Source organism: Nocardioides sp. SRI_004, assembly GCF_057586415.1.
In genome coordinates this window covers 225,313-280,719 of record NZ_JBYCZV010000006.1, presented here as the reverse complement: position 1 = coordinate 280,719, position 55,407 = coordinate 225,313, and the positions used below count along the sequence as shown (strand labels likewise).

Below are 55,407 nucleotides of genomic sequence, written 5' to 3'. Positions count from 1 at the left end.
GACGAGTCCGGCGAACAGGAGAGCTCCGAGGACGCGGACGGCGCCGACGAGGGCGAGGAGGTTGAGGAGACCAACGACGGTCCCGACCAGGGCCCGGACGCCAACCCGAACGAACCCGGCCACCAAGACGCCGACGAGTCCGGCGAACAGGAGAGCTCCGAGGACGCGGACGGCGCCGACGAGGGCGAGGAGGTTGAGGAGACCAACGACGGTCCCGACCAGGGCCCGGACGCCAACCCCAACGAACCCGGCCACCAAGACGCCGACGAATCCGGCGAAACCGAGTAGGCAACCCCTCGGCCGCGCGCTCGGCGTCGGTTGTCCCCACACCCGCGGGCCCGCTGCTACTGGCAGCGGGCCCTCATCTTTGACGGTGTCCTCTGAGAGGAGTCACCTCAGCGAGGCAACCCTGCCTAGGCTTGCCGCGTGCCTGACCGTCGACCGCCTTCGGGACTCGCCGAGTCAACGAACGCGTCCACGCCGGGATTGGCGCCATCTCGCCAGCGCGCCTGGTCACCCTGGCGGACGGTGGTCGCGTTCGGAGCAGTCAGCCTCGCGGGCAACATGGTCTACGAAGGTATGCGATCGATCGCTGGGCCGTTTCTAGGGAGCCTGGGAGCCTCAGCACTGCTCGTCGGGCTCATCACCGGCGCAGGCGAGGCCATGGCGCTCTTCCTGCGGTTGTTCTCAGGGCCGCTCGCCGACCGCAGCGGCCGCTACTGGTCGCTGACCATTCTCGGGTACGCGATGACTGCCGTCTGTGTTCCCCTGTTGGCGATTGCGCCGTTCGTCGGCAGCGTCGGTCTCGCCGTGGCCGCCACGCTCATCCTGCTCGAGCGCGCCGGCAAGGCCATTCGTAGCCCGTCGAAGTCCGCCTTGCTCGCGCGCGTAGCCGTCTCGGTGGGCCGTGGACGCGGATTCGCCGTACACAAGGCCCTGGATCAGATTGGTGCCGTCGCCGGTCCCCTAGTGGTCGCCGGTGTCATCGCCCTCGCCGGCGCCCAGTGGCCCGGCCTAGCCGTGCTGGCCATCCCCGGCGCGATGTGCATAGTGTTGTTGTTGTCCCTGAAGCGTCACACAGACGACGCGGGGCCACAGTCCGCCGGTCCTCACCGCGACGATGAGTCCGGCAGCACGTCGGCCGATGTCAGCACCATCTCCGAGCCAACCACACTGCCAGTTCCCTTCTACGCCTTCGCCGCCGCTTGCGCACTTGGCACACTCGGGTTGATGACGTTCGGGGTCATCTCCTACCACCTTGTCGACGCTGGGCTGGTAACGCCAGCCATCGTCCCGGTTCTCTACGCCGCGGCGATGGCGACCGAGGCGGCTGCAGCTCTGGTCACCGGGTTTGCCTACGACCGCTGGGGTGCACCCACTCTTGTTCACGCTGCCGGCCTTCATCGTCACCATCCCTGCGCTCGCCCTGTCCGACACTTGGGTCCTGGTGCTGTTGGGCGTCTTCATTTGGGGCGCCGTAACCGGTGTCCAAGACTCAACAGTCAAGGCACTGGTGGCCGACCTGGTCCCCCAACGCCGACTCGCCACCGCATACGGCGCCTTCGCTGCATTCCAGGGCGTTGCCGCCCTCACTGGAGGGACGCTGGCGGGCGGCCTCTACACCCATCACCACATCCTTCTCATCGCCCTGGTAGCGCTGGCACAGGTCGCCTCCGCGGGCCTGCTCTGGGGCGCGCTGCGACATCACGGCGCGAACGCGACCGGCTCACGACGGCCACGCCGCGCTTGAACCAAGGTTCGCTCCCTTCACTGTCGGCGCAGCGGGCGGTTCGCGACGAAACAGTCACGTCACCATGCGGAACGCTTTAGTCAGCGACGGCGCGGTCCTGGCCCTACGAAGGTGTCGGACACCGAGGACGTCCTCGATCGCGCGGGTGAGGCTGTAATGGGTCAGCCGGCGAGTGACGACCCGCTGCTCCTGGTAGCGCGAGCCAACCACGGTCAGCACCCGGTTCCCGCTGTCCCGATCGTCCTCATCGGCCGTAATCACAACCGCCAGATGACCGCTTTGCCAATCGGCGCCGCCCTTGATCAGGCGGATCCGGCGACCGATCCACCGGTCGGCCACCGCGAGTGCGGCGTCGTGGGCGTCGTGGCGGACGTTCGGAATGACGAAGCTGACGTTCGGGAGAGTGCCGGCGTCCACGTCCGCGGCCAGCCGGGACACCGGTGCGTCGTAGTGCTCGCAGGCATCGCGCTCGTCGACGAAGTAGGTCCACGGGTTGTGGCGGACGGCGTAGCGGCCGGCGTTCACGAGCTCGCAGTTGCGCGTCATCGAGTCGGCATACGTCGCGGCCGTCTTGTCATGGTCCAACGCCTGGTCGAAGACAGTCCGGCCCTCCAGCCGGTGAGAGGCAGGCGGCAAGTCGTCGTGGACGCCGTGCGTCCAGCCCGAGGCGATGGCGATGTAGTTCGGGAGGCTCGGGTGGGTCAGGGCGAAGTAGCGCGTCGCATAAGCATTGTGCTCGGCGAACCGGAACACCCGGGGCATCGAAGACCGCATCTGCCTCATCGAGTGGTTCTCCACGACGAAAACGAGGATCTTGGTGATCCGGACGTCGCCGCCAGGCGTATCGCTACGGCCGCCATCTTCCGCCGTTGTAGCGGCCGCTTCGCCGCTCCCCGAAACGGGTCCCTCTCCGCTGCATCCGGAAAGGACGACCACCAGCGCCAGAAACACTGCGGCACGACAGACCACGACCTCAAACCTCCCTGACGACCTCTGCCGCAATCCTACGAGCCCGTCTTGCTTCCCGTGCCGGCTCTGGTGGAGGCCGTGGTGTGTCCGGCGGGGGACAGAACGTGTTGTGTTCCGCGAACACGCAGGGCTGCAACTCGGGCAAGTCGCTACCAACCCGCACGGACAGCCGCGAGCACGAGCCAACCCGATTCTCAATCGCATACATGGGCCTTGAGCGACGCGGCTCGGGGTGGACTTCTGGCGCCGAGGGGATTCCAGCGAGGTAACTGTTGTGGAGAGCGCCCCTCCGGAAAGCACACTCGTTGATGCCACGCTCGGCGTGGGAGAGAAGTCGGACGTGGAGGTGCCGAACGACGAACACGCCGCCAACCCCGACATTCGCGTATGGGCGGTGCTGCCAAGCCAGGCGCGGCCGTGCCGGCCGTGCCTGCGCGACGCGCGCAACTCCGCTGCCAACTGCGGGTACTCGATCCATGGCTTGCGGCTTCTCCTCCGTCGCCAGATGAGCGACGACCGATGGCCACGATCGCCGCAAGTGGTGCAACCTAGAGAGAGGCCGTTTTCTAGCCCAATCTAGGTGGACTGCTTGACTCCAGGACCCCCGCCGCAAGGGTTAACCTGTTACAAGCCCGGTACAAACGGCCGGGAAATCTCGACGTTTGCGCAGGTCAGCATGGGTCAGTCAGTCAGTACTACGACATATAGGTCTTTTGTGCACGTAGTGCTCGAACTCGATGTCGACGACAAAGGCCCCGGACGTCGCCGGGGCCTTTGTCGTTGATGCCAACCGCAACCCGCGTGTGCATCGCTCTCATCTTCCCTCTTGACAGACAACGCGGCGATACCACAAATTGATCAAGTGACTGGATCATACGATCAACGGAACTCCTACACCACTCAGCCAGGTCAGCGCGCTGTCGCCGTGCTCGGCTGCGGGAACATGGGGTCCGCCATGGTGCGGGCCTACCTGTCCAAGGGATGGCAGGTGACCGCGTGGAACCGGACGCACGAGCGAGCGCAAGCTCTCGCGGGTGACGGTGCGGAGGTGGCTACCTCGTCCCGCGACGCCCTGACAGGGACGCCGCTGGCCATCCTGTGCGTCAGCACCACCGAGGACGCGCGCCAGTTGCTCGACGGGATCGACCCGGACGAGCTTGCCGCGACGACCATCCTGAACACGACCAGCGGCACTCCCGACGACGCCCACACGTTCCGCGACTGGGCACAGGCGGCCGGCGTCCGTTACCTCGACGCGGCGATCGCCGCCTATCCCGAGCACCTCGGGACGGACGATGCCCGGCTCCTCGTCGCGGGCGACGAAGAGCTCTGGAAGACGCACCAGGACGCCGTGCTGACCCTCGCGGGCTCCTCCATGTACGTCGGAGACGACCACGCATCGGCGAACGCCATCGACGCCGCCCTGACCGGCGCTTTCTACATCTCCGCCCTCACCTCGTTCATGGAGGCGGTGCGGTTCACCGCCAAGTTCGGGGTGGGGCACGAGGTCCTGTCCGACCTCGCGAGCTACTCGCTCTCGGTGATGGACGGCCAGCTGAAGCTCATCCTCGATCGGATCCGCGACCAGGATTTCAGCACCGACCAGGCCACGCTCACCGTGTACGCCGACGCAGCAGCTGCGTTCGCCGCCGGACTCGGCGCGCACGGCGATGCTCCGATGATCCAGACCACGGCGCAGGTGCTCCGTCGCGCGGTCGACGCCGGGCTGGGCGACCAGGACATGGCGGTCGTCTCGACCCTCGACTCCTGAGAACTCCCCGGAGGACCACGGCGCCGCCGCGACGATCGACGCGGCGGCGCTGTCGCGTCAGAGTGCGGCCATCCGGTCAGGGCTCACGACGGCCACCGAGACGCGCCGCGACACCGACGCCGACGATGAGCGCTCCGCCGTTGACGAAGCTGGAGACGTAGTCCGGCGCGCCGGCAAGATTGAGCCCGTTGTTGAGCACCGCTAGGAAGTACACGGAGACCAGGACGCCACCCACGTTGTAGCGTCCCGGACGGATCGCGGCCGCGCTCAGGAAGGCAGCCGCGAGCGCCGGCAGCAGGATGCTGTCGGCGAGGTGGGGGTTCGCGCCACCGGCTCGGGCGACCTGGAGGACGCCGGCAGCACCGCAGAGGCCACCTGCGATCACGAATGTCGCGCCGACGACCAGCTTGATCCGGATGCCCGTCAGCCGGGCGGCAGAGCGGTTCGACCCCAGTGCGTAGAGATATCGCCCGTAGGGCGTGTGCTCGAGGACGTAGTAGACGAGGCCGGCCACGACCGCCAGCGCCACCACCGATCGGGGGATGCCGAACCAGGTGAGAGTGCCGAAGTTCGTGATGCCGATCGGGATCTGGCCCGCGACCGTGATCCCGCCGGTCTTCAGCGTGATGATGCCAGCGATGATGATCGAGATGCCCAAAGTCGTGATGACGGCGTTGACGCCGAGCCGGGTCACCAGGACCGCGTTGACGATCCCGACAGCGATTCCGATCCCGATCCCGACCGCGATCGCGAGTACCGCGGACGTGCCGTTCGTGAGGGCCACCGCCGCGTAGACCGAGCTGAGGGCCGCGGTGGCACCGATCGACAGATCCCACTCGTTGCAGACCAGCGGGACGAGCGAGGCGAGCGCCGCGATCGCGACGACAGTGCTCGAGCCGAACAGGATCTGCAGGTTCGCCGTCGTCGGGAAGACCAGGGACGTCTTGGACCACAGGCTGAAGAACACGAGGGCCGCGACCAGCAGACCGGGGAAGGCGTAGGCCTCGAGGTAGGCCCGGATCGGCTTTCGCAGTCGGCGTCGCCTCGGAGCGACACCACCACCGGGCCGGGTGGCCTCCACGATGCGTTCGGTGCTGTTCGCACTGGACAACGAGCTCATCACGCCACTTCCTCTACTTCACCGTGAGCAAGGCGCTCGATCCGGTTGCTGGTCATCTGGTCACGACGCACCTCGCCGACGATCTGACCGCGACGGAGCACGAGGACGCGGTCGCAGATCGCTGCGAGCTCCTCGCTGTCCGACGACGCAACCAGAGCGACGGATCCTGCGTCGACGGCGCCCCTGATCAACCCGTAGATCTCAGCCCGGGCGCCGACGTCCACACCCTGCGTCGGCTCGTCCAGGAGGATGACCTTCGGGCTGCGTCGCAGCCAGCGCGCGACGATCGCCTTCTGCTGGTTGCCACCCGAGAGCGAGTCCAGGGAGTCATCGACCGCCTCGGCCTTGATCGCGTAGGTGTGCAGCAGCTCTCCTGCGTCGCGCCGCTCGCGCCGGGCGCGCATCCGCCCACCGCGGAAGTACTGGGGCAGGACACTGACCGACAGGTTCTCGGTAATGGTGAGCTCGGGGAACGCGGCGTCCTCCGCACGGCTCTCAGGCACGAACGCGAAGCCCGCTCGCATCCCGCGGCGCGGGCTCGTCAGACGGACCGGCTCGCCGCCGAGGCGCACCTCACCCGATTCGGCGGGAAGTACGCCGAACAATGCCTTCAGCAGGCTCGAACGACCTGACCCGACCAGGCCGGCGACCCCGACCACCTCGCCGGCACGTAGCGTCAGGCTGACCGGGCCGACCGGACCCGCCTGCAGCGCGTCCACCTCCAGGACGACCTGTCCGTCCGCGCCGCCGCTTGCCGGCGCGACCTCCTCGACGGCTCGCCCGATGATCAGCTCGATGAGGTCGGTCCGCGTGATCGATCGCGGCGAGACCTCGTCGACGAGGCAGCCGTTGCGAAGCAGGACCGCGTTGTCCGCGACTGCGAGCACCTCTTCGAGGCGGTGCGTGACCAGGATGACGGTCTGGCCTCGCTCGGCGTGCCGCCGCACCGCGTCGAGGAGGATCCGCACCTCGGTGTCCGGCAGTGAGACCGTGGGCTCGTCGAGCACGAGGATTCCTTCCCCGTCGCCCTGCGACTGCAGCGCCCGAGCGATCGCCACCATCGCCTGCCGCGCTGGACCGAGCTCTCCGAGGAGCTGCTCCGGGTGAGCCTCGATGCCGAACCGTTCGAGTGCCCTCTCGGCGCTCCTCCGCGCCTGGCGCCACCGCACCCGACCACCCCACCCGAGCGGGAATCCAGGGCCACCGATGGCGAGATTCTCAGCAATGGTGAGCTCGGGGAACGTCGACCGCTGCTGGTGGACGAAGCGAAGGCCCAACGCGGTCGCCTTGGAAGGCGTCAGGTCGGCGAGCGCAATGCTTTGCCCGGCGATCTCGACCTGGCCCGCGTCGGCGCGCTCGACGCCGGCCAGCATCTTGATCATCGTCGATTTACCCGACCCGTTCCCGCCGAGGAGGGCATGCACCTGGCCCGGCGCGAGCTCGAAAGAGATGTCGTTCACTGCCTTGTTGGGGCCGAATGACTTGCAGGCACCGGTCACGGCAAGCGCCGGGCCCGGCATTTGTGTGCCCATGAGGAACTCCGTTGTCAAGCGAGGCGGCTAGGGACTGGCGGATCAGTCCAGGCCCCACAGCTTCTGGTACGCGGTCATGAAGTCGACCGGGGGCACGTACGCCTCGCCCTCCGGCGGCAGGTTGTGGTCCTTGTCGCACACCTGGATGCCGTTTCCGGTGTCCACCTCGCCCGGGTCCCGGTCGAGGAACAGGCGGACGAGGGCGTCGAAAGCGGAGTACGTCTCCCACTCGCCCGACTGCCCTGCACACATCTGCATGCCTTCGCCGGTCCGGATCTGCTCGATGCCGGCGATGCTGCCCTCACCGCCGGCGACGGTCAGCTCGTCGAACCGGCCGGTGGCCTTGAGCGCCTGCGCGCCGCCGCTCTGGGTCATGGGGGCGTCGTAGCTCGGGATGAAGGCGTTCGCATCGGGATGCTTGATCATCGTCTGCTGGATCTTCTCCTGCAGCGCAGGCCCGTAGTCGGCCGCCACCCACGTCGCGTCGTCCACGATCTCGCAGGTCGGGCACTCGTCGAACTCGTCCCGCACTCCCTCGCTCGTGACCCGTGTCGAGTTGGTGTCGGTCCCCGTATTGAGAACAACCCTGGCCTGGCCCTCAGTCTGGGCGATGACCCACGCCGCCTGTGCCCGGCCGAAGTCGAGCAGCCAGTCCTCCTGCGATGCGTTGCCCGAGTAGCCGACCACGTGAGCGAACAGGCCGGGGTCACAGTCGGCAGACTCGACGCCGATCACCGGAATGCTGCGGTCGGCCGCCTGCTGGGCCGCGTTCTTGATCGTGGCGCAGTCGATGTTGTTGACGATGATCCCGTCCGCGCCCGCGACCACGGCCTGCTGCACACCGGTGAGCATCTGGTTCGGGTCGAACTTGGCGTCGTACACGTGCACGGTCCACCCGAGATCCTCGGCCGCCTGCTTCGCGGCGTCCGACACCCGAACGGAGTACTCGAGGCCCAGCCCGACCGAGATGAGCCAGATGTCCTTGCCTGTGGGGGCTTGGACCGCTGGGCCGGCTGGCTCCTTGTAAGTGCCCTTGTACCACTGGTCCAAGGTGTCCTGATAGCGGGCGACGTCCGAGTCGTCTGCCTTCTCGCCGCTGCCTGCGGCGCCGGACCCACCGCACGCGGCCGTCGTCGTCACCAGCAGAGCGGCGATCGCGGCGGCGGCCCATCGGCCGACTGTGTACGTCTTCATGTTCTCTCCTGGCTGGCTCGGGACAGCGTCTCGACGCGATGCCGATCATTGGATCCGATCATTTGACTGAGACGCGTGATCATAATCACGGCCGCGCGAAGAGCGCAAGGGGGTCAGCTCGCTCGTGACCAGCTGGGAGCGAGGACTCTGCAGAAGAGGCGAGCAGAAAAGTCAGCAGGGCGGTGACGGCATCTGCCGTCACCGCCCTGCTCGCTGATACGTCAGGCGGCGCGCCGAGCCCGCCGGCCCAGATAGGCCTGCAGCATGGCCTTGGCCGTCTCGGCCTCACGCCGCATCATCTTCTCGTCGCCGTGGGTGATCATCTGCATGATGAGGCCGTCCATGATCGCGATGATGATCCGGGTGACGGTCTCGAGCTGCTTCTCCGGCAGTGGCGTCTTCGCCTTGCGGAGGAACTCCATCGAGGCGTCGATGAACAAGGCGTAGATCCGGATGGCGAACTCCGAGTCGTTGCGTTCAGCCCACAGCCAGATCTCGATCTGCGCCCGCGCGTCAGCGCGTCTCTCGATGGTTGACTCGACGACATCGTCCAAGAACTGGCAGGCGATGTCCGCGGCGGTCCGACCGGGCGAGCTGGCACGCTCGAGGTCCGTGCGGACGAGCTCAGCAAGGTGCTCGAACACCGCCCAGAGCAGGTTCTCCTTGGTCTGGAAGCAGTAGTGAAGGGTGGCGAGCGGCGCGCTCGCTTCGTCGGCGATCCGTCGCGTCGTCGCGCCATCTACACCCTCGCGCGCGATCACGGCGATAGCGGCGTCGATGAACTGCTGCCGTCGAACCTCGGTGGGGACGTGCGCCACGATCAACCTCCAAAATCGACTCAGTCATATGAACAAGTCGAGAGGCTAGCATGCGACGTCCGCCACTCAGCCGAACCGCGATCCCTTGCTGGCCAGCGCGGACACCGGAAGCTCGAGCAGCGTGCGGAACCCCGGATCGGCGTCAACGACGGCCGTGACGGTGTTGCACGCCATCGCGACCGTGGACAGGAAGCTCTCGTAGCCGCCCGATGAATCGACGGTGATCGTCTGCTCCTTCCCGACGAGCGTGAGCGTGTCGCCGGGGTCGACCTCGTCGGTCGGCGCGAAGATGCCGAACCGGGTGGCCAGCTCGACCACGGCAACGCCTGACCTCAGTCCTCGGGCGCGATGCACGACGCCGGCCACGGTGCCGGCAGAGATCCCCACGTGCTCACCGTGACGGTCCTCGGTGGCGACGATGTCCGGCTCGACGGCGTCCACCTCGATCTGGTCGAGGCTCCACTCGAGTCCTCGCGCAATCGCAGCGATGCTCTGCGCGAACCCGACGTGTCCCATCACCCGCCCTTCCTCCCGCCAGGCGAGGAACTCATCCGGATCCAGACCGAGGCCGAACTTCGCGAGGATCGCGCCGTAGCGGCTCATGTCAGCCGTACGCCGAATCGCGATCGACTCGACGCGAGTCGTCAGACCGCTCAGGACCACGGGCAGGGTGTCCATCAACATGCCGGGGTTGCAGCCGGTGCCGAGCACCGAGACGCCCTTGAGCCTCGCGACGCGATCGAGCCGCTCGACCACGTCAGGGTGGCTGAGACGAGGTTCGCGCAGCTCCTCACAGATCGACACCACGTTCATGCCGCGCCCCATGAGCGTCACCAGCGTGGGCTCGATGGTCTCGACCCATGAGGAGGTGGCAACGACGGCGACATCGGCATCAGGCAGGTCATCGAGGGAGGCGACGACCGTGACCGGCGGCGCGCCCGGCACGACGGACGACAGCGAGGCGCCCGCGATGTCCGGCTGGATGTCAGCCGCGCCGACGATGCGGCAGTCGGTCCGCGACGTCATTGCTTCGGTGATCGCCAGGCCGGTCGCTCCCAGCCCGACGATCACCACCTCGAGCTGGTGCATCAAACGTTCTGCGGCTCGGCGCCGGCGTTGAAGTCGGCGTAGGAGTTGCGAACCTCCCCGTTGTCCTTGAGGAGGAAGATCGGGTCGGCCATGGTGCCCTGGTAGTCGACGAAACCGGTCCCGGGAGGGCAGACCGACCAACCGAGCAGCTGCTGGATGTCCTCGTCGAAGGTCTTCACGACCTCGGTCGGGTAGGTCAGGTAAGCGTTCTCCTCCTGTCGCAGGTAACCCAGGTCGAGACCGATCGTCAGGCCGATGCGGTTGCTGTCCGAGGTGTTGGTGCCGCCACCGTGGAACGTGCCACCGACCCAGATCAGGGCAGATCCGGCGCTCATCACCGTCGGGACCGCCTCGTCGACGCGCGGGCCGCGGGCGTCGTCCCACGTGTGACTGCCGGGCACGACCATGGTGCCGCCGTTCTCGGCGGTGAAGTCCGTGACCGCGACCATGATCTGCACCCGGGCCTGGCGGTAGCCCTCGGGGTGCCGCCACTGCCAGACCGTGTCGTCACGGTGCAGGGGTTGAGCGCCCTCGCCCGGGTGGATGTCGATGATCGAACTGACGCCGACCTGGTAGGTGGGGGCCAGCTCGATCAGGTCGTCACCGACGTAGACCGGCTTGGGGACCTCCAGGAAGTGCTGGGCGATGCCGGCGTAGTGCGGGTGCCGGACGGCGGTCGCCGCATGCTGGGTGTGCTGGAAGACGCCGTACAGCCGCTTGGTGCGGTGACCGGAGAAGTCGTCCTGACCCCACGGCGTGCTGGCCATGGCGGTGTCGATGTCGGAGCGGAGCTCCGTGAGGACGTCGGCGTCAAAGAAGTCCTTGATGATGACGCCGCCGTCACGCTCGACGACGGCGATCGCCTCCTCGGTCGTGCACGTGGCGTCGAGGGTGGTGAGGGTGGTCATGGCACTGCCTTTCCTTGTGGCTCTCTTGATCGGGTGTTGCTGAGGTCGTGGGTCATAGCCGGCGGAGGACCTTCTCGAGCGCCTCGGCTGTCGTCTCGACGTCGGAGGTCGTGTGGGCCGTGGAGAGGAAGACCTTCCCGGAGGGCATGAACAGGAAGCCCTGACGGACCATCCCGTCGAGGATCAAGCCCCACAGGCCGCCCGTTCCGTGCAAGCCGGTGGCTCCGTCTGCGGGCACGTACTGCAGGAGCGAGCCCACACGGTTGAAGGTTCCGCAGCCCGGCACCGTGTCGAGGGCAGCCCCGACGACGTCGTCGAAGTACGCTGAGATCTTGTCCAACGTGTCGTAGACCGCGGGGTCGGCCAGCACCTGCATGGTGGCTTCGACCGCCGCGAGGGCGATGGGGTTGCCGTTGAAGGTGCCGGCGTGCACCACGCCGTCGTCGACCTGGTCGATGAGGTCGGCGCGCCCGACGACGGCACTCTGCGTGGAGCCACCCGCCATCGCCTTGCCGAAGACGGACAGGTCCGGACGGACGCCGTACTTCTCAGCGGCGCCGCCCCGGGCGATCCGGAACCCGGTGATCACCTCGTCGAATATCAGGACGACGCCGTGCACGTCGCACAGCGACCGCAGGGTGGGTAGGAAGTCGGCGGACGGCGCCTCGACCCCGCCGTTGCTCAGGATCGGGTCCACGAGAACGGCCGCGATGTCGCGCTCGACGGCCTCCGTCAGCAGCCGCTCGGCCAGCGCGACGTCGTTGAAGCCGCCGACGACCAGGTCGTCGAGGACGCTGGGCGACTGTCCTCTGCTCGCAGGGGTGGCGGGTCTCCCGCTGTCGGCTTCGACCAGACCGGCGTACACCGAGTCGTGCCAGCCGTGGTAGGTGCGGGCGAACTTGAGGACACGTCGGCGACCCGTCGCGGCACGGGCGAGGCGCAGCGCGACCTGGACGGCCTCGGTGCCGGTGTTGCTCCACAGCAACCGCTCCCCGTGGGGCACGGCGTCGAGCACGGCCTCGGCGGCCAGGTACTCGAGCTCGTGGCCGGTGCCGACGACCTGCATCCGGGTCGCGACCTCGGCAACGGCCTCGGCGATCCGGGGGTCGCCGTGACCGAGGACGAGCGGACCCCAGGCCATCACGTAGTCGACGTACCGGTCGCCGTCGAGGTCCCACACATGCGCCCCGCGGGCCTCACGGACGAAGAGCGGATGAGGACGCATGGCGGCCCGCAGGCCGGAGCCGACTCCCCCGCCGACGCTTGCCCTGGCCCGCTCGAAGGCGATCCGTGAGCTCTCGAGTGCCACCTGGAACCCTTCGATGCCCTCAGCCGTCGAGGCGGAGGTAGTCGCCGAGCTCTGCGTAGTCGACCTGCCACAGACCGCCCGAACCCTTGGGGAACTGCGACCGAAAGCCGAGCAGGCGCTGAACCCGGGGAGACAGCGTCTTGGCGAGCTCCAGGTCGACCAGGAACGGATACGCCTCCTCGCCGGTGAGGAAACCGGGGTTGAGCGCGAACGCGACAGCCCGTCGGTACTCGTCCGCGGTGCGGTTCGCTCCACCGCCGTGAGCGACCTTCCCGCTGAAGAGCAGGACGTCACCGGCCTTCATCTCCGCCGGGATCGTGTCCTCCGGCGTCCCACGGTCCTCGAAGTCGTCCCAGTGGTTGCTGCCCGGGATGACCCGCGTAGCGCCGTTCTCATCGGTGAAGTCGGTGAAGGCGATGAGGAAGTTCAGGACCGCCTCGGGACCGTCCTTGCCCAGCTGGACGAAGGGATGCCAGTTCTCGAGGTCACGGTGCAGCATCTGGGCGTCATTCCCGGGACCGATCTCGATCACCTGGGCCGTAGTCATCCAATAGGTGCCGGACTCCTCGAGGAAGGTCGCGTCACAGAGGCTGTGGACCAGGTCGTGGTCGATGATCTCGTTGCGAAACGTCGGGCTCAGGGTCACCAGGTTGGTCAGTCGCTTGGTGTTGGTGCCGTGGAAGGCCTGCATCATCTCGTCGTCGTGCCTCGACCCGGGCGCGAGCGCCTGCATCGCTGGCTCGACCTCCGCGTTGAACCTGTCGATCTGATCGCGGGTGAGGAAGTTCTTGATAGTCACAGCGCCGTCGCGGGCCACGATCGCGAGGACCTCCTCGACAGACGCGTCCGCCGTCACCGACTGCAACGACTGGACATCGGGGGTGGTGGTCATGCGTGGCTCCTTCGCGCAGCGGGGCGACTTGTTCAAACGACTGTATCAGTTGATCATGTGAGGGGGAACACCCTTTCTCGACCGGCCTACCGCTAGGAGTGCACGTGCAAGAGACGCTCTGGACCGACCTCCTCGACGAGGAGGCCAGGCAGGTGGCAGACCTGCTGGCCACTGCACTGCCGGGCCCGCTCCACACCCTCGGCCTCGAGGGCGTGCGCGCCTTCACGGCCCCGCAGCCGCCCACCCGGACCACCGCGGTGGCGGTCGTCCGCGAGCACTTCGCCGGCGAGCCGGCCGCCCGCATCCGGGAGTACCGACCCGTCGAGGGAGGCGCCGCGCCGGCCGTGCTGTACGTCCACGGCGGAGGCTTCACGGTCGGCAGCCTCGACGGCGTCGACGAGCTGTGTCGCCGTATCGCCACGCAGGCCGACTGCGCAGTCTTCTCCTTGGAGTACCGCCTCGCGCCCGAGAACCCCTACCCCGCCGCGCTGGACGACGTCCGCGCCGCCTGGGCGTGGTTGACCGAGCACGCGACGTCACTGGGGGTCGATCCGGACCGTGTGGCGGTCGCCGGGGACTCGGCCGGAGGCGGCCTGGTTGCCGCCCTGTGCCTGGACCTTCGCGAGCGAGGCTGCAGCCAACCGGTCCTGCAGGTCTTGGCCTACCCCGCGGTCGACGACTCCTTCGCTCGCCCGTCCTGGACCGAGTTCGCGGATGCTCCCTTGCTGGGATCCGAGGACGCTCAGTGGTTCTGGCGGCAGTACGTCGGCGAGACCGGCATCGCCCCCGACACCCTCGCCGCCCCGATGCGCGCGGCGACTCTCGCCGCCCTGGCCCCCGCGCACGTGATCACCGCCGAGGTCGATCCACTGCGCGACGATGGCGAGGCGTACGCCGCGCGGCTCGCCGCCGATGGGGTTCCGGTGACGCAACAACGATATGCCGGCGTGTTCCACGGATTCTTCACCGAGGTGGAGACGTATCGGCAGGCCCGACGCGCCATCAACGATGCCTGCGAGCGGCTGCGTGCCGCGTTCGCCGCCTCACCCGCGGCCGATCGGCAGCTCGACGCGGCCGCGACACTGTCGGCGCAGCGCCGTCACGCGGAACCGACGTAGGCCGTCAGCATCTCGCGCGCCGTCTGGGTCTCCCGGAGGACCGCCAGCTCATCGCCATGGGTGATCAGCTGCATGCACAGACCGTCGACGATCGCCAGGAAGACCCTGGCCAGGCTCTCGAGCTCGTCCTCGGCGAGCGGAGAACGCGCACGTCGCAGCAGGCCCTTCCATGCCTCGATGACCGTGTCGTAGAGACGCTCCGCGAGCTCGGAGTCGTTGCGCTCCGCCCACAGCCAGATCTCGATCTGCGCCCGGTTGGCGGCAGGGTTGGCGATGGCCCAGCCGACGGTCTCCTCGACGAGGTGGGCCGCGAGCGCACTCGTGCTCTGGTCGGTCGCACCTGCCTGCGCGATGTCGTTCTGCACGAGCTCGGCCAGATGCTCGAACACGGCCCAGAGCAGGTTCTCCTTGGCCTGGAAGCAGTAGTGCAGCGTCGCGAGCGAGGCCCCTGCCTCGCTGGCGATCCGTCTCGTCGTCGCGCCATCAACGCCCTCGCGGGCGATCACCGCCAGAGCCGCCTCGACGAGCTGTTGTCTCCGGACCTCGGTGGGGATGTACGCCATGTTCTTCCGTCCGACTAAGTCATTTGAACAATTTAGGCTAGCACCCTCGACACCCCCGGCCCTCGACGCCGATCAGTCCCCGCTGGTCGATGAAGCCGTCAGCAGCCCACTCAGCGCCGACAGCCCGAGATGACCGCTCCCTGCTGCACTGGCTTCGGCCAGCAGGCGGGCCGCTGTGGTCGCGACAGGGGCCTGCTGAGACGCCCTTCTCAGCTCCTCGGCGATCAGCCGGTCGCCGTAGGCATAGGTGTCGATCACCGCTCGCGACGAGTGGTGGTCATCGGTCTCGATCCCGTGATGGATCTCCTCCGTCGCGGAGACGAGGTTGTGAGCGAAGGTGCGCATCACGCGGACCGCCCCCTCCACACCGACCCCGGCCCGCTGCAGGTAGGTGACCATCTCCACGCACGCCACCGCGGCAGGAAGGTAGAAGAGCACCCCGCCCGTCAGCAGCGCGTTCGCAGCCGTGACGTCCGCCCCGAGGTACACCGGATCCGGATCCAGGCGCCGGAGGATCGACTCCGCCGCACACCAGGCGGCGTCGCTGCCGGCGTACGCGAAGAGTCCGTGCGGGCCGCCGATGTCCTCGGGGTAGCAGAACATGCTCCCGTCGAGGAAGAGCGCTCCTCGATCGGCGGCCCATCGGCTCATCTCCTCAGCTTCTCGGGGGCTTCCCGAGGCGAGGTGCACCACCACCGTTCCGCTCCAGTTATCGACCGGAGCGAAGGCGGCGTACGCCGCGTCGTAGTCAGCCAGACACGAGAGGACGACACCGGCGCCGGCGACGAGGTCAGACATCTCCCGTACGGCGCGGATCCCCTCCGACGAGAACTCCAGCGCCCGCTCATGGGTCCGGTTCCACACGGCGACCGAGCAATCGCGGTCGGCCAGGGTGCGGGCCAGCGCGGCCCCCATGAGTCCGCAGCCGACGACGGCCACGTCAGCGGGCTCAGCTGGAGGGGTGGGCATGGTCAGTCCTGGGTGCGCGTGAAGCCGTCGTAGGCCGCGGCCAGCGCCAGGTCGCCCTTGTCCTCGACCATGCCTGCAAGGAGATCGACGAACGCCCCCAGCATCGGCGCGGGCTGACCGATGCGCTCCATGTCGGCTCGGCTCACGATCATGGCGTCGAGATGCGTTCGCAGGTCCGCCTGGTCGCTGGTGAAGTCGCCGCTCTGCAGATGCTCGACGGCGACACGAGACGCGTGCGAGGTCAACGGCACACCGAGCCGTTCGTTGAAGTCCAGGACCGTCGCAGGAGGCACGCCGTAGTGGGCGGCATAGGCCGCAGCCTCGTAGAACCCGGCGAGGGAGACGTGGTGCATGACGCTGCCCGCCGAGCCGAGGATGTTCGGAAGGCCAGGGTCAGCGCCGTCGTAGTGCGGTCGGCTCAACGCCGCCAGAAGCGACAGTTGGGCGTCGAACACCGCGCGATCTCCGGCGTACGCGACGGCGTCCGACTCCGGCCCCAGGTTGACCGGATAGTCGTAGATGTTGCCGTCGAGGTAACGCGCGCCGCGCTCCTCCACCCAGCTGCTCATGGCGCGGGCCTGGTCTGGGTTGCCCCAGGTGAGGTTCACGACGACGTGTCCAGCCAGGGTGCCTGCGTGGTCAGCCTGCTCGAGAAGCGCCTGGACGTGCTCGTAGCGGTCCAGGCAGAACAGGGCCACAGCAGCACCACCCACGGCTCCCGCCGGGTCCGACGCGACGGTCGCGCCGGCATCGACGAGCGATGCCGCCTTCTCGATCGAGCGGTTCCAGACCGTCGTGGTGAAGCCGGCCTCGAGGAGGAGGCGGGCCAACGCGGCCCCCATGTGCCCGAGCCCGAGCACCGCGATGTCCTGCTGCGTCGTGTCTGGTCTCTTCACTCTTCGGTACCCGATCGGGCGACAGCCGCCGCGATGCATCCCTCCATGACGTCGACCACCACCTGCTCACCCCGACGCGGACCAACGGTCAGCACGCAGCGCGAGACCGCTGTCGTGACCTGCTGCTGGAACACACGAGCCAGCAGACGTGCCCCGTGGTCCTCGTCGTACCCGAGACGCGCCACGTAGGCCCGTGCCTCGTCCGTCACTCGCAGCGCGATCCCGCGGTGGGCAAGACGCGTGGAGAGGGCGTCGACCTGCATGCCGATCAGCCGGTCGATGTCGCTCTCGGCCAGGGGCTCGAGAGGTACGATGTCGTCCAGCCGGGTGACGAAGTCGGCCCGGAAAGTCTGGGTGACAGCTGTGAGGTCGACGAGGCTCGAGGTCATGGCGAGCACGACGTTGCGGAAGCTGACCAACCGGCCCTGGCTGTCGGTGAGAGATCCCTGATCCATTACCTGGCGCAGCAGCGCGTGCACGTCGGGGTGGGCCTGCTCGATCTCGTCGAGGAGGACGACGGAGTAAGGCCGACGACGGACGGCCTCGGTCAGTTGACCACCCTCCTCGTAGCCGACGTAGCCCGGCGGCGCACCGATCAGGCGGGCAACGGCCTGCCGCTCGGAGTACTCGGACATGTCGAGCTGGACCAGGGCCTCGTCACTGCCGAACATGAACTCAGCGAGGACGTGCGCGATATGCGTCTTGCCCACCCCGGACGGGCCGCACAGGAGCAGTGAGGCGAGCGGCCGCACCGGGTCGGCTAGGCCGGCTCGCGCGTTGCGCAGGGCGGCCGAGACGCGGGCCACCGCCATGGTCTGGCCGACGACGTGCTCGCCGAGACGCTCCTCCATCGTCGCGAGCTTCTCGAGCTCCGCCTCCTGCAGGCGCGTGACGGGAATGCCGGTCCACGCGGCGACGACGCGAGCGATGTTGTCATCGTCGACGACCTCCGCATCCACGTCGACCTCGTTGCGCCTGTCCAGCTCGATCCGGAGCTGGGAGCCGGCCTCGTCGATGAGGTCGATCGCCTTGTCCGGCAGGAACCGGTCGGGGATGTAGCGCTTGCTCAGGGCCACGGCAGAGACGAGTGCGGCATCGGTCAGGCGCACGCCGTGGTGCTGCTCGTAGCCGGAGCGCAGGCCCCGCAGCATCTCGACGGCGCTGGCGGCCGATGGCTCGTCGACCTGGACGGGCTGGAACCTGCGCTCGAGCGCGGCGTCCTTCTCGACGTACCTGCGGTACTCGTCGAGCGTGGTGGCGCCAAGGGTGCGCAGCTCGCCGCGCGCCAACATCGGCTTGAGGAGATTGCCGGCATCCACGGAACCCTCGGCGGCTCCTGCACCCACGATGGTGTGCAGCTCGTCGACGAAGAGGACGACGCCACCCTGCGCATCGCCGACGTCGGTCAGGATCGCCTTGATCCTGTCCTCGAACTCGCCGCGGTAGCTCGCGCCGGCGACGAGAGAACCCACGTCGAGCGCTACGAGCCGCTGGTTCAGCAGGCCGGCGGGTACGTCGCCGGCGACGATCCGCTGGGCGAGACCCTCGGCGATCGCCGTCTTGCCGACTCCGGGGTCCCCGATCAGGACGGGGTTGTTCTTGCGGCGGCGACCCAGCACCTGGATCACACGCTCGATCTCGGCATCCCTGCCGAGCACCGGGTCGAGCTTGCCCCGGAACGCCAGCTCGGTCAGGTCACGGCTGTAGCGCCGGAGCTGAGTCGAGACCGGCGCCGGCCGCCACTGGAGGTCGAGGTAGGTCCGCTCGGGCTCGGCGTCCTGCACCGTCACCGGGCCACGCACCCGGAGGACCGCGTCGAGCATCGCTCTCCGGTCGACGCCGAACGACCCGAGGATCGCCCCCACGCCGTCGCGGTAGCCGGCCAACGCGATCAACAGGTGCTCGACCGACACGTAGGCGTCGCCCACCTGCTTCGCCTCGTGCTCGGCTGCACGCAGCGCCGCGGTCAGCGTCGTGCTGTCTGCCGCGGCGGCAGCGCTCAGTTCAGCACTCAGGGCGACGAGATCCGTGCCGAGCTCCGCAAAGACCAGAGCGGTGATCGTGCGTTCCTGCTGGAGCAGCGCACGCAGGAGCGCGCCAGGCCCTGGCCCCCGTTCGGTGCCGGCCAAGGAGGCGGCCAGGTCCAGAGCCTCGAGCGCCCGTCGGGTGTAGTCCCCCCGGAGCTCCACGCTCGAGGCGTCCTGGCCGACCTCCGCGACCATGCTCATGCCTGGGCGGACGCTGACGCAGCAGTCGACGCCTTCGCGCGAGCGGGCACCTTGGACTCGATCGCCTCGCGGGTCATGAGCCGCTGGGCGTCGACAGCTGCCTTCTTGCCCATCTCGATCGCACCCTCGAACCAGACGAGGAACGTCTGGGCGATGTCGGCGGTGGCGAAGTGCAGGCGGCCCTCCGGGCGTGCCGTCTCGGCGTGGTACTTGCTGATGATGCCTGCGGGGAGTGCGAGCCAGTCGCCCTTGCCCGACCACTCGTCCTCGTTCCAGTCGTGGAGCTCGAAGGCAACCAGCTCCGCCTCCGGGAAGAAGGCGTGCAGGAAGGCTTCGACACCTGCGAAGTCCGTGCCGAACCGGTCCTTGTTGTCGGGGTGGTTCGTGTAGAAGCCGGTCATCAGCTGCCCGGCCTCGCCGAGGTCGGTGTCGGTGTAGAGGCACCACGCACCGTTCTCGGTCTCGGTGTTCGCCAGTGCGAACGGGATGTGAGGCGCGTTCCTCACCTGCATGTGGACCTTGACCGACGCGGAGTTGTGGTGGCCCCCAGCGGTGAGCATCTTCCCCTCGCTTAGGGGCGGGTCGAAGGTGATGTTCTTCCAGCACGCGACAGGGGTAGCGACCACCACGGTGCTCGCCGTGAACGTGTCCCCCGCTGCTGTGGTGACGGTCGCGCCGCTGTCATCCTGGCGGACCGAGGCGACAGGACTGCTCAGCCGGATGTCGGCGCCGGAGTCCGCAGCCATCGCGTCGACGAGCGTGCTGATCCCCTCCTCGGTGTACTCGTCGAGGACACCCCAGGCACGGATCAGGCTGTAGTCCATCTGCGCGACGAACTGCAGTGGCGGAAGGGCCGAGATCTCATGGGGGTAGCGACCGGTGAAGAAGCTCCCGAGGAAGGTGAAGAAGCCCCGGGTCGCGGGACCGACCTTGAGGTTGTCCAGGTACTCGCTGAACGGGATGTCCAGATCGGCCAGGTTCTGCCGGTCCAGCGGAATGCCGAGTGTGATGCGCTTGGCGTCGCTGATGATCTGGTGTGCTGCCCGCTCGAAGTCGAAAACGTCCTCCACCGGCACCGGCAAGGGCCCAGGGTTGTACTGACCCCGGTCGACGGTCGGGTAGCACTCGGGCCACGGGCTGTGGACGACCGTCAGGCCGTAACGCTCGATCTCGGCCATCACGTTGACCTGCTTGTCCGACCAGACGTACTGGCCACCGTGCTCGATGACGCCCTCCCAGTCACCGATCGAGCCGCGCTCCGAGTAGACCCGACCGCCTAGGCGGTCCCGTGCCTCCAGCACCAACACCGAGTAGCCCTGCTCGGCCAGGTCACGACAGGCGGTCACGCCAGCAAAGCCACCGCCGATCACGATGGTGTCGAAGTCGTGCTTGCTCATCTTGAACTCCTCTGTCGTACGTCGACCCCGGACCTCCATCGCGGGGTGGTGGGTTGGTCAGGCGACGCCGGCCGCGGCGAACTTCTCCGCGACTCCCGCCTCGTCGGAGAAGGCCACCTCGCGCACGACCTTGAGCGTGGTGAGGTCGAATTGGTAGGCGACGAACATCGGCCAGCTGATCGTGACCTTCTCGCCCGACTCGGTCGCTGCGCTCGCCGAGGCCTCGAGCGTCACGGCGAGGACGTCGTCGACGGCGTGCATCGTCGCGAGCTCGACCGAGAAGCCTGCGTCCCCGGCCCACAGCTCCTGCACGTAGGCCTTGAGACCGGCCTTGTCCCTCTCCTTGCCGTTCTCCACGAAGACGAGGGCGTCGTCGTAGTGGGCCATGAGCCCGTCGATGTCCTGAGCCTCCATGGCGGCCGCCAGCTCGCTGAGCCGGGCTTGGAGGGTGTCCTGGTGCTGCTGTGCGGTGCTCATGATGCTCCTTCGAGGGTGATCCATGTCGTCTTCAGCGAGGTGTACTTCTCCAGTCCGTGCACGCTCCGGTCGGCGCCGTGACCGGACAGCTTCTGGCCGCCGAAGGGCACCGAGGTGTCGCCCTCCTCGTAGCAGTTGACCCAGACCATGCCGGCCTGGATCTGCCGGGCCAGGCGGTGCGCGCGGCTCAGGTCGCTGGTCCAGACCGACGAACCGAGGCCGTAGTCGGAGTTGTTCGCGATCGCGACCGCCTCCTCCTCCGTCGAGAAGGTGAGGACCGACAGGACCGGGCCGAAGATCTCGTGCTGGGCGAGCCGGCTGTCCGGATCGACGTCGGTGAACACCGCGGGCGAGACGTACAGCCCGTCCTTGCGCTTCTCGTCGGATCCCATCAGCAGGGTGGCGCCGCCCGCGATGCCCTTGCGGATCTCGTCCACGACGTCGTCACGGTGGCCGGCGTAGGCCAGGGGGCCCATGGTCGTGGCCGGGTCGAGCGGGTCGCCGATCACGTGGGCTTCGAGATGCTTAACGACGCGGGCGACGAAATCGTCGCGGATGTCCTCGTGGACCACCAGCCGGGAGCCGGCGGTGCACATCTGGCCGCTGTTGAAGGAGATGGCCCAGGCGGCCACCTCCGCGGCCTCGTCGAGGTCGGGCGCGTCCGGGAAGACGATGTTGGGCGACTTGCCGCCCAGCTCGAGCGAGACCGGCTTGGCGTTGGACTCCCCCGCGTACGTCAGCAGCTTCTTGCCGACCTCGGTGGAGCCGGTGAACGTGAGCATGGCGACGTCATCGTGCAGCGCCAGCGCGGAGCCCACGGCGGAGCCGCTGCCGGTCACGACCTGGAGAGCACCCGCGGGGAGCCCTGCCTGAGCGGAGAGCTCGGCCGCACGCAGCAGCGACAGTGGGGTCTGGGTGGCGGGCTTGACCACGACGCTGTTCCCGGCGGCGAGCGCGGCAGGGATCTTGAACATGGCCAGCGTCATCGGGAAGTTCCACGGCGTGATCGCGCCGACGACGCCGAGCGGCTCACGGGTCACGAGGGCCAGGGCATCGTTGCGGCCACGCGGCGACTCGTCGTAGAGCTTGTCGACGAGCTCGCCGTACCAGCGGATCGTGTTGATCGCCGTGCGGAGCTCGACGTTCCAGGCGACCGTGACCGGCTTGCCCATCTCCAGGGCGAGCAGCAGTGCGAGCTCGTCGCGGTGCTGATCCAGGAGCTCGGCCCAGCGGATCAGCACCTCGCCCCGCTCACGCGGCTCGAGCCGGGACCAGCTGCCCCGCTCGAAGGTCCGGCGTGCCCCTTGCACGGCGCGGTCGACATCGGCGGCATCAGCGCTGGTCACGTGGGCGACGACCGAGCCGTCACGCGGGGTGACCAGCGGCAGGGTCCGTCCTGACGCATCGTCACAGGCACCGTCGACCCACATCGCCGACGGGATCGTGGTGTGCGCCTTCAGGTTGAGCCAGTCGTCGAGGGTGGTCAGCGTGCTCACACGGGGCGCGGTCATGCCATGACCTTTCTGTCCAGGACCAGCTCGTCGGCGGTACGCCGCGATGCCGCGCCCACCAGCCAGTCGAAGATCGGTTCGGGTTGGGTGGCGGTCCACTCGGGGTGCCACTGGACGCCCACGACCGGGCGGTCGGGGAGCTCGATGCACTCGACCACGCCGTCCGGCGTACGTCCCACGACGCGGAGGCCGTCGCCGGGTCGGTCGACTGCCTGGTGGTGCCAGGAGTTGGTCACCCGCCGGGAGCCGTAGACCGCGCGGGGCACGGACCCTTCCGTGAACTCGACGACGTGACCTGCTTCGCCGTCGCTGGGCGCGGCGTACGGAGCGGCGTGCACGATCGGTCCGTCGTGGAGGTGCTCGACCAGGGTGCCGCCGAGCACGACGTTGAGCAGCTGGTGGCCGCGGCACACGCCGAGCAGCGGTGTGCCGTCGCCCAGGGCAGCGACGATGAGCGCGGCCTCGTAGGCGTCACGCTCGGCGTCGTGGACGTCGTGGTCCCAGCGGGGGTCCGCGGACGGATCGACCGCGGCGCGCCCGCCCCAGCGGGCGGGGTGCACGTCCTGACCGCCGGTGATCACGATCCCGTCCAACCGCGGGACGACATCGGTCGCGTCGGCGGAGAACGGGATGAGCACGGGAATGCCACCGGCCCCGGCGACCGCTTCGGCGAAGGCAGAGAAGTAGCTGGCGATCCGCTGGTCGCGGAACCTCGCGGACGTGTTCGCCACCATGCCGAGCGCGAGCTGGCGTCCGGTGATGCCGATCAAGGGCTTCATGCCCGGCCGCCGATGCGGGCCACGACGCGGATCTCGTCGCCGGAGGCGAGCGCCTTGAAGCCCTCGTTGATGGTGGCCAGGTCGTACTCGGCGGTGACCAGGTCGTCGAGGCGCAGGGCACCCATCCGGTTGAACTCTGCATACACCGGGATGTCGACCTTGAAGTGGTTGGATCCCATGAAGCAGCCCTGGAGGCGCTTCTCCTCCAGGAACAGCTCGGAGCCGCGGATGTCGATCTGGTGCGCGTCCGGGACCATGCCCATCACGGTGGCCGTCCCGCCGGCGCGCAGCATCGCGAACGCCTGGCCGACCGTGCGGCCCGAGCCGACGGCCTCGAAGGCGTGGTGGACGCCGCCGCCCGAGACTGCTCGGACGGCGGCAACGGCGTCACCGTCGCGCGCGTCGACGACATCGGTGGCGCCGAACTCGAGGGCCTGGTGCAGCTTCTTGGGCACGACGTCGATGCCGATGACCTGTGCGGCGCCGGCGAGCCGGGCGGCCTGGAGTGCAGCGAACCCGACGCCCCCGAGCCCGATCACGGCCACGGTCTGGCCCGCGCGGACGCGCGCGCTGTGCAGCACGGCGCCCATGCCGGTTGTGACCGCGCACCCGAGCACACTCGCCGTCGCTGGACTCACATCGGCGGGCACCGCGACCAGACCGTTCTGGTGCACCAGCGCCATCTCGGCGAACCCGCCGATACCAGCGGTCGGGCGGACGGCCTGACCGGTGGCGTTGGTCAGCCGCGGCCGCGAGCGCTCCTGCTGCAGCCGGCCGCGGTTGACGCACAGCGTCTGGCGACCCTCGAGGCAGTAGGCGCACGTGCCGCAGAACATGGACAGGCAGGTCACGACGCGATCGCCCGGCGCGAAGTCCATGACCGAGCTGCCGACCTCGACGACCTCGCCGACGAGCTCGTGCCCCAGCACGATCGGCGGCGTCGTGTCGAACGTGCCGTCGATCTCGTGAAGGTCGGAGTGGCACAGTCCGGCGTACTCCACCCGGACCAGCACCTCGTCCGTGGCGGGGTCGTCGATCACCAGCTCCTCGATCTCGAGCTGGCCGGGCGCCCGGTTGAGGACGGCGGCCGCGATGCGCGTGCTCACACGAGCTCGAAGTAGCGCGCGAACTCCCAGGCAGTCAGGCCGGCATCAGGGTCGCCGCCGCCCATGGTGTGGAAGGCGAGCCACTCCCAGCGCCTGGTGCCGAGCCAGTAGGTCACGAGCTCCTCGCCCAGCACCTCGGGGAGGACCTTGTCGGCCTGGAGCGCGGTAGCCGCCTGGGTGATGCTGGTGGGGATGTCCTCCACCCCTCCGGGCAGGCCCCACGCCATGCCGACGAAGGGCTCCGGCGGCGCGGTCTGGTTGACGACGCCGTGGATCCCAGCGCCCGCTACGGCCGCGGCGACCAGGTAGACGTTGGCATCCGCGCCCGGCAGGCGGTACTCGATGCGGGAGTACGCCGGGTGCCCGGTGATCGCCCGCACCGCGGTGGTCTTGTTGTCGTGGCCCCACGTGATCGTGGTCGGCGGGCCCTCGAGCTGCACCAGCCGGCGGTAGGAGGTGATGAACGGCAGCGCGAAGGAGGTGGTGCCGGCCATCGCGGCCATGACGCCGCCCACGAAGTGCTGCATGACCTCGGAGCAACCGTCCGGGCTGTAGAAGGCGTTGCCGTCAGCACCGGTGAGCGAGAGGTTGATGTGGGACGCCTGGCCCCACGCGTCGGACCACTTCGCCATGAAGGTCACCGTGCGGCCCAGCTCGTAGGCGACCTCACGCATCACTTGCCGCGTCCGCGCCCACCGGTCCGCCGCGTCGAGGACGTCTCCGACCGCGACGTTGACCTCGACCTGACCGGCTGCCGCTTCGTCGTTCCACGCCTCCCAGCCGATGCCAATAGCGCGCAGGCGCGCTTCGACGGTCTCGAGGTACTCCCACCAGTCGGAGGACTTGCCCAGGACGTACGCCGACCCGGCCGTGCCCCCCAGCGGGGTGAGTCTCTGGTAGCCCCCGGCGCGAGCCTTCTGCACCGACTCCTCGAAGACGGTCGCCTCGATCTCGACGGCCGCCTTGATGCCGTACCCGAGCTCCTCGGCCCGCGCAGCGATCTTGCGCAGCTGGTTGCGCGGGCAGACACTGACCGGCTCACCCTCGGCCGTCCAGAAGTCCCCGATGACCGCGGCGACGCCCGGCCGCCACACGCACAGCGTGCCGAGGTCGGGGCGCAGGAAGATGTCTTCCAGCTCGCCCCGCCAGGACGGGAACGCGACGCCGAGGATCGGGAAGTTGCCGAGGTCGTTGCCGAAGACGACGTCCGCGAAGGCGACGCCGTTCTCGAGGCTGCCCAGGAACTTCTCCATCGACAGGGTCTTGCCGAGGAAGGTGCCGTCCAGGTTCGTGGCCTGGACCTGGACCGAGGTGATCTCGTTGTCCGCCAGCCACTGCTTGACCTCGGACGCCTGCATCGTCTTCGTCTCAGCCACCGAACCGCACCTTCCAGTGAGCACCGCACATCACGGACATCTGCGCCGCCGAGCCGACGATCGACACCACGCCGAACGCCACGGCGTACAGGAAGTTCTCGATCTGGCCGCTGAGGACGGCAGCGAGTGCCGGGCCGTACCCGTGGATCTCGTAGGAGTCGTCGCCGTCGCCGTAGGCCTCCTGGGTCTCCTCGTCGATGCACACGACCACCAGTCGGCTCGGAAAGCCGGAGGTGCCCTGGTTGACGTCCCAGAAGCGCGCCGCCGCGTCACGCCACTCGGGCAACGGCGGTGCGAGGAGTCGAGCGGCCGCGAGGCCGACGGCGTCCGTGGTCTCGCCGACGGTGTACTCCGGGTCGAACAGCAGCTCGGCCTGCTCCGCCCCATCAGCGAGCCCGTGGCTCACGAGCACACCGGACCCATCGAAGGTCAGCGACGCGGACTGCACGTCGGTGACCGAGCGCAGCGCGATGCTCCCGCTGGTCTGCTTGATCAGCTCCCGCAGCTCCGGGACCTGGGCGCTGGCCCGGAGGGTCCGGGCCAACGAGAGCACGAGCGGCGTGGGGTCGGCCTCCGTGGCGACCAGTGCTGCTGGGCTGTTCATGACTCACCTCTGATCGATTGACTTGATCGTATGATCAAGTATGACCCGGGTCACCCAGTGCGTCAATGGCCGAGATGGGTGTCAGAGATCAGGACGCAGGGAGGTGCCGACAGCGGCGGCGGCCTCGCTGGCCTCCGACGCGGCACGACGAGCACGGCGCTTGTGGCCGTTGAAGAGGTCGCCGAGCCGGTCGACAGCCCAGATCGTGCGCAACCCGGCGCGGCCCATCATCATGAACGGCGGGAACTTCGGCGAGACGCTTCGCGGTCGCCATGCCGCCGACACCGCCGCCGATCACCGCGACGTCGCAAATGATGCCCTCGGCGAGGGCCGGCTGGAGGTCGGTCGGCGGGTCGATCCAGCCGCTGAAGCTGGTGAGCTCCATGTTGTCGACATTCACGACGCTGCTCCGATCGGCCGAGGCGAGGGCGCAGGCGTGGCCGCGTTGTGCTCGCGCATCGCCTTGTAGGCGTAGTAGTAGGTGATGGCCTGCGCGCCCCACACGGTGAGCGCCATGGTGTAGAAGATCGTGCGGTCCGCGTCGTCGAAGGACAGGGGGAAGAAGTCGTAGGTGACCGCGACGTACGTCGCTGCGGCCGTCACGAGTCCCGTCACGACAGCGATCCGGGCGAGACCTGCCCGCCACAGGCGCATCGTGAAGTAGGCCAGGAACACGGTCGTGAGCAGGTTGGTCACGACGTAGAAGACCGCGAGGGCGACGTGCGGGAAGTCGTGCACCAGGTGGTCGCTGTGCATGCGTCCGAGGACGAGCGCGCCGGCGATGGCGAGCCCCGTGGCACCCAGCTTGACCGACGCCGGCGGCTTGTAGCCGTGCGTGACGGACAGCAGTCCGATGACGAGGATGAGCGTGATGCCGAACGATCGCGAGAACGCGTCGAGAGCGTAGGCCAGGTCGTACAGCGGACTGGACTTGTCGCCGCCGAGCAGCGACCAGAGCAGGAAGTTCGTCGAAGACACAGCCACCACGAACCACTCGAGGGTCAGCAGCTGGTTGCGGTAGTTGCGCCAGAACTTGAATCCATACGTCCAGGTCGTCGCCATCAGCCACAGATCGGACAGCAGGAACACGGTGTCCTTCATCGTCGGCTCCTCTCACTTGCACTCGTTGACTGGATCATTTGATCGAGCGTGTGCGGCGTCAGATCGCCACGTCAATGACCTGCAGGGGTGCCCGGACCAAGTCGGTGCACCGTGCACTCGAGCGGCTTGAGAGAGGTGCGCGCTGTCGTTGCGATCACCACGCGCCAGCGACGTTGAACGTCAACAGCTCCACTGCTTGGTCGACCCGATCACGCGTTGCATCTCCGGGCATGCCGACCGGGTGAATGCCGCACAGACCCAGGTCGAGATGCCCTGATCTCCGGCCCTACGGATCGTGCACACTGCGTCCATGGAGGAACTGTGGGCGGCACCCCCACCCGAGGCGGCCGACGTGATCCGGTCCGTGTGCCAGCAGCTCCTCACCGAGTCCGACGACCTGGCGGAGGCCCTCATCGGGCCGGCGCTCACGGCGCAGAACAGCGAGGAGCTGCTCGCGGACGGCTCCTTGGCCAACGAGGACCGCGCCATCGGTCGCTCCGACCTCGTCCACTGGCTCACCGCGAACATCCAGCACCCGGGGTGCCGGGTGGACCCCTACTTCAGCGCCCGGACGGTCGCGTACATCCGCGACCTCGCCTCGCGCCACATCGCTCCCGACTTCACGGCCGCATGGCGGGTGGCGCTCGGCCTTGCCTGGCGGCGCTGGCTCGAGGTCTGCCTGGCCCAGTGCACGGATCCCGCTGTGCTCGCCGCCGCCCTCGACGTGATGGCGCAGTCGATGGCTCAGTACGCCTTCGACTGGGTGGCCGCGGCGCGCGAAGCAAGCCTCGCCGACACAGTCGCCGACGCCGATGCCGAGGCGATCGCGATGATCCAGATGATCGCGAGTGGCACCTCCATCTCCCAGGAGGCCGCCGAGGCCCGCCTGAACTACCGGCTCGCACGCAACCACACCGCCCTCATCCTTTGGATGCTGGATCCTGGTCACGCGGAGGCCCTGGAGGCAGCAGTAGCGGCCGTGCGCTCAACGCCCGCCGGCCGGACCGCGCTCGTGGCCCGGGCCAGCACGACCTCCCGCTGGATCTGGCTCTCCGCTCCGACCGGTGCGGACCTGCACCCCGTCGAGAAGATCATGTCGAAGGCGGACGGCGTGCAGACGGCCGCCGGCCGGCCCGGCCACGGACTCGAGGGCTTCCGCTCCAGCCACCAGGACGCCCTCGCCGCGCAGGCCATGCTCCTCCGCCTCCGATCCGACCGGCCGTTCACGGCGTACGCCGACGTCGAGCTCATCGACACGCTGACCCGCGATCGCGCATCGGCGCAGCGCTTTGTCGTCAACACCCTCGGCCAGCTCGCCCATGCCGACCAGGCGTTGCGCGAGACCCTGCTGACCTACGTCCAGTGCGGATTCAACACCACGCGGGCGGCCGCCAGCCTCTATGCCCACCGCAACACGGTGGAGCGCCGCGTCTCGCGGGCCAACGAGCTGTCCGCAGTGAAGGTGGAGGACAACCCCACCCACGTCGCCGCGGCGCTCCTGGTGCTGGAGATCGCTCCTGATCTCGCCGCGGAAGGCCCGTAGAGTCTCAGGCGGCCACGCCGGCGCTGCTCGGCCGATCGAGGCGCCGGTACCAGGAGATCGCCGGCATCGCAACGATGGTGAGGAGGGCGAGGATGACGAAGTCGACCGACTCGTGTGCCACCAGCGTTCCGACGACCGTCGTGATCAGGACAGCCCCGATGTTGCCGGACAGCCAGATCAGGCCTGCGGCCGTGCCCTCGGCATCCTGGGCGTGCCGCTCTGTCAGAGCCAGCACGATCGGCAGCGCCGGAAGCAGCACGAGCCCGACGCCGATCAGCGTGATGTACGCCATGACCGTGTTCGGAGCCACGGCCAGGACCAGGCAAGCGCCCGCGGTCAGGGCAATGCCGAGGCCCATGACCTGCACCTCGCGAGCGTGCCGATCGGCCCAGACCGGCACGTAGGCGCTGGCGACCACCCCTGCGACCATCATGCTCGCCAGGATCAGACCGGCGCTGGTCTCGGACACTCCTGCCGGCTCCAGCAGGGGCTGGCCGTAGGTGACGAGTGCAGTGAAGGTACCCATGGGGATCGCGACGATGGCGCACAGTCGACGGAGGTAGCGGTTGCCGAACGCGGCGCGCACGGACTGGAGCCCGTTGGTCGCAGGAATGGCGTCTGCAGCGGCCAACGGCCGCACGACCCCCAAGGCGATGACGAGGCCGAGTGCGGCGACCGTCGCGATCACCGACGTGAGCACGGTGATCGTGCGGATGTGCTCCTCACCAGGGAGGCTGGCGCCGATCAGGCTGCCCGCGACCATGCCGGCGAAGATCGCTGACGAGGCCACAGCGATGCCGGTGGTGCGGTCCTTCGCCACGACGTAGACCACGACGAGCCCGGTGATCGCATTCAGGACGAAGGGCTGGCCCGCCGCGGCCACGACCTGGCCGGTCATCGCCCAGCCATAGCTGTCACCCGCCAGGCGCAGGAGCGCACCGCCGGCGGTCAGAAGGGCACCGAGGACCAGGGCAGGACGGAAGAAGCGGTCCAGGACCAGGCCGGCCGGAATCGCGACCAGCACGTAGACAAGCGGAAAGACCTGCGAGAGCCAGCCGACGGCGGTCACCGAGACACCGAAGTGCCGCGCCGCGTCGTTGGTCACGGGGGCGTAGTTCACCAGGAGTGCCTGACTCGCGGCCGCAACGGCGCAGTACGCCACGATCACGGCCCATCGGCTCCCCGAACCCTCCGGGGCTCCCTCGACGTGTGCGGCACGCCGCGGCGCCTGTACTGCCCTGCCCGACTCGTACGACGTCACCTGAGGTCCCCTTCCAGATCGTGGTGACCACTGTCACGATCGGGGCTACGCGTTGCTACGACACCGTGCACCGCGATCCGGCCAGGTCGGTGCACACTGTTGTAGCCCATGGCCCGGCCGCTCGGTGATCAAGTACTGACTCACCGCGTGGCGCCCAGCTCGACCATCAGCACGCCGACGGCGATGAGTCCGATACCTGCCACCGAGAGCGAGCTGAGCCGCTCGTCGAAGAGCCACCTCGATGCGACCGCGGTGGCGGCGACACCGCATGCCGCCCAGATGCCGTAGACGATCCCCAGGGGCGCCCCGTCAGCCAGGGCACCGGTGAGCGCGGCCAACGCACCGACGTACCCGAAGAGCGCCACGGCGAGCCAGCGACGACCGCCGGTCGTGGCGACCTTGAGGCAGAGGGTGGCGCCGACCTCGACGCAGATCGCGACGGCTACCAGGACGGCGCGCGTCATCGTTCGCCGTCCGCACGTTCGTCGGCCCGAGCGCTGAGCTCGACCAACAGCACTCCAGCGACGACGACCGCCAGCCCCAGCGCGGTGAGGGGAGTCAGCGGCTCCCGGTAGAGCACCGACGAGAGCCCGGCGGTGAGGGCCACCCCGGAGGCCGCCCAGACGCCGTAGACCGTGCCCAACGGAGCACCGCGCCGCAGCAGTTGCACGAGGAGGGCCGTCGCAACCGTGAAACCGAGCACCACGACGACGTAGAGCGCCGGACGGTGCAGTGCGCCCTTGAGGCTGAGCGATGCCGCGACCTCGCTCACGATCGCAGGGGCGAGAAGAACCCCGTGGCTCAGACGTGGCCGATCCGCCATGTCGCGCCCGTTCAGCCGCGCTGCGGGCTCGACAGCAGCGCATCGGCGATCCGGTGGGCATCCATCGCCGGCACTGCACCCAGCACGAGGGCCAGGTCCTCCAGGGCTGCGGCGAGGCCGCGGTAGTCGAGCTCGTACGCGATGGCTGCAGCGGCCCACGCCCCTGCCACCGCAGCCTTGACAACGCCTGGTGGCGCTGCCTCTGCGTCGGTCATCATCGTCCTCACCGGAACGTGAGGCGGCCGTCGTCGAGGTCGCTGAGGAGCGCCTCGGTCTCCGCGTGCACCTGCGGGTTGAGCCACGGCGCGTGGTCTCCCTGCTTGGGCATGTCGTCCATGTGCCGCACCAGGTAGCCCGACGTCACGCCGGTCATCCAGGGACGCCGCTCCATCGCCGACTCCTCCGCGGCGAGCAGCGGCCGGACCTCCCGGGCACCGACCTCGTCCATGCGGGCGAGCACGGCGCTCCAGAACTTGTTGACCAGCTCGATGCGGAGCGTCCAGGAGGAGTTGAGGTAGCCGAAGGCGGTCATCAGGTTCGGGACGCCGCTGAGGGCCACGCCCTTGTAGGTGAAGGACTCACCGACGTCGACCTGCCCCCCGTCGACGTACAGGTCGATCTTGCCGAAGGTGACGAGCTTGAGGCCGGTCGCCGTGACGACCACGTCGGCCTCGACCTCCTCCCCCGACGTCATCCGCAGACCGCGGGGCGTGAAGGTCTCGATGCAGCCGGTGACCACCTCGGCCCGGCCCTTGGCGATGGCGTGGAACAGGTCGCCGTTGGGCACGAGGCAGAGGCGCTGGTCCCACGGCTGGTACGACGGCGTGAAGTGCTGCTCCCTGATCTCGGGGCCCACGATCTCCTCGATCGCCTCGAAGAGGGGTCTCTTGAACTCCTCCGGCCAGGTGCGGGCCGCCTGATAACGCTCCTGCTGCAGCGCCAGGTTGCGCAGCCGGATGCGCTCGAACGCCTCCCGGTCACCGACCTCCTTGCGCAGCCGCTGGGCGTCCTCGTCGACGTCGGAGTCGATCGCGACGTACGTCGGCGACCGCTGCACCATGGTGACCTTCTCGGCCGTCTCGGCGAGCGCGGGAATGAGGGTGATCGCCGTCGCGCCCGAGCCGATGACGGCGACCTGCTGCCCCGAGCAGTCGACACCCTCGGGCCACTCCTGGGGGTGGATCACCCTGCCCTCGAACTGCTCGATACCGGGGAAGTCGGGCATGTTGCCGCCGTCGTAGTCGTAGTAGCCGGCCGCCAAGTAGAGGAAGGAACAGGTCCTGGTCTCGACGCCTGAGGGCGTGTCCACCTGCAGGGTCCAGCGGTGGGACTCGCTCGACCAGTCGGCGCGGCGTACCTTCCGGTTCAGGCGTACGTGCGAGGCGAGATCGTGCTCGGCGACGGCCTCGTGGAGGTAGTCCAGGATCGAGGCGCCGGACGCGATCGATTTCTCTTGCATCCACGGCTTGAACGCGTAGCCCAGGGTGAACATGTCGCTGTCCGAGCGGATGCCGGGGTACCTGAACAGGTCCCAGGTCCCGCCGAGTGCGTCGCGCTGCTCGAGCATGACGAACGACCTGGCGGGGTGGTCGGACTTCAGCTGGACCGCCGCGGCGATGCCGGAGAGACCCGCTCCCACGATGACGACGTCCTGGTGACCGGGGCGTGACTCCATGCCGACTCTTCCCTTCGACTTCCTCGTGGGCCGCTTGCCGATGCCCGCGAACATCATTACAGTCAGATGACTTGATCGTTTGATCACTATGACGCGAGCGGCGGCCGTTCGTCAATGACAGGAGAGCCAGCGATGTTGAGCACGATGCAGGACGAGCCCTTCTCGCTCGGCCGACTCTTGCGTTACGCCGGGGAGGCACACACCGCCTCGACCGTGACCACCTGGACCGGCGAGACAACGCGGAGCCGCACGTACCCCGAGCTCGCGGCACGGGCCGCCCAGCTCGCCGGAGCCCTCACGAAGCTGGGCGTCGGCCCCTTCGACCGTGTCGCGACCTTCATGTGGAACAACAGCGAGCACCTCGAGGTCTACAGCGCGGTCCCCGCCATGGGCGCAGTGCTGCACGCGCTCAACATCCGGCTCTTCCCCGAGCAGCTGGTCTTCATCGCCAACCACGCCGAGGACCGCGTCGTCGTCGTGGACGGGTCGCTCGTGGAGACCTTCGCGAAGCTCCTGCCGGACATGCGCAGCGTGCGGCACGTCGTGGTGGTCAACGGCGACGACGCACTGGACGCGCCCGCCTCCGTCGCCGTCCACTCCTACGAGGACCTGATCGCCGGCGAACAGACGACCTTCGACTACCCCGTGCTCGACGAGCGCTCGGCTGCGGCCATGTGCTACACCTCCGGCACCACCGGCGACCCCAAGGGCGTGGTCTACTCCCACCGGTCGCTCTACCTGCACGCGATGCACGTGACGACGCCCAGCGCCATGAGCCTGTCGGCGCGCGACCGGTGCCTCGCCGTCGTCCCCATGTTCCACGTCAACGCCTGGAGCCTGCCCTACGCCGCCCTCGTCTCCGGCGCCTCGCTGCTCATGCCCGACCGGTTCCTGCAGCCCGAGCCGCTGCTGGCGTTCATGGCGGCCGCCCGGCCCACCACTGCCGCCGCCGTCCCGACCGTCTGGACCGGCGTCCTGGCTCGCCTCGAGCAGCACCCCCAGGACCTCAGCCACCTGCGCGAGGTCGTGGTGGGCGGCTCCGCCGTGCCACCTGCGCTGATGAAGGCGTTCGAGGAGCAGCACGGCGTGCGGATCCTGCACGGCTGGGGCATGACCGAGACATCGTCGCTCGGCGCCGTCGCGCACCCGCCCGCCTGGGCGTCGGAAGACGAGGCGTGGCCCTACCGCGTGAGCCAGGGTCTGTTCCCGCCGCTGGTCGAGCACCGGCTGGTCGACGACGACGGCAACGTGCTGCCCCAGGACGGCGAGGCGCTCGGCGAGCTCGAGGTGCGCGGCCCGTGGATCACCGGGTCCTACTACTCCCCCACCGGCGAGGCCACCGGGAGCGACGCGTTCCACGACGGCTGGCTGCGCACCGGGGACGTCGGCCGGATCACCCCTGACGGCTACCTCACCCTGGCCGACCGCGCCAAGGACGTCATCAAGTCAGGCGGCGAGTGGATCTCCTCGGTCGACCTCGAGAACGGTGTCATGTCGCACCCGGCCGTGGCCGAGGCCGCGGTCTTCGGCGTACCCGACGACAAGTGGGACGAGCGCCCGTGCGTCGCCGTCGTGCTCCGCGAGGGGACTGTCGCGGACGCCGAGGAGCTGCGCATCCACCTCGCCGGCTCCTGCGCGAAGTGGCAGCTGCCCGAGCGGTGGGCGTTCATCGCCGAGGTGCCCAAGACGAGCGTCGGGAAGTTCGACAAGAAGACGCTCCGCCGGCAGTACGCCGCAGGCGAGCTCGAGGTGGTCCGGGCTGGCTGACCTCGTCGCACCCGCAGAACGACACCGCCGGTGGCCGACGAGATGTCGGCCACCGGCGGTGAGCGTTCCAGCAGGTGCTACCTGCGACCGATGCGCTGGTGGATGTCGGGCCGGGCGCGACGCAGGGCGAGCGCGTAGAGGACGCCTGCCCCGACTGCCCCGGCGAGCACCACGTAGGTGATCGTCACTGCCCCGCTGCCGGGGATCAGCAGCTCGATGTTGTCCGTCGCCAGCCACAACGTCACCGCGAGCCCGACGAGGGCCAGCACGGGAGCGATCACACGGTGCCAGACCGTGGTGTCGGAGGGACGCGTCCGCCGCATGAAGACCAGGACGGCGACCGTGGTCAGGACGAAGAGGATCTGGAGCGCGTAACCGAAGATGCCCCACAGCTGCGCGTAGAGGACCGACGGGTCGGCTTTGAGCAGCACGCTGACGAGGAAACCGATGACCACGACGGCGCTGGCGAAGATCGACGCCTGGTGCGGCGAGCCGTGCCGCTGGTGGACGGCACCCAAGCGGCGGGGCAGGATCCGGTCGACGCCGAGGTTGAACAGGTAGCGCGAAAGCACACCGTGGATCGCGATGAGCGAGGCGAACCCGCTCGTGATCACCAGCACCGAGACCAGGTGTACGCCGGCGCTGCCGAGGTAGGTCTGGAAGGTCGTCGTGACGCTCCCGGTCGGGTCGGTGGCCGCCAGCGTCACGGCGTTGGCCGAGCCGTACGCCTGGATGATCACCCACGTGGAGACGGCGTACCCGACGCCGATGATCGCGATGAAGCCGTACGCCGCTCTCGGGATGGTGCGCGCCGGGTCGCGGACCTCGTCACGGAAGACCGCTGTCACCTCGAAGCCGCTGAAGCTGAGCGCGGCGAACAAGAGGCCGATACCGATGCTCCCAGACGTGATGTTATCCGGAGAGAACGAGGACCCCGACAGACCGCTCGCACCGCCGCGCGCGAGGACCACCGCCTCGTAGACCAGGATCAGCACCGACTCACAGCACATGAAGAACGTCAGGAAGCGTGCCGACAGCTCGATGTTGAAGTAGCCGAAGATGCCGATCACGACCTGGCAGGCAGCCGCCCAGACCCACCAGGCCACGTCCGGGCCGCCGAGCGTGTCGGTCACGAAGCTGCCGACGAGGACGCCGGCGAGCGCGTAGCCCCCGAGCAGCAGCAGGTAGTAGGTCATGACCGCTAGGAAGGACGCGCCCAGACCGGCCTCGCGACCCAGTCCGAGCGCGATGTAGGAGTAGAAGCCTCCCGGATTGTCGATGTGGCGCGACATCTTGAGGAAGCCGCTGGCGAACAGCGCGATGACCACGCCTGCCCCCAGATAGCTGACGGGGGCGCCCAGCCCGTTGCCGTAGCCGATGGTCAGCGGCAGGAATGCGACCACCGCTACCAGCGGGGCGTTGTAGGCGAGAATGCCGAAGAGGAGCTGGAAAGCGTTCAGGTCGCCGCGCAGCTTGTGGTCCTCCACCTCCGGTGGCGCCATGGCGCCAGTGTCTCGGGTGCTGTCGATGCTTGTCATGCGTCTTCCTTGTTTCTCGGCGAAGGTCGCAGGAACGACGCGACCGGTCGATGTGATGCGCACCACGCTAAGCCCGTCATGGTCATTTGATCAAGTAGTCTGATCAAGTCATCTGTAACTTCCTTGTTGCGTGAGGGTGCCCGCCTTGATCAGAAAAGTCCTCGACCGGCTCCTGGGTCCTCGCTGCCCGATCTGCGAGGGGCACACCAGCGACGTCGTGCGCCACGTCACGACGCGCCACCACGGCGTCGTCGGATGAGCATCCTCGACTCGTTCCGCCTCGAGGGCCGGGTCGCCGTCATCAGCGGTGCATCGTCAGGGCTCGGCGTGGACTTCGCCGTCGCGCTCGCAGAGGCCGGCGCCGACGTCGTGCTCGCCGCACGCCGCGCCGACGGACTGTCCCGGACCGCAACCCAGGTCCGCGAGATCGGCAGGGACGCCCTCGCGGTCCAGGCCGACGTGAGCAGCCCGGGCGACTGCCGCCGGGTCGTCGACGCCGCGATGGAGCGGTTCGGCCGGGTCGACGTACTGGTCAACAACGCCGGCGTCGGCACCGCCGTCCCGGCGCTCAAGGAGACGCCCGAGCAGTTCCGCCAGGTCATCGACGTGAACCTGATGGGCTCCTACTGGCTGGCTCAGGCGGCGGCCGCGGTCATGCGGCCCGGCAGCAGCATCATCAACCTGGCGAGCGTCCTCGGCATCACCACCGCCGGGCTTCCGCAGGCCGCCTACAGCGCCAGCAAGGCCGCCGTCATGGGGCTCACCCGTGACCTTGCCCAGCAGTGGGCTGGCCGCAAGGGCATCCGCGTCAATGCCATCGCGCCGGGATACGTCGCCTCCGAGATGACCGCGGTGTACGACGAGGAGCAGCTCGCCGCCCTGCGCCGGCGAACCTTCGTCGACCGCCTCGGCACGCCCCGTGAGATCTCCACCGCGCTCCTGTGGCTGGCGTCCGACGCCGGCTCCTACGTCTGCGGACAGACCGTCGTGGTGGACGGCGGCTTCACCCTCACCTGAACCGCCGTGCCAGGCCCTTGCCCGCTTGACCACCCCTTCGAAAGCAGGATCCCGATGCCCACCACCGACAGACTCCGCGACATCTCCGACATCGTCGCCCGCACCCGCGAGTTCGTCAGGGAGCGCGTGCTGCCGCTGGACGACCACCACGACGGCGACCTCGAGGCCGCCGGTGGCGACGCCATCCGGACAGAGCTCCAGACGGCCGCCCGCGCGGCAGGCGTCTTCGCGCCGCATGCGCCCACCGAGCTCGGTGGTCTCGGATTGGGGATGGTGGACCGCGCACCGGTCTTCGAAGAGGCCGGCTACTCGCTCTTCGGCCCGCTGGCCTTGAACATCGCGGCACCCGACGAGGGCAACATCCACCTGCTCGACCACCTCGCGGTGGGCGACCAACGCGAACGCTTCCTCGGCCCGCTCGCGCGCGGCGAGGTCCGCTCCGCGTTCGCGATGACCGAGCCGTCACCCGGCGCCGGCTCCGACCCGAGCGCACTCACGACCAAGGCGACCAAGGTGGAGGGCGGCTGGCTGATCGAGGGACGCAAGTGGTTCATCACCGGCGCCGACGGAGCGTCATTCTTCATCGTGATGGCGCGCAGCGGCGGCGAGGTCGGCGACGCTGACGGCGCAACCATGTTCCTGCTGCCCGCCACCACCGAGGGCGTCACTGTGGTGCGACACCTGGCCAGCCTGGACAAGTCGATGATCGGCGGCCACTGCGAGGTGACGTTCGTCGACGCCTTCGTCCCTGATCGCGACGTCCTCGGCGAGGTCGGTCGCGGCTTCGCGGGAGCGCAGATCCGGCTCGGGCCCGCGCGCATGACACACGTGATGCGCTGGCTCGGCGCCGCCCGCCGCGCCCACGAGGTCGCGGTGACCCATGTCGCGGGCCGCGAGGCTTTCGGCGGTCGGCTCTCCGAGATGGGCATGATGCAGCAGATGATCGCTGACAACGAGATCGACCTCGCGGCCACACGGGCCCTGCTCATGGAGGCCTGTCGGGTCCTCGACGACGGTGGCCGCGGCTCGCGCGAGACCTCGATCGCGAAGACCTTCGCGGGCGAGGCCCTGCACCGGGTCGCCGACCGCGCGGTTCAGATGTGCGGCGGTCTGGGCACCACCCACGAGCTGCCCGTCGCCAAGATCGCCCGCGAGATCCGGCCCTTCCGGATCTACGACGGCGCCTCTGAGGTCCACCGCTGGGCGGTCGCGCGCCGGGCGGTGCGGGAGATCGCTGGATGAGCAGCGACGAGTCCGTCCTCACGAGCGACGAGCTCTCCGGCATCGCCGCGGTCATGGCCGAGGCCGGCACGCAGGTCCGCGGCGAGCTGCGCGGCCACCTTCTGACCGGCGGACGATCGAACCTGACCTTCCGGCTCGACGACGACAGCAGCGCCTGGATCATGCGGACCCCGCCGCGCGCAGGCCGCACGCCGTCCGCGCACGACGTGGCACGCGAGTTTCGCGTGACCAAGGCGCTGGGTGCCAGCGAGGTACCGGTGCCGCCCGCCGTCGCGCTGCACGAGGACGAGGCCCTCCTCGGCGGCCCGTTCGCAATCAGTGGCTTCGTCGAGGGGCGCACTGTGCAGACCAGGGACGAGCTCGCCGAGCTCGACGACCGGCAGGTCGCCACTGCCATCACCGCGCTGGCCGCTGCGCTCGCCGCGCTCCACCGCGTCGATCACTTTGCTGTCGGCCTCGAAGGCTTCGGCCGCCCCGGCGCATACGCAGAACGACAGCTGCGCCGCTGGAGCAGTCAGTGGGAGCTGATCGGCTACGCCTTCGCCCCCGGGGTCGCCAGTCTCGCGACCGCCCTCAGGTCACGCCTGGCGGACCGGCTTCCCCGGCAGCAGGCGACCGGAATCGTGCACGGCGACTACCGCATCGACAACACCTTGCTCTGCATCCCCGGCCACGCCGACCTGCCCGTCGAGGTCACCGCGATCGTCGACTGGGAGCTCTGCACGATCGGCGATCCCGTCGCCGACGTGGCGAACATGTGCGTCTACCGCGACCCGGTCTTCGACCTCATCATCGGCGCCCCGGGCGCATGGACCAGCGACCGGATCCCCTCGGTGGAGGAACTCGCGAACGCCTACGAGCAGGCGGACGGTGTCGCGCTGACCGACTTCAACCAACACCTCGCCCTCGCATACTTCAAGCTCGCCGTGATCGCCACCGGAATCGACCACCGGTACCGCGCGGGTGCCACCCATGGCAGCGGCTTCGACACCGCCGGCCAAGCCGTCCCACTCCTGTTGGAGCGCGGCCTGGAGCGCCTGTGAACGCATCGCGCCGGCGCCGCACCCTATCGCCGCGATCTGTGCCCCAGCTGGTGTCGACCGACCTAGAAAGTGGCCGACTTCTAGACCAATCTAGGTCAAGTCCTGGCTCCAAGCCCTCCGGCAAGACCGGGTAGCCTGTTACAAGCCCGGTACAAGCGGCCGGGAAATCTCGACGTTTGCGCAGGTCAGCATGGGTCAGTCAGTCACTACTACGACATTTAGGTCGCAAATTGATCGAATTACTCATATTCGGTCAACGATGGCCCCGGACTCTCCGGGGCCATCGCCATCTCGAGGAGCAGGTCACCGAGACGGCGCCGACTGGACCGCCGTCGCTCCGGCTCCCCTGTTCGCCGCGGCCACGACGAACGGTGTCGCGTCCTCACGGCCACCTGGGTCTGGGCCGCGAAACCTAGATCACCACGACCCGCATCGATGGCGGCACTCAGGTTGCCGAGCGCCGCGGAGAAGACCCGTGGAGCCCGGGACGAGGAACATCCCGACGAGCCCTGCGTTTCAGGACGCTCGCGATCCTCACGTCCTGGGACACCCAGACCGACGTGGGAGTGAGCAGGGCGAGGATCACCGCCATGCCGGCCCAAGCCGCCTCCGCCCGGAGTGCAGGACAGCGGCCTGCTGGGTGCCGATCTGCTCGGGACAACCAAGGAGACGCGGCGCGTATACGCCGGCAAGATCCTCCACCGGGCCGCGTTCGAGCGTGTTCGCCCGAAGGGGTAGCTCGTGCCGCGTTCGAGTCGGTGCCAAGGGCGACGTTGCGTCAGTCCTCGCCTCGGCGCACCCAGGCCCCGGTCACGTCGCTTGAGGGCGGGTGCCGCCGTCGTTCTCCCATGTCGCTTCTTCAGACTCCGCTCCCTTGTTGGGGGGACCGGCGCTCGCGGCGACGAGCAGGTCGGCAGCCGAGAGGATGTTGCGTTCGTCGGTGGCCGCGTCCATCAGGGTCCGTGCGGTCGCGGTGTGCGTGCTGCTGGGGATCACGAGCAGTTCGAGTCGCTCGCGCGAGGAAAGAATGACGGTCACCAGGTGGGTGTCGTCCTCGGGGAACGAGCCGACCTTGACGAAACCGCGCTGAGCCTTGATCCGGCGGGTGGACGGTCGGTCGGGCTCTGTGTCCCAGTCGGGCGGGGAGAACAGCAGGCGCGCCGGGCGGCCGATGTTGCTCGGGAAGTTGTCGATCAGGTCGGCCCCCTCGGCCTGGAGGTCGCGCGACTGGGGCCACCAGGCACCGTCGAGACGCCGGGTCGATGAGCTGGGGTTGATCGAGATTCTGAGCGGAGCCCGGTCGTTGGTGGTCATGGCGTTGCCTTCTTTCGTGGTGCTGACGGTCCACGTACGGCGAGCCCGACCTGGTGGAGGTGCCCCAGCGCCAGTCGGTACGACGCGAGCAGGGTCGTCTCGGCATAGGCGATCCCTCGCTCCTGGCAGTGCTGGCGCACGACCGGCCGGGCGAGCCTCAGGTTGGGGCGAGGCATGTTGGGGAACAGGTGGTGTTCGATCTGCAGGTTGAGGCCGCCGAGTGCCAGGTCGATGAACGGGCCGCCGCGGATGTTGCGCGAACAGATCACCTGGCGCAGCAGCGGGTCCGCAGCTTCCTCCGCCGTGGGCACCGGCATTCCCTTGTGAGACGGGGCGAACGAGCAGCCGAGGTAGACGCCGAGCACCGCCTGGTGGACGACCACGAACACGATCGCCTGGAGCCAGGTCAGGGCGCTGACCACGAGCGCCAGGTAGAGCACAAGGTGGACGAACAGCAACAGGCCCTCGGCCGATCGGTGCGCTATGCCGGGGCGCAGCAGCGCGCGCACGCCCTCGGCCCGCAGGTTGAACCCCTCGAGCGTGAGCAACGGGAAGAACAGGGCGGCCTGGTGCCGGGTCATCCAGGCTGGCCCACCGCGGCGTTCGCCAGCCTGGTCCGCGCCGAAGACGAACACGCCGGCGGCGACGTCCGGATCTGACTCCAGGTCGTTGGGGTGCGCATGGTGCGCGTCGTGCTTGGCAGTCCACCATCCGTAGCTGAGGCCGTTGAGCAGGTTGCCGAGGGTCAGGCACAGCGCTGTGGTGAGCCTGCGGCTGCGGACGATCTGGCGATGGGCGGCGTCGTGGGAGAGGAAGGCGATCTGCGCCGACACGACACCGAACACGGGCGCGAGCAGGAGAGCCCACCACGAGTCGCGCAGCAGGAAGAGGACCAGCACCAGGACGGCGAGCGCCGCCAGGGCGAGGGCGCCGAGTCGGGCGTAGAAGGCAGGTCTAGGGTGGAGGAGTCCTCGTCGCCGTATCTCCCGCACCAACTCGCCGTAGTCGCTGCGGAGCACCGCGCCTCGAGGATCACTGGTCGACATGACTACTCCCGGATGTCGCAGATCGCGCCGCCGGGGTCCGAGGTGGCCTTATTCGTCGAGGCTACCCCTGCATTCCTAACGGCAAAGGGGTGAGCACGACGTGACGACGACGACGCAGATCCTCGCGGCCATCGGAGCGCGGCACCGCGACGGAAAGCCATTGACCGACCAGCTGTGCATCGACTGCGAACAGTCACTCGGGCTGGCCGGTGTGGGGATGACTCTCATGAACGCGGCCGGTCATCAGGCGGTCATTGGTACGTCGGGCGCCGTCGCCTCTCGTCTTGAGGAGATCCAGTTCGATCTTGGCGAGGGCCCGAGCCTCGACGCCTCGCGCTACGACCGCACGGTCGGCAGCGACGACCTCGGTGACGGAGTGCTGCTGCGCTGGCCGGCTTTCGCCCCGGCCGCGCTGGCTGCTGGGGTCAGAGCCGTCACCGCGGTCCCGCTCAGCGTCGGCGGGGTCCGGCTCGGCAGCCTGAGCATGTACCGCTCCGCCCCCGGCCGACTCGACGTACAGCAGCAGACGGCCGCACAGGCCTACGGGGGCGCTGCCGTCGTCGTGCTCCTCCATCTGCAGGACCGGATCCCGTCCGTAGATCTCACCCGCGACGCCCTGCACCCCGACCTCGGTGCTCCGGTGGCCCACCGCGCCGAGATCCACCAAGCGACGGGCTTCCTCTCCGTCAAAGCGTCGGTCGGCATGACCGAGGCACTGCTTCTCCTGCGCGCCCACGCCTTCGCCGCAGACCGCTCACTGCTCGACGTTGCCCGCGACGTCCTCGCGGGACGGCTGCGCATCCACCCAGAGGAGAGCGAAGATGATTGACACAGACACGGCCCGCCAGGCCCTGGTCCGCGACAGTGGAGGCGAAGACCATGACAAGTGAGCAAAGGCTGGCGCAGGTCTTCGTCGAGCTCGCCGACACCCTCGTCGACGAGTTCGACACGCTCGACTTCCTCTCCACCCTGACCGAGCGGAGCGTCGAGTTGCTCAATGCCGATGCCGCCGGCGTGATCCTGGCCGACGCCCGCGGCGTCCTGCACGTGGTGGCCTCCACGAGCGACCGGGCCCAGCTCCTCGAGCTCCTCGAACTGCAAAACGACGAGGGCCCGTGTCTCGACTGCTTCCAGAGCGCGCGTCCGGTCGTCAACGTGGGCGGCGGCGAGTCCCGGGAGCGGTGGCCGCGGTTCAGCACAGCCCTCGCCGAGGTCGGCTTCGCGTCAGCCCACGCGATCCCCCTGCGCCTACGCGACTCCGTGGTCGGTGCGATGAACCTGTTCTGCGCGGCCGACTCCCACCTGAGCGAGGACGACGTCGCCATGGGCCAAGCGCTCGCTGACATCGCGACCATCGGGCTCCTCCAGGAGCGCGCCGTCCGCCAGTCCGGGCTGATCGCCGAGCAACTCCAGACCGCACTCGACAACAGGGTCCTGATCGAGCAGGCCAAGGGAGTGCTCATGGCAAGCGCCGAGATCGACGTCGACCAAGCATTCCGGTTGATGCGCGACTACAGCCGCCGCAACAACCACCCGGTCAAGGACGTCGCCCGCCAGGTCGTGACCCGCACCCTGAGCGTGGAGCACCTACGCCGCTCCTGACGCGGCGCGAACCTGATCGAAACAGCAACCATCTGAGACAGCTCATCGGGGTGCAGCTCGTCAAAAAGCGGTTCTCTCCGCCCGCAACGTCGCGGCTCATCACCGCATCCAGCGTCGATACCGGATCACTACGCCCGGCACCGCTTGATCCCACCTCACGCGTACTGCCCAGTCGAGCTCCTCGTCTCCTCGGCCGCCGTGTCGAGGACGACGGCCGCCGCGACCCGGGCCCACGACACCACCAGAGTTGCTTCGTTGTCCGAGCCAGGATCGAGGACATTCAGCACTCCGGTCGTCTCGTTGCCGACCTGGGAGATCTGCGACCGGACGTCGTCCTCCATGCCCACGGCGATCCTCCACCGCTGGGTCCAGCCGCTCCCGTAAAGCATCAGGTAGGACACGGCGCTACCCTCCTGACCTTGCTGGGTGGAATGACGGTGCCACGGCGTGGGGCCCCCACCATGTCGTGCCGTTGTCGGTCCAACGATCAGCAGGATCGACATCGGGATGTTCTGTGACAAGGTCAAGAATGTCCGCAGCGCAATGCTTGTCTCCGTGCGTCGACGCGGCCAGCAGAGCTTCCGCGCCCTGGTCATCAGTGAAGTCGGGCGGGACCACGAGCAGGTAGAACACGGCTCGCTCTGCTGTCTTGAGCCTCACGACGTGATCGTCGGCTTGGGGAAGCCAACCCACCTTCACATAACCATCGGCGACAGCGACACGCGGCGGTGCCACGGCCCAATCCGGGCGCGACACCGAGGCCCACCCCACCTTGCCTAACCGCGCCGGGAAGTGGTCGACCAGATCGGCCAACTCGACCACCAGGTCGTGGCTACGAGGCCACCATCCGCCATCCACACGGTCGCGTCCGGGGTGGTCCACCATCCGGAGTCGCAACGAACCACGCGCGGGCGAGGAAGCATGGACGGGATTGTTCGACGTCGTCATGACGTCCGCCTCTCGGGCTGCTCCACGCCGGTAGGTTCCGGAACTGGGCAGTCACCACCACTCTACGCCTGACTGACCAACCGCGCGGTGGAGCGGACAGAGCCCAGACTGGCAGGCCGCGCCTCCTGCTCGGGAGTGCCCGTCGGGTAGATACTCCTCACCGTCCCTGAGAGCGATGGCATGACCCAGTTCCGCACCCCCCGGACAGACCCTGCCTTGAACCCGACGCTCCGCGAGCTCCTAGCGCACGGTGAACTGAGGTGATATGAAGGTCGATACAGACCCGCCTGGACCCCGCGAGTTTCTTCGTGTTGGAACGCCAGGGGGAATCACATGTCCGAGCTTTCGGGGCCAACGCCGACGACAACTGGTCGATCCCCACAACCAGAACGCGTTCCGCCCCATCACGCTTTGCGACACGGCGCGACGACCGCGGACGCAGTGCGGCACGGCCACAACCGGCGACCTGTGCGGATCACCGTCATCGACCCTCACGTTCTCTTCGCTCACTCTCTCGCGATGGCACTGGACCCCGAGGGCTTCATCGTCACGGTGATCGACCCTGGTGAGCAGCACGCGTCGCTGGCCACCGTGCTGGCCGCCGCACTACGTAGCGCTGGACGGCTCGTACTACTCGAGCATCGCCTGGGGCCGGTGGGCGACGGACTCCGACTCGTCGCCCCACTGGCTGCATCCGGGGCGACAGTGGTGCTCCTGACCGACACCACCGACCGGGCCCGATGGGGGGCTGCGATACACTTGGGCGCGAAGGACGTCCTGCACAAGACGTGCTCACTGGAGGAACTGGCGGATACGGCCCGACGAGTCCGTGACGGCCTGCCTCTGATGAGCCGAGAACAGCGCGCGACCTTGATCGAGACAGCACGCGCCGACGGGGACGAGTCGCGGGCCACACGAGTCCGACTCGACCGGCTGACCCTACGCGAGATGGAGATCCTCGGCGCACTGATGAACGGCGAACCGGTCCAAGAGATCGCCCGCACGAACGTCGTCGCCGTGGCAACGGTGCGGAGCCAGGTCAAGTCGATCCTGACCAAACTCGAGCTGCAATCACAGATCGCAGCCGTCGGCGCCGCTCACCGAGCAGCCTGGCGCCCACCCAGCTCGCCCCGGAACCCACCGCGGGTGTCGCCGGCATGACCACCTGGCTATGGATCCTGGGAGCTCTCCTGTGGGCCGCGATCATCGCCACCGCCTGGATCTCGATCGCCAGCGCATGAACCGGGCGAACCGAGCGACCAGGTGACCTGGTGAACCGAATGAGGAAGCCCCTAGGACTGGACCGACCTTGACCACCGGACCCATGCCACCGAGCAGCGACCGGACCCCACCCACCAGGAACCCTACGCACCCCGAGCCCCGGCCGGCGGCCAGGCCACGGCGGCTCCGCACCACCCGCCTCAGCGCTGCCTGGGTCGCCGTTGGCATCGCGCTCGTACTTCTCCTACTGCTGATCATCTTCATGCTCCAGAACTCGACGAACGTCGACGTTCGGTTCCTTGGCACCGACGGGCAGATCCCTCTCGGGCTCGCCATGCTGATCGCAGCCGTCGGCGGAGGCGCCGTAGTGGCTGTCGTCGGGATCGGTCGCATCACCCAGCTGCGTCTCAAGCTCCGCCGAAACAGACGCGACAAGGTGGAGCGCGACTGAACGTGGCATTCGCAAGTCTCCCGGCAAACGGCTACCGTGCCACCGGAGATCGGGACCTGCCGAGGCTAGGAGAGATCACGCTCCCCAGCGCCGCCGTCGTCTTCCCACACACCCACCTCGAAGGGCACAACGCCGCCGAAGTGGCTACGCGCCGTCTCGAGGAGAACACTTGCCGAACTCACGTTCCGCTCGTCAGCGGCTCGACGCATCAGATCCTCAGCGACATCGATCTCCGTCCCGCTGGGAATCACGAGCAGATGAAGGCGCTCCCCCGAGGACGTCACGACGATCAGCAGATGCGTATCGTCGGTCGGAAAGGCGCCAACTGGGACGGTGCCATGGCTCGCCGTGATCACGCGCTCCGAAGCACCCTCCGCGACGGCGTCCCAGTCCGGTCGGGAGAAGAGCAGTCGGGAAGGCAGACCGACCAAGCCGGGGAGGTGGTCGACCAAGTCAGCACACTCGATCTGGAGGTCTCGCGACTGGGGCCACCACGCGCCGTCGAGCGGACCCGACGGAAACCCATTGTCGAGCAGGATCCGCAATGGAACCCTCGCAGTCGGCCGGAACGCCGGCTCGGATGGATCAGATGCAATCATCACGCCCTCCCGGTCCAGGGAGACTCTGCCTATCCCGGCCAGGCCCCGGACTCCACCACGTTACTCCGCTCCATCCCGGATCGCACACGCGTGGACGATCTCCCAAACGTGATGTTGGCCGGTGGAATCATTGCGGCAGAACGAAGGCCCGGCGAGTCCCAGCGGAGTTTACGTAGACCGCATGGTGCGAGGGTGGAGCGTCTGGCCTTTGAGCCGAAGGGCTGGCTCCTCAACTACCTGCGAGCCTTTGATCTTGGTGTCGTCGGGCACGACGGTGCGCAGCCAGCCAGCAGTTCTTCGCTTAGTTGGGCTCGCGGCTGCGATTCGGCGTCGCCTTCGCCGGCAGTCTATGCGGGACGACGACCAGGTCGTGGACTCCCGCACGACAGGTCAACCCGACCTCATGAACATGCGTCGCATCCTTCTCGTCGCGATCGCGGCCTTGGAACCGTCGCATTCGGCACCTTGGGCCTCTTCGACGCACCGCCGGGGTCAGTCGCGTACGCAGCCATTGCGAGCACAATGACGCTGTTGAGCATCGCGCTTCTTTGAGTGCCCGTCGGGACCATCCGCGAGACACGAACCCCCGTTAACGTGCCGTGCTGCGGTTCAGCGTTGTCGCTGAACCGATCTCGACTACGACTAGCCAGTCAGGTTCGCGCAGTTCGAGATCACGGTCATGAACGGGACCCGCGAGGTCTACGAGCTCCAGCCTGCCGAGCTCACCACGGCGGAAGGGCTGCTCGGGCACCCGGTCCGGCAGGTCCTCGCCCACTACTGACGCCCCGTGGGCCAGTAGTGGGACGACCCTTTGGTCCGGCCACCCATTCGGCGTACCGTGGTGGTTCAGTCAACCCGGCTCCCTGGCACCGAACCGGTCTAACCCGGAAGGTGATCCATGAGCGAGCGTCTCGAGGTCCACGTCCCCATCAGGCTCGCGATCGAGCACTCCGACGTCGCCGAGGTGCGTGCTGGCGCCTTCGCCACCAAGACCGAGGCCGAGAAGGTCCTCGACTACTGGCGCGCCGTCGGCCACACCAGCCCGATGGGGATCCGTACCCTCCCCGTCTGGGGTACGGCGGACGAGTGGATCGCCGCGGGCGCGATCGCTGCCAGTGGCGAGCCGTCGCCGGAGCCGGCGCCGCCGGCCGCCGTCGGCTGAGGAACCACCCGCTGGGCACCACCCACGTGATCACGACGCACACGTGGGAGGTTGCTGGATGTTCGAGGGCTTCACCGTCGAGGACGTCGACGTGGGCGATGCGCGGCTGCACGTCCGGCACGGCGGGTGCGGCGACCCGGTGGTCCTGCTGCACGGCCATCCGCGGACCGGCTCGACGTGGCATGCCGTCGCCCCGGCCCTCGTGGAGGCCGGCTTCCGGGTCGTCGTACCGGACCTGCGGGGGTACGGACGCTCCCGCGGGCCGGCGCCGACGGCGGACCACAGCGCTCACTCGAAGAGCGCGGTCGCTGGAGACGTGGCGCGGTTGATGACCCACCTGGGCCACGACGAGTTCGCCGTCGTCGGGCACGACCGCGGCAGCTACGTCGCGCTGCGCCTCGGCCTGGACCAGCCGGACCGGGTTGAGCGGGTCGTGCTGATCGACTGCATCCCGATCAGCGAACACCTGCGCCGCGCCGATGCTCGGTTCGCGACCGCGTGGTGGCACTGGTTCTTCTTCGCCCAGCCCGACATCCCCGAGCGGGTCATCAACGCCGACCCCGACAGCTGGTACCGCGGCGACCCTGACGTCATGGGCGCGGAGAACCACGCCGAGTGGCGCACAGCCGTGCGCGACCCGGACGTCGTCCGGGCCATGCTGGAGGACTACCGCGCCGGGCTGACGATCGACCGCGAGCACGAGGAGGCGGACCGGGCCGCGGGCCGGCGGCTGGCCATGCCGCTGCTGGTGCTCTGGTCGCTCCGTGACGACCTCGAGGACCTGTACGGCGACCCGCTGGCGATCTGGCGTGACTGGGCCACGACCGTGTCCGGCCACGGGATCGACTCCGGCCACCACCTCGCCGAGGAGGCCCCCGACGAGCTCGTCGCAGCGCTTGCTCCCTTCCTCGGGAGCGGCGGCGAACGCCGCTAGTCCCCCGGCGCCCGCCTCAGGTCAGCCAGCAGCTGGGCGACGGCGGCCGCGGTCGTCTGGTCCAGCACCGACGGCGGATCGCCGTCGAACCGGTACAGCTCGACCCGGGTCCGGCCGTCCACGAGGCTCGCGATGAAGACCGTGCCGGCCGGCTCGCCCTCCTCCTCGCCGGGACCGCCGACGCCGGTGACGGCGACAGTTGCATCGGCGGCGAGCAGCTTGGCGACGCCCTGCGCCATCTCCTCGGCACAGGACGCGGTGATCACCGGTCCCTCCGTGACGCCCAGGACGTCGTACTTCACCCGGCTCATGTACGACGCCACGCCACCGGCGAACCACGACGCGGCGCCCTCACCCCGCGCCAGCGCGCTCGCGATCGCGCCCGCCGTGAGCGACTCCGCGCAGGCGACGGCGAGGGACCGCTCGGCGGCGATGGAGGCGATCTCGGCAACGGTGTCGCTGACCGCCTCGGCGACCTTGTCGACCACGGCTCAGGGCCCCGGCGGCAGCTGCCGCTTGTGGGAGGTACGACGGTAGGCGTCCTCGATCACGCGCCGCGCCCGTTCGCCGACGTCGTCACCGGTCAGGTAGGCGTCGATCTCGGCGTAGGTGACGCCGTAGGCGACCTCGTCCGGCAGGGCCGGCCGCAGCTCCTCGAGGTCGGCCGTCGGCACTTTCTCGACGAGGTGGTCCGGCGCGCCGAGCTCGCGCCCGATGGCCACCACGCGCGACTTCGTCAGGCCGAGCAACGGGCCGACGTCGAAGGCGCCGTCGCCGTGCTTGGTGAAGAAGCCCATCACGGCCTCGGCCGCGTGGTCGGTGCCGACCACCAGTGCACCGAGGCGACCGGCGACGGCGTACTGCGCCGTCATCCGCAGGCGTGCCTTGGTGTTGCCCTTCACGAAGTCCGCCTTCTCTGCGGCCAGGGTGTCATCGGTCGTCGCGGCGTGCAGCGCGTCGACGGCCGGCTTGATGTCGACCGTCACGGTCGACGTGGGCTCGATGAAGGCGACCGCCGCAGTCGCGTCGGCCTCGTCGCCCTGCACCCCGTAGGGAAGGCGCATGGCCGTGAACGACCGCCCCGCCCGTTGGCAGGCGAGGCTCGCGAGCCGACCGGCGACCGTGGAGTCGACTCCCCCGCTGATCCCCAGGACGTAGCCGGACGCGCCGGCCCGCTCCAGGTAGTCGGCCAGGAAGGCGACCCGGCGCTCGGTCTCCGCGGCCGCGTCGAACTCGTCGGCGACGCCCAGCTCAGCCCGGATGGTCGCCTGGTCGATGGGCTCCCGCACGGGGGCGTCCTTGTCCGCCACATCGGTCACGTCGGGCCTCCTCGCGATACGTCCTGGCGTCCCGGATCCGGGGCGCCGAACGTGGAGTACCCCGCCGGGGCGATGGCAACGCGAGGCGTCGGCTCAGTCGGCGGCGACCAGCTCGAAGACCTTGATCTGCCGGTCGGTCCGCTGCTCGTAGCGGGCGAAGTTCGGCCACGTCGCGAGCATGGTCTGCCAGGCCTCGGCGCGCTCGGCGCCCTCGAGGCGGCGGGCGACGAGCTCGAACGTCTCGGCGCGGAAGCGGGCGGTGACGGAGGGGTTGGCCTCGATGTTCTTGACCCACAACGGCTCCTTGGGACCGCCGAAGTAGGAGCCCGCGATGAGGATCCGGTGCCCGTCCGGGACGCACAGGAGCGGGTTGCTGCGCGGCAGGCCGCTCTTGCGGCCGACCGTCGTCAGCATCAGGTTGGGCAGGCCGGCGACGTCGAGGATCGTGACGCGGCCGCGGGTGGCGCCCTGCAGGGCCTTGTCGGTGCGCACGATCGCCGGCAGCAGGCGCGGCATCCAGGAGATCGCGCCGATGCGGACGGCGAGCGGCTGGAGCGGGCCGGGGCGGCGCGTCTCGAACTCGGTGGGTACGACGGACATCGGGTCCTCCTCAGGTGAGCCGGTCGACGTACGCGACGACACGGTTGAACAGGGCGGTCACGGGGGCGGTGGCCGCAGGACGGGCGGTCGGTGCGCCGGCGAGCTCGGCGACCAGGTCCGTCGCGCCGAGGACGCCGGCCTCGGCAGCGACCGCGGCCGCGACGCGGGCGGCATCGCGCACGGCGACCGGGTCGACGGTCCACACGGCCTCGAAGACCCGCTGGCGGTCGGGCACGTCGGCCTGCCCGGGGAGCTCCCACGCCGACAGGCAGGCGGTGGAGTCGGGGGCGTCGCAGACGACGGCCCACTCCCGGCGCAGGGGCGCGTCCTCGGACAGTGGCGAGCGGGCCGGGCCCGCGGCGTCGGAGGCCGTGCCGTTCCAGCGGTCCGCGAACACGATGGCGGCCCGGGCGGTGCGGGCGAGCTCGGTCCAGCGCGCCGCGGAGGAGTCGTAGAAGTCGCCCCGCTGGAAGGCGCCGAAGAGGACGGGGCGGTCGGCGACCGCGCAGCACTCGTCCTCCAGGGCCCACGACAGCGCGATCAGGGTGGACTTCCTCAGCCGGTGGGTGACGAGGGTGGGGTGCTTGCGGCGCAGCTCGGCGAAGATCGATGGCGAGGTCGGTGCGGTGGCCGCCGACGCCTCGGCGATCGCGACCTCGAGCCGGACGCCGGCCTCCTTGCGGCGCAGGACCTGCTGCACGCGGGCGACGTCGTCCTCGGTGTAGCGGCGGTGGCCCGAGGACAACCGCTGCGGCACCGGGAAGTTGTGCCGGGTCTCCCACATGCGCAGCACGGCCGGGCTCAGCCCGGTGCGCTCCCCCAGGTCGCCGATCGTCAGCGGCGCGCCCTTGCCCTCGTCCATGTGCACACTCTAACCTCAACAGAGCGTTTAGGAAATCTGTTGAGGTTTGGGAGGATCCGATGGACACCGCTGACGACCTCGCCGACCTGCTGCTCCGGTCGGCCCGCGGCGACCGGGAGGCGTTCCGCCGGTTCTACGACGCCACCAGCAGTCGCGCGTTCCACCTCGAGCTGGTGCGCGCCCGGACCCGCGGCCTGGCCCACCCCCACGCAGCCGCTGAGCGAGCGACCACCGACCGCTTCCTCCGGGCGTGGCACGCCGCGCCCGAGCACGCCGCCAGCGGACTCGCTCCCCTGGCCTGGCTGCTGAGCCTGCCGACCAGCCCCGCCGCCGAGTCCGCGCACGCCTGCGCGGTCGAGGCGATCGCATGACCGCACCGGTGCTCGTCGCCGGCGGGACCGGCTTCGTCGGCAGCCGGCTGGTGGCGGCGCTGGCCGAACGCGGGACCGACGTCCGGGTGATGACCCGCCACCCCACGTCGTACGACGGTCCCGGCACGGCAGTCCACGGCGACGTCGCCGACCCGGCAAGCCTGGCCGGCGTCATGGACGGCTGCTCGGCGGCCTACTACCTCGTCCACTCCCTCGCGAACGACGACTTCGAGTCCCGCGACGCCGCCGCGGCCGAGGCGTTCGGCGAGCAGGCAGCGGCCTCCGGCGTGGCGCAGATCGTCTACCTCGGCGGCCTCGGCGACGACGGCGACGACCTCTCCGCGCACCTGCGAAGCCGGCGCGAGGTCGAGCAGCTGCTCGGCACCGGCGGCGTGCCCGTCACGGTGCTGCGCGCCGGGATCGTCGTCGGCCACGGCGGCATCTCGTGGGAGATCACCCGCCAACTCGTCGAGCACCTGCCCGCGATGGTGACCCCGCGCTGGGTGAGCACGCTGACCCAGCCGATCGCCATCGCCGACGTCATCCGCTACCTCGTCGGCGTCCTCCACGAGCCGGCCGCCCTCGGCCGGGTGTTCGACATCGGCGGCCCCGACGTCCTCGCCTACGCCGACATGCTCCAGCGCGTCGCCGCCATCGAGGGCCGTCGACTGCCGATCCTCCCGGTGCCGCTCCTCACCCCCGGCCTCTCCTCGCGCTGGCTCGCGTTCGTCACCGACGTCGACACCCGGACCGGGCGCAACCTCGTCGACTCGATGGCCAACACCGTCGTCGTGCGCGACACGAGCATCCGCGACGTCGTACCGTTCGAGCCGATGGGGTACGACGACGCGGTCCGCCTCGCCCTCGCCGAGCGAGGAGCCGAGCGAGGGCCCCACCGCGGAGCCCGCCGGTGAGCCGGGCGGCGAGCCGGCTCGACCGGCTCCTGCCCCGGCCCCTCTCGCACGTGGTCGACCCGGGCCGGCACGTCCGCCCGGAGACGAGGTCGGTCCGGCGCCGGCGGCAGCGGGTCGTCGCGGGGACCGCCCTGTGCGGCGCGGCCCTGCTGGGACGCTCGCTCGCCACTCCCCCGGGCTCGCGCCGGTTCTACGCCTCCACCGCGGCCGTCGCCGCGACCTGGACCCTGGGCGGCCTGGTGTCCGGACCGCTGCACCTCGGGTGGATCGAGAACCGCGACTCCACCCTGCGCCGGCCCGTGCTCACGCCGGTCGCGACGGGCGTCGGCGCCTTCGGGGTCTTCTACGCCGGGGCGCTCGTCGCCCGGCACATCCCGGTGCTCGACGACGCCCTCGCCCGGGTGCTGCGCTTCGCCGACGAGGGCGACGACCGCCTCGTCATGGCCACGACACTGGCCAACGGCGCGGCCGAGGAGATCTTCTTCCGCGGCGCGCTCTACTCGGCCCTGTCGGATCGCTCGCCGGTCGCCGGGTCGACCGCGGTCTACGCCCTCGCCACGACCACGACGCGCAACCCCGCCCTCGTGCTCGCCGCGGCCGTCATGGGCTGGCTGTTCGCCCTCCAGCGCCGCGCCTCGGGCGGGATCCAGGCGCCGCTGCTGACCCACGCGACCTGGTCGGCGCTGATGCTGCGCTTCCTGCCGCCGCTCTTCCGCGGCAGGCGTCACGAAACGCTCGACGCGCCTGCCACGCAGGGCTAGCCTCGAATCCCGCCGATCCCGCTCCACCGCACTCTCCGGGAGTCCTCGTGATCCGAAGCCGCCGTCTCGCCGCCCTCGCTGGATCCGTCACCCTGGTCGGGGCCGTGCTGAGCGGGGCCGCCGCCCCCGGCACGAGCTCGGCCAGCGCCGCCGGCGACGCCCCCTGCTTCGAGCCCGCAGCCGCGCGCACGACCGCCGGCGCGGCGGCACGCGGACGTGGCGGCGAGGCCAACGTGGATGCGGCGTACCAGCGGGAGGCGGCGCTGCTCGCGAAGGGCAACGCGCAGGCGAAGTCGGCGCTCGGCAAGCCGCCGGGTGGCGGCGGAGGCGGGCCGGCGGTGACCGGCGGCACGATCGACGTCCACTGGCATGTCATCAACAACGGCACCAGCCTGGCCGCGGGCAACATCCCGGACAGCCAGATCAACAGCCAGATCTCCGTCCTCAACGCCGCCTACGCCCCGTGGGGCTGGCAGTTCCGCCTGGTCAGCACGGACCGCACGACCAACGCCGGCTGGTACGTCGCCGAGCCGGGCACGACCGCCGAGACGCAGATGAAGAACGCGCTGCGGCGGGGCACGGCCGACGACCTCAACATCTACTCCAACAACCCCGGCTCCGACCTGCTCGGCTGGGCGACCTTCCCGGCGTCGTACACATCGAGCCCGAAGGCCGACGGCGTGGTCCTGCTGTTCTCGTCCGTGCCGGGCGGGTCCGCGGCGCCGTACAACGAGGGCGACACGGGGACGCACGAGGTCGGGCACTGGATGGGGCTCTACCACACCTTCCAGGGCGGCTGTTCGAAGACGGGCGACTACGTCGCGGACACTGCGCCCGAGCGCTCGGCAGCCTTCGGCTGCCCGACCGGCCGCGACACCTGCCGCTCCGGCGGCGTCGACCCGATCAACAACTTCATGGACTACTCCGACGACGCGTGCATGTTCGAGTTCACCGCCGGCCAGGACGCCCGCATGGACGCGCAGTTCAGCACCTACCGCTTCGGCAAGTAGCGGTGGGGTCGTGCGCTTCGACCTGACCACCCGGGCCTCGCCCGACCAGGTCCTGCGCGCGCTGACGGACTTCTCCGACCAACGGCTCCGGACCTGGAGCCGGACGCTCGACCCCGCCACCTACGAGGTGCGCGAGCAGGGCGACACCTGGGCCGTGGCGCGCGAGAGCACGCCACGATCGCCCTTCTGGATCGTGGCGCGCTACGACTGGTCGGACCCCGCCGTCGTCCGCTGGACGGAGGTCGAGAACAGCTACGGCGGCCGGGGCTCCGGCTCGGTCACCATCGCGCCGGCCGAGGGTGGAGGCAGCCGGCTCGCGGTCGAGTGGTCGTCGTACGACGCCACCCGCGCCCGGGACCGGATCGGGCTCTTCGTCATCCACCGCACCCCGATGAACCGGCTGATCGCCCGCATGTGGCGCTCGGCGCTGGACCGCTACGCCGACGGGGAGGCGGCCTGACCGACTGCTTGCCGCGACGTGGGCCGGCACGGCCGCAACGGGCTCAGGGTCGCGTGGTGATCGGCGCCAGCACGCAGTCGAGGACCTCGCCCAGGTCCTGGCAGTCCGGACCGGTGGGGCTCGGCGTCGGCGAGGGCGTCTTGGACGGCTTGCCCGAGGGGCTCGGCTTCGGCGAGCCCGACGGCTTCGGCGAGGGCTTCGGCGTGCGCGGGTCGTCGTCCGCGGGCTCGTCCGTCTCCGCGGCCGGCACCACGTCGGCCGGGTCGTCGGTCGGGTCGTCGGTCAGCTCGTCGGTCGCACTGTCGCTCGGCCGCGGGCGGTCCACGACCTCGCCCATGACGGACGGCTCCTCGCTCGGCGTCAGGGAGCTCTCCGGGGACGCGGGCCGGGTCTCACGGTCCTTCGCCGGCTGGTCCTTGCCGATCGCGAGACCGACCGCCCAGGCGC

At 69.2% G+C, this 55,407-nt stretch carries 58 protein-coding genes and 1 pseudogene (2 of these 59 cut by a window edge); 21 read left to right on the top strand and 38 right to left on the bottom strand.

Translation table 11 applies throughout. The features are described from left to right. From AC2YHB_RS10865 to AC2YHB_RS10855, 3 genes and pseudogenes are all read left to right on the top strand, one after another. A protein-coding gene (locus AC2YHB_RS10865) for a hypothetical protein (RefSeq protein ID WP_487353878.1) crosses the window boundary here: on the top strand, positions 1–288 show its 3' portion. The gene continues 231 nt to the left of window position 1, outside the view; the window shows 288 of its 519 coding nt (coding positions 232–519); its start codon lies beyond the left edge, outside the window; it ends in the stop codon at positions 286–288. A 276-nt stretch (positions 289–564) separates the two neighbouring features. Beyond that, positions 565–1,317, top strand: a pseudogene (locus AC2YHB_RS10860) (MFS transporter); the annotation flags it as partial. Positions 1,318–1,381: 64 nt separating this feature from the next. Next, on the top strand, positions 1,382–1,750 hold the full coding sequence (locus tag AC2YHB_RS10855; protein WP_487353877.1) for an MFS transporter: 369 nt from the start codon (positions 1,382–1,384) through the stop codon (positions 1,748–1,750). 54 nt (positions 1,751–1,804) lie between these two features. Here the strand turns inward: AC2YHB_RS10855 and AC2YHB_RS10850 are convergent, their stop codons facing one another. Next, the gene (locus AC2YHB_RS10850) at positions 1,805–2,719 is read right to left on the bottom strand and encodes an alkaline phosphatase family protein (RefSeq protein ID WP_487353876.1); all 915 of its coding nucleotides are present in this window, start codon (positions 2,717–2,719) and stop codon (positions 1,805–1,807) included. An 826-nt stretch (positions 2,720–3,545) separates the two neighbouring features. Between AC2YHB_RS10850 and AC2YHB_RS10845 the strand changes: the two genes are divergently transcribed. Next, the gene (locus tag AC2YHB_RS10845; protein ID WP_487353875.1) at positions 3,546–4,490 is read left to right on the top strand and encodes an NAD(P)-dependent oxidoreductase; all 945 of its coding nucleotides are present in this window, start codon (positions 3,546–3,548) and stop codon (positions 4,488–4,490) included. A 76-nt stretch (positions 4,491–4,566) separates the two neighbouring features. Here the strand turns inward: AC2YHB_RS10845 and AC2YHB_RS10840 are convergent, their stop codons facing one another. From AC2YHB_RS10840 to AC2YHB_RS10805, 8 genes are all read right to left on the bottom strand, one after another. Beyond that, positions 4,567–5,610 (bottom strand): ABC transporter permease, encoded by a 1,044-nt coding sequence (locus tag AC2YHB_RS10840; RefSeq protein WP_487353874.1) that lies wholly within the window; start codon positions 5,608–5,610, stop codon positions 4,567–4,569. Beyond that, entirely contained in the window at positions 5,610–7,160 is a 1,551-nt protein-coding gene (locus AC2YHB_RS10835) for a sugar ABC transporter ATP-binding protein (protein ID WP_487353873.1), read from the bottom strand. Before AC2YHB_RS10835 ends, AC2YHB_RS10840 begins: the two co-directional genes overlap by 1 nt. Before the next feature lie 24 nt (positions 7,161–7,184). Then, positions 7,185–8,282, bottom strand: coding sequence for a sugar ABC transporter substrate-binding protein (locus AC2YHB_RS10830; protein WP_487353872.1), 1,098 nt, complete (start codon positions 8,280–8,282; stop codon positions 7,185–7,187). Positions 8,283–8,557: 275 nt separating this feature from the next. Further along, a complete protein-coding gene (locus AC2YHB_RS10825; protein WP_487353871.1) occupies positions 8,558–9,154 on the bottom strand; it encodes a TetR/AcrR family transcriptional regulator in 597 nt (198 codons plus the stop codon). A 66-nt stretch (positions 9,155–9,220) separates the two neighbouring features. Continuing rightward, the gene (locus tag AC2YHB_RS10820) at positions 9,221–10,243 is read right to left on the bottom strand and encodes a hypothetical protein (RefSeq protein ID WP_487353870.1); all 1,023 of its coding nucleotides are present in this window, start codon (positions 10,241–10,243) and stop codon (positions 9,221–9,223) included. Then, complete coding sequence (locus AC2YHB_RS10815) at positions 10,243–11,151, bottom strand: phytanoyl-CoA dioxygenase family protein (protein ID WP_487353869.1); 909 nt, start codon at positions 11,149–11,151, stop codon at positions 10,243–10,245. Before AC2YHB_RS10815 ends, AC2YHB_RS10820 begins: the two co-directional genes overlap by 1 nt. A gap of 52 nt (positions 11,152–11,203) precedes the next feature. Then, positions 11,204–12,460 carry an aspartate aminotransferase family protein gene (locus AC2YHB_RS10810; protein ID WP_487353868.1) on the bottom strand — a complete coding sequence of 419 codons (1,257 nt, stop codon included), beginning with the start codon at positions 12,458–12,460 and terminating at the stop codon, positions 11,204–11,206. A gap of 19 nt (positions 12,461–12,479) precedes the next feature. Beyond that, positions 12,480–13,352, bottom strand: a complete 873-nt coding sequence (locus AC2YHB_RS10805) for a phytanoyl-CoA dioxygenase family protein (RefSeq protein WP_487353867.1) — start codon at positions 13,350–13,352, stop codon at positions 12,480–12,482. 104 nt (positions 13,353–13,456) lie between these two features. Here AC2YHB_RS10805 and AC2YHB_RS10800 point away from each other — a divergent pair, with 104 nt between their 5' ends. Continuing rightward, positions 13,457–14,470, top strand: coding sequence for an alpha/beta hydrolase (locus tag AC2YHB_RS10800; protein ID WP_487353866.1), 1,014 nt, complete (start codon positions 13,457–13,459; stop codon positions 14,468–14,470). On the opposite strand, the gene AC2YHB_RS10795 is transcribed toward AC2YHB_RS10800, so the two are convergent. The 13 genes from AC2YHB_RS10795 to AC2YHB_RS10735 all read right to left on the bottom strand — a co-directional run bounded on the left by AC2YHB_RS10795 (position 14,452) and on the right by AC2YHB_RS10735 (position 27,477). Continuing rightward, a complete protein-coding gene (locus AC2YHB_RS10795; protein ID WP_487353865.1) occupies positions 14,452–15,033 on the bottom strand; it encodes a TetR/AcrR family transcriptional regulator in 582 nt (193 codons plus the stop codon). The two genes, AC2YHB_RS10800 and AC2YHB_RS10795, sit on opposite strands and share 19 nt — an antisense overlap. A 72-nt stretch (positions 15,034–15,105) precedes the next feature. After that, complete coding sequence (locus AC2YHB_RS10790) at positions 15,106–15,972, bottom strand: NAD(P)-binding domain-containing protein (RefSeq protein ID WP_487353864.1); 867 nt, start codon at positions 15,970–15,972, stop codon at positions 15,106–15,108. 32 nt (positions 15,973–16,004) lie between these two features. After that, positions 16,005–16,898, bottom strand: coding sequence for an NAD(P)-binding domain-containing protein (locus tag AC2YHB_RS10785; RefSeq protein ID WP_487353863.1), 894 nt, complete (start codon positions 16,896–16,898; stop codon positions 16,005–16,007). Further along, positions 16,895–19,126: an ATP-dependent Clp protease ATP-binding subunit gene (locus AC2YHB_RS10780; RefSeq protein ID WP_487353862.1), complete on the bottom strand. Its 2,232-nt coding sequence runs from the start codon at positions 19,124–19,126 to the stop codon at positions 16,895–16,897. Before AC2YHB_RS10780 ends, AC2YHB_RS10785 begins: the two co-directional genes overlap by 4 nt. Beyond that, entirely contained in the window at positions 19,123–20,523 is a 1,401-nt protein-coding gene (locus tag AC2YHB_RS10775) for a flavin monoamine oxidase family protein (protein WP_487353861.1), read from the bottom strand. The genes AC2YHB_RS10780 and AC2YHB_RS10775 overlap by 4 nt, the downstream gene beginning before the upstream one ends. A 57-nt stretch (positions 20,524–20,580) precedes the next feature. Next, on the bottom strand, positions 20,581–21,000 hold the full coding sequence (locus tag AC2YHB_RS10770; protein WP_487353860.1) for a YybH family protein: 420 nt from the start codon (positions 20,998–21,000) through the stop codon (positions 20,581–20,583). Next, entirely contained in the window at positions 20,997–22,511 is a 1,515-nt protein-coding gene (locus AC2YHB_RS10765) for an aldehyde dehydrogenase family protein (protein WP_487353859.1), read from the bottom strand. The genes AC2YHB_RS10770 and AC2YHB_RS10765 overlap by 4 nt, the downstream gene beginning before the upstream one ends. Further along, positions 22,508–23,290 (bottom strand): gamma-glutamyl-gamma-aminobutyrate hydrolase family protein, encoded by a 783-nt coding sequence (locus AC2YHB_RS10760; RefSeq protein WP_487353858.1) that lies wholly within the window; start codon positions 23,288–23,290, stop codon positions 22,508–22,510. The genes AC2YHB_RS10765 and AC2YHB_RS10760 overlap by 4 nt, the downstream gene beginning before the upstream one ends. Next, positions 23,287–24,396 (bottom strand): Zn-dependent alcohol dehydrogenase, encoded by a 1,110-nt coding sequence (locus AC2YHB_RS10755; protein ID WP_487353857.1) that lies wholly within the window; start codon positions 24,394–24,396, stop codon positions 23,287–23,289. Before AC2YHB_RS10755 ends, AC2YHB_RS10760 begins: the two co-directional genes overlap by 4 nt. After that, a complete protein-coding gene (locus AC2YHB_RS10750; RefSeq protein WP_487353856.1) occupies positions 24,393–25,772 on the bottom strand; it encodes a glutamine synthetase family protein in 1,380 nt (459 codons plus the stop codon). Before AC2YHB_RS10750 ends, AC2YHB_RS10755 begins: the two co-directional genes overlap by 4 nt. Further along, positions 25,765–26,376, bottom strand: a complete 612-nt coding sequence (locus AC2YHB_RS10745) for a hypothetical protein (RefSeq protein WP_487353855.1) — start codon at positions 26,374–26,376, stop codon at positions 25,765–25,767. The genes AC2YHB_RS10750 and AC2YHB_RS10745 overlap by 8 nt, the downstream gene beginning before the upstream one ends. Before the next feature lie 81 nt (positions 26,377–26,457). Further along, positions 26,458–26,610 carry a hypothetical protein gene (locus tag AC2YHB_RS10740; protein ID WP_487353854.1) on the bottom strand — a complete coding sequence of 51 codons (153 nt, stop codon included), beginning with the start codon at positions 26,608–26,610 and terminating at the stop codon, positions 26,458–26,460. Between the two features lie 162 nt (positions 26,611–26,772). Continuing rightward, positions 26,773–27,477 carry a hypothetical protein gene (locus AC2YHB_RS10735; protein WP_487353853.1) on the bottom strand — a complete coding sequence of 235 codons (705 nt, stop codon included), beginning with the start codon at positions 27,475–27,477 and terminating at the stop codon, positions 26,773–26,775. Positions 27,478–27,787: 310 nt separating this feature from the next. Between AC2YHB_RS10735 and AC2YHB_RS10730 the strand changes: the two genes are divergently transcribed. Continuing rightward, positions 27,788–29,020 (top strand): PucR family transcriptional regulator, encoded by a 1,233-nt coding sequence (locus AC2YHB_RS10730; RefSeq protein ID WP_487353852.1) that lies wholly within the window; start codon positions 27,788–27,790, stop codon positions 29,018–29,020. Between the two features lie 4 nt (positions 29,021–29,024). On the opposite strand, the gene AC2YHB_RS10725 is transcribed toward AC2YHB_RS10730, so the two are convergent. From AC2YHB_RS10725 to AC2YHB_RS10705, 5 genes are all read right to left on the bottom strand, one after another. After that, positions 29,025–30,182, bottom strand: a complete 1,158-nt coding sequence (locus AC2YHB_RS10725; RefSeq protein WP_487353890.1) for an MFS transporter — start codon at positions 30,180–30,182, stop codon at positions 29,025–29,027. 239 nt (positions 30,183–30,421) lie between these two features. Beyond that, positions 30,422–30,745 (bottom strand): DMT family transporter, encoded by a 324-nt coding sequence (locus tag AC2YHB_RS10720; RefSeq protein ID WP_487353851.1) that lies wholly within the window; start codon positions 30,743–30,745, stop codon positions 30,422–30,424. Further along, positions 30,742–31,104 (bottom strand): DMT family transporter, encoded by a 363-nt coding sequence (locus AC2YHB_RS10715; RefSeq protein ID WP_487353850.1) that lies wholly within the window; start codon positions 31,102–31,104, stop codon positions 30,742–30,744. Before AC2YHB_RS10715 ends, AC2YHB_RS10720 begins: the two co-directional genes overlap by 4 nt. An 11-nt stretch (positions 31,105–31,115) precedes the next feature. After that, positions 31,116–31,322, bottom strand: coding sequence for a hypothetical protein (locus AC2YHB_RS10710; protein WP_487353849.1), 207 nt, complete (start codon positions 31,320–31,322; stop codon positions 31,116–31,118). Between the two features lie 5 nt (positions 31,323–31,327). Then, positions 31,328–32,779, bottom strand: coding sequence for a flavin-containing monooxygenase (locus AC2YHB_RS10705; RefSeq protein WP_487353848.1), 1,452 nt, complete (start codon positions 32,777–32,779; stop codon positions 31,328–31,330). A 132-nt stretch (positions 32,780–32,911) separates the two neighbouring features. On the opposite strand from AC2YHB_RS10705, the gene AC2YHB_RS10700 reads away from it, so the two are divergent. Continuing rightward, positions 32,912–34,546: a long-chain fatty acid--CoA ligase gene (locus AC2YHB_RS10700; protein WP_487353847.1), complete on the top strand. Its 1,635-nt coding sequence runs from the start codon at positions 32,912–32,914 to the stop codon at positions 34,544–34,546. Positions 34,547–34,623: 77 nt separating this feature from the next. On the opposite strand, the gene AC2YHB_RS10695 is transcribed toward AC2YHB_RS10700, so the two are convergent. Further along, positions 34,624–36,084 (bottom strand): APC family permease, encoded by a 1,461-nt coding sequence (locus AC2YHB_RS10695; protein WP_487353846.1) that lies wholly within the window; start codon positions 36,082–36,084, stop codon positions 34,624–34,626. Positions 36,085–36,339: 255 nt separating this feature from the next. Between AC2YHB_RS10695 and AC2YHB_RS10690 the strand changes: the two genes are divergently transcribed. From AC2YHB_RS10690 to AC2YHB_RS10680, 3 genes are read left to right on the top strand one after another with little or no spacing between them, the layout of a single operon-like run. Further along, positions 36,340–37,101: an SDR family NAD(P)-dependent oxidoreductase gene (locus tag AC2YHB_RS10690; RefSeq protein WP_487353845.1), complete on the top strand. Its 762-nt coding sequence runs from the start codon at positions 36,340–36,342 to the stop codon at positions 37,099–37,101. Positions 37,102–37,155: 54 nt separating this feature from the next. Further along, positions 37,156–38,343 carry an acyl-CoA dehydrogenase family protein gene (locus tag AC2YHB_RS10685; protein WP_487353844.1) on the top strand — a complete coding sequence of 396 codons (1,188 nt, stop codon included), beginning with the start codon at positions 37,156–37,158 and terminating at the stop codon, positions 38,341–38,343. Further along, positions 38,340–39,386 (top strand): phosphotransferase family protein, encoded by a 1,047-nt coding sequence (locus AC2YHB_RS10680; RefSeq protein ID WP_487353843.1) that lies wholly within the window; start codon positions 38,340–38,342, stop codon positions 39,384–39,386. Before AC2YHB_RS10685 ends, AC2YHB_RS10680 begins: the two co-directional genes overlap by 4 nt. Before the next feature lie 810 nt (positions 39,387–40,196). Here the strand turns inward: AC2YHB_RS10680 and AC2YHB_RS10675 are convergent. Both AC2YHB_RS10675 and AC2YHB_RS10670 read right to left on the bottom strand, forming a co-directional pair. Beyond that, positions 40,197–40,700, bottom strand: coding sequence for a DUF5994 family protein (locus tag AC2YHB_RS10675; RefSeq protein ID WP_036544808.1), 504 nt, complete (start codon positions 40,698–40,700; stop codon positions 40,197–40,199). After that, the gene (locus AC2YHB_RS10670; RefSeq protein WP_179651820.1) at positions 40,697–41,746 is read right to left on the bottom strand and encodes an acyl-CoA desaturase; all 1,050 of its coding nucleotides are present in this window, start codon (positions 41,744–41,746) and stop codon (positions 40,697–40,699) included. Before AC2YHB_RS10670 ends, AC2YHB_RS10675 begins: the two co-directional genes overlap by 4 nt. Positions 41,747–41,846: 100 nt before the next feature. Between AC2YHB_RS10670 and AC2YHB_RS10665 the strand changes: the two genes are divergently transcribed. Continuing rightward, positions 41,847–42,575 (top strand): ANTAR domain-containing protein, encoded by a 729-nt coding sequence (locus tag AC2YHB_RS10665; protein WP_036544804.1) that lies wholly within the window; start codon positions 41,847–41,849, stop codon positions 42,573–42,575. 50 nt (positions 42,576–42,625) lie between these two features. Then, positions 42,626–43,348, top strand: a complete 723-nt coding sequence (locus tag AC2YHB_RS10660; protein WP_179651826.1) for a GAF and ANTAR domain-containing protein — start codon at positions 42,626–42,628, stop codon at positions 43,346–43,348. Positions 43,349–43,503: 155 nt separating this feature from the next. On the opposite strand, the gene AC2YHB_RS10655 is transcribed toward AC2YHB_RS10660, so the two are convergent. Beyond that, positions 43,504–43,749 carry a hypothetical protein gene (locus tag AC2YHB_RS10655; RefSeq protein ID WP_179651827.1) on the bottom strand — a complete coding sequence of 82 codons (246 nt, stop codon included), beginning with the start codon at positions 43,747–43,749 and terminating at the stop codon, positions 43,504–43,506. Positions 43,750–43,753: 4 nt separating this feature from the next. Beyond that, positions 43,754–44,296, bottom strand: a complete 543-nt coding sequence (locus AC2YHB_RS10650) for a DUF5994 family protein (RefSeq protein WP_179651829.1) — start codon at positions 44,294–44,296, stop codon at positions 43,754–43,756. A gap of 519 nt (positions 44,297–44,815) precedes the next feature. On the opposite strand from AC2YHB_RS10650, the gene AC2YHB_RS10645 reads away from it, so the two are divergent. Further along, positions 44,816–45,457, top strand: coding sequence for a LuxR C-terminal-related transcriptional regulator (locus AC2YHB_RS10645; protein WP_179651831.1), 642 nt, complete (start codon positions 44,816–44,818; stop codon positions 45,455–45,457). A gap of 148 nt (positions 45,458–45,605) precedes the next feature. Next, the gene (locus AC2YHB_RS10640) at positions 45,606–45,968 is read left to right on the top strand and encodes a lipopolysaccharide assembly protein LapA domain-containing protein (protein ID WP_218864786.1); all 363 of its coding nucleotides are present in this window, start codon (positions 45,606–45,608) and stop codon (positions 45,966–45,968) included. A gap of 65 nt (positions 45,969–46,033) precedes the next feature. Here the strand turns inward: AC2YHB_RS10640 and AC2YHB_RS10635 are convergent, their stop codons facing one another. Further along, positions 46,034–46,567 (bottom strand): DUF5994 family protein, encoded by a 534-nt coding sequence (locus AC2YHB_RS10635; RefSeq protein ID WP_257026981.1) that lies wholly within the window; start codon positions 46,565–46,567, stop codon positions 46,034–46,036. A gap of 898 nt (positions 46,568–47,465) precedes the next feature. Here AC2YHB_RS10635 and AC2YHB_RS10630 point away from each other — a divergent pair. Next, positions 47,466–47,729 (top strand): hypothetical protein, encoded by a 264-nt coding sequence (locus AC2YHB_RS10630; RefSeq protein ID WP_036544797.1) that lies wholly within the window; start codon positions 47,466–47,468, stop codon positions 47,727–47,729. Between the two features lie 58 nt (positions 47,730–47,787). Next, entirely contained in the window at positions 47,788–48,663 is an 876-nt protein-coding gene (locus tag AC2YHB_RS10625; protein WP_487353842.1) for an alpha/beta fold hydrolase, read from the top strand. Here the strand turns inward: AC2YHB_RS10625 and AC2YHB_RS10620 are convergent. The 4 genes from AC2YHB_RS10620 to AC2YHB_RS10605 all read right to left on the bottom strand — a co-directional run bounded on the left by AC2YHB_RS10620 (position 48,660) and on the right by AC2YHB_RS10605 (position 51,444). After that, a complete protein-coding gene (locus AC2YHB_RS10620; protein WP_179647276.1) occupies positions 48,660–49,151 on the bottom strand; it encodes a CinA family protein in 492 nt (163 codons plus the stop codon). The genes AC2YHB_RS10625 and AC2YHB_RS10620 overlap by 4 nt on opposite strands. A 3-nt stretch (positions 49,152–49,154) precedes the next feature. Continuing rightward, on the bottom strand, positions 49,155–49,982 hold the full coding sequence (gene nadE, locus AC2YHB_RS10615; RefSeq protein WP_308645424.1) for an NAD(+) synthase: 828 nt from the start codon (positions 49,980–49,982) through the stop codon (positions 49,155–49,157). Positions 49,983–50,075: 93 nt separating this feature from the next. Further along, the gene (locus AC2YHB_RS10610) at positions 50,076–50,582 is read right to left on the bottom strand and encodes a nitroreductase family deazaflavin-dependent oxidoreductase (protein WP_179647277.1); all 507 of its coding nucleotides are present in this window, start codon (positions 50,580–50,582) and stop codon (positions 50,076–50,078) included. Positions 50,583–50,592: 10 nt separating this feature from the next. Beyond that, positions 50,593–51,444 (bottom strand): DICT sensory domain-containing protein, encoded by an 852-nt coding sequence (locus AC2YHB_RS10605; RefSeq protein ID WP_179647278.1) that lies wholly within the window; start codon positions 51,442–51,444, stop codon positions 50,593–50,595. A gap of 59 nt (positions 51,445–51,503) precedes the next feature. Between AC2YHB_RS10605 and AC2YHB_RS10600 the strand changes: the two genes are divergently transcribed. Genes AC2YHB_RS10600 through AC2YHB_RS10580 form a run of 5 tightly spaced genes read left to right on the top strand, consistent with a single transcriptional unit; the run spans position 51,504 to position 54,960 of the window. Next, complete coding sequence (locus AC2YHB_RS10600) at positions 51,504–51,815, top strand: sigma-70 family RNA polymerase sigma factor (protein WP_179647279.1); 312 nt, start codon at positions 51,504–51,506, stop codon at positions 51,813–51,815. After that, positions 51,812–52,729 (top strand): NAD(P)H-binding protein, encoded by a 918-nt coding sequence (locus AC2YHB_RS10595; protein ID WP_179647280.1) that lies wholly within the window; start codon positions 51,812–51,814, stop codon positions 52,727–52,729. Before AC2YHB_RS10600 ends, AC2YHB_RS10595 begins: the two co-directional genes overlap by 4 nt. Further along, positions 52,726–53,490 (top strand): CPBP family intramembrane glutamic endopeptidase, encoded by a 765-nt coding sequence (locus tag AC2YHB_RS10590; protein WP_308645425.1) that lies wholly within the window; start codon positions 52,726–52,728, stop codon positions 53,488–53,490. Before AC2YHB_RS10595 ends, AC2YHB_RS10590 begins: the two co-directional genes overlap by 4 nt. Positions 53,491–53,537: 47 nt before the next feature. Continuing rightward, on the top strand, positions 53,538–54,500 hold the full coding sequence (locus AC2YHB_RS10585) for a zinc metalloprotease (RefSeq protein ID WP_218864568.1): 963 nt from the start codon (positions 53,538–53,540) through the stop codon (positions 54,498–54,500). Positions 54,501–54,510: 10 nt separating this feature from the next. Beyond that, positions 54,511–54,960, top strand: coding sequence for an SRPBCC family protein (locus AC2YHB_RS10580; RefSeq protein WP_179647281.1), 450 nt, complete (start codon positions 54,511–54,513; stop codon positions 54,958–54,960). 43 nt (positions 54,961–55,003) lie between these two features. Here the strand turns inward: AC2YHB_RS10580 and AC2YHB_RS10575 are convergent, their stop codons facing one another. Next, a protein-coding gene (locus tag AC2YHB_RS10575) for a hypothetical protein (protein ID WP_487353841.1) crosses the window boundary here: on the bottom strand, positions 55,004–55,407 show its 3' portion. Its footprint extends 70 nt past the window's final position; 404 of the gene's 474 nt are visible here — the last part of the coding sequence; its start codon lies beyond the right edge, outside the window — the gene reads right to left on this strand; the stop codon is at positions 55,004–55,006.

Bases quoted from the DNA above. Each gene is read 5' to 3' on its own strand.
- AC2YHB_RS10720 (WP_487353851.1), bottom strand. From the start codon at position 30,745: ATGACGCGCGCCGTCCTGGTAGCCGTCGCGATCTGCGTCGAGGTCGGC.
- AC2YHB_RS10695 (WP_487353846.1), bottom strand. From the start codon at position 36,084: ATGACAAGCATCGACAGCACCCGAGACACTGGCGCCATGGCGCCACCG.
- AC2YHB_RS10705 (WP_487353848.1), bottom strand. From the start codon at position 32,779: ATGGAGTCACGCCCCGGTCACCAGGACGTCGTCATCGTGGGAGCGGGT.
- AC2YHB_RS10730 (WP_487353852.1), top strand. From the start codon at position 27,788: ATGGAGGAACTGTGGGCGGCACCCCCACCCGAGGCGGCCGACGTGATC.
- AC2YHB_RS10780 (WP_487353862.1), bottom strand. From the start codon at position 19,126: ATGAGCATGGTCGCGGAGGTCGGCCAGGACGCCTCGAGCGTGGAGCTC.
- AC2YHB_RS10820 (WP_487353870.1), bottom strand. From the start codon at position 10,243: ATGCACCAGCTCGAGGTGGTGATCGTCGGGCTGGGAGCGACCGGCCTG.
- AC2YHB_RS10745 (WP_487353855.1), bottom strand. From the start codon at position 26,376: ATGAACAGCCCAGCAGCACTGGTCGCCACGGAGGCCGACCCCACGCCG.
- AC2YHB_RS10660 (WP_179651826.1), top strand. From the start codon at position 42,626: ATGACAAGTGAGCAAAGGCTGGCGCAGGTCTTCGTCGAGCTCGCCGAC.
- AC2YHB_RS10740 (WP_487353854.1), bottom strand. From the start codon at position 26,610: ATGATGATGGGCCGCGCCGGGTTGCGCACGATCTGGGCTGTCGACCGG.
- AC2YHB_RS10635 (WP_257026981.1), bottom strand. From the start codon at position 46,567: ATGATTGCATCTGATCCATCCGAGCCGGCGTTCCGGCCGACTGCGAGG.
- AC2YHB_RS10630 (WP_036544797.1), top strand. From the start codon at position 47,466: ATGAGCGAGCGTCTCGAGGTCCACGTCCCCATCAGGCTCGCGATCGAG.
- AC2YHB_RS10735 (WP_487353853.1), bottom strand. From the start codon at position 27,477: ATGAAGGACACCGTGTTCCTGCTGTCCGATCTGTGGCTGATGGCGACG.
- AC2YHB_RS10775 (WP_487353861.1), bottom strand. From the start codon at position 20,523: ATGAGCAAGCACGACTTCGACACCATCGTGATCGGCGGTGGCTTTGCT.
- AC2YHB_RS10690 (WP_487353845.1), top strand. From the start codon at position 36,340: ATGAGCATCCTCGACTCGTTCCGCCTCGAGGGCCGGGTCGCCGTCATC.
- AC2YHB_RS10675 (WP_036544808.1), bottom strand. From the start codon at position 40,700: ATGACCACCAACGACCGGGCTCCGCTCAGAATCTCGATCAACCCCAGC.
- AC2YHB_RS10765 (WP_487353859.1), bottom strand. From the start codon at position 22,511: ATGACCGCGCCCCGTGTGAGCACGCTGACCACCCTCGACGACTGGCTC.
- AC2YHB_RS10680 (WP_487353843.1), top strand. From the start codon at position 38,340: ATGAGCAGCGACGAGTCCGTCCTCACGAGCGACGAGCTCTCCGGCATC.
- AC2YHB_RS10710 (WP_487353849.1), bottom strand. From the start codon at position 31,322: ATGATGACCGACGCAGAGGCAGCGCCACCAGGCGTTGTCAAGGCTGCG.
- AC2YHB_RS10715 (WP_487353850.1), bottom strand. From the start codon at position 31,104: ATGGCGGATCGGCCACGTCTGAGCCACGGGGTTCTTCTCGCCCCTGCG.
- AC2YHB_RS10805 (WP_487353867.1), bottom strand. From the start codon at position 13,352: ATGACCACCACCCCCGATGTCCAGTCGTTGCAGTCGGTGACGGCGGAC.
- AC2YHB_RS10625 (WP_487353842.1), top strand. From the start codon at position 47,788: ATGTTCGAGGGCTTCACCGTCGAGGACGTCGACGTGGGCGATGCGCGG.
- AC2YHB_RS10595 (WP_179647280.1), top strand. From the start codon at position 51,812: ATGACCGCACCGGTGCTCGTCGCCGGCGGGACCGGCTTCGTCGGCAGC.
- AC2YHB_RS10650 (WP_179651829.1), bottom strand. From the start codon at position 44,296: ATGACGACGTCGAACAATCCCGTCCATGCTTCCTCGCCCGCGCGTGGT.
- AC2YHB_RS10760 (WP_487353858.1), bottom strand. From the start codon at position 23,290: ATGAAGCCCTTGATCGGCATCACCGGACGCCAGCTCGCGCTCGGCATG.
- AC2YHB_RS10685 (WP_487353844.1), top strand. From the start codon at position 37,156: ATGCCCACCACCGACAGACTCCGCGACATCTCCGACATCGTCGCCCGC.
- AC2YHB_RS10645 (WP_179651831.1), top strand. From the start codon at position 44,816: ATGGCACTGGACCCCGAGGGCTTCATCGTCACGGTGATCGACCCTGGT.
- AC2YHB_RS10605 (WP_179647278.1), bottom strand. From the start codon at position 51,444: ATGGACGAGGGCAAGGGCGCGCCGCTGACGATCGGCGACCTGGGGGAG.
- AC2YHB_RS10670 (WP_179651820.1), bottom strand. From the start codon at position 41,746: ATGTCGACCAGTGATCCTCGAGGCGCGGTGCTCCGCAGCGACTACGGC.
- AC2YHB_RS10795 (WP_487353865.1), bottom strand. From the start codon at position 15,033: ATGGCGTACATCCCCACCGAGGTCCGGAGACAACAGCTCGTCGAGGCG.
- AC2YHB_RS10840 (WP_487353874.1), bottom strand. From the start codon at position 5,610: ATGAGCTCGTTGTCCAGTGCGAACAGCACCGAACGCATCGTGGAGGCC.
- AC2YHB_RS10610 (WP_179647277.1), bottom strand. From the start codon at position 50,582: ATGTCCGTCGTACCCACCGAGTTCGAGACGCGCCGCCCCGGCCCGCTC.
- AC2YHB_RS10770 (WP_487353860.1), bottom strand. From the start codon at position 21,000: ATGAGCACCGCACAGCAGCACCAGGACACCCTCCAAGCCCGGCTCAGC.
- AC2YHB_RS10600 (WP_179647279.1), top strand. From the start codon at position 51,504: ATGGACACCGCTGACGACCTCGCCGACCTGCTGCTCCGGTCGGCCCGC.
- AC2YHB_RS10700 (WP_487353847.1), top strand. From the start codon at position 32,912: ATGTTGAGCACGATGCAGGACGAGCCCTTCTCGCTCGGCCGACTCTTG.
- AC2YHB_RS10815 (WP_487353869.1), bottom strand. From the start codon at position 11,151: ATGACCACCCTCACCACCCTCGACGCCACGTGCACGACCGAGGAGGCG.